Annotated in this window: 61 protein-coding genes and 1 pseudogene (1 of these 62 cut by a window edge); 31 read left to right on the top strand and 31 right to left on the bottom strand. The window is 41.7% G+C overall.

All coding sequences use genetic code 11. The features are described from left to right. A protein-coding gene (locus tag D7V32_RS01730) for a translocation/assembly module TamB domain-containing protein (protein WP_120401204.1) crosses the window boundary here: on the top strand, positions 1-311 show its end. Its footprint begins 4207 nt before the window's first position; the window shows 311 of its 4518 coding nt (coding positions 4208-4518); its start codon lies off the left edge, out of view; it ends in the stop codon at positions 309-311. 86 nt (positions 312-397) lie between these two features. Here the strand turns inward: D7V32_RS01730 and xseB are convergent, their stop codons facing one another. Beyond that, a complete protein-coding gene (gene xseB, locus D7V32_RS01725; RefSeq protein WP_120401203.1) occupies positions 398-592 on the bottom strand; it encodes an exodeoxyribonuclease VII small subunit in 195 nt (64 codons plus the stop codon). Beyond that, the gene (gene xseA, locus D7V32_RS01720; RefSeq protein ID WP_120401202.1) at positions 582-1865 is read right to left on the bottom strand and encodes an exodeoxyribonuclease VII large subunit; all 1284 of its coding nucleotides are present in this window, start codon (positions 1863-1865) and stop codon (positions 582-584) included. The genes xseB and xseA overlap by 11 nt, the downstream gene beginning before the upstream one ends. A 333-nt stretch (positions 1866-2198) precedes the next feature. Here xseA and gltS point away from each other — a divergent pair, with 333 nt between their 5' ends. The 3 genes from gltS (at position 2199) to D7V32_RS01705 (ending at position 4077) form a co-directional block, all read left to right on the top strand. Then, a complete protein-coding gene (gene gltS / locus D7V32_RS01715) occupies positions 2199-3422 on the top strand; it encodes a sodium/glutamate symporter (RefSeq protein ID WP_120401201.1) in 1224 nt (407 codons plus the stop codon). Positions 3423-3655: 233 nt separating this feature from the next. Next, complete coding sequence (locus D7V32_RS01710; RefSeq protein ID WP_120401200.1) at positions 3656-3868, top strand: DUF4177 domain-containing protein; 213 nt, start codon at positions 3656-3658, stop codon at positions 3866-3868. Then, positions 3865-4077, top strand: a complete 213-nt coding sequence (locus tag D7V32_RS01705) for a hypothetical protein (RefSeq protein ID WP_120401199.1) — start codon at positions 3865-3867, stop codon at positions 4075-4077. Before D7V32_RS01710 ends, D7V32_RS01705 begins: the two co-directional genes overlap by 4 nt. 194 nt (positions 4078-4271) lie before the next feature. On the opposite strand, the gene mqo is transcribed toward D7V32_RS01705, so the two are convergent. The 3 genes and pseudogenes from mqo to D7V32_RS01690 all read right to left on the bottom strand — a co-directional run bounded on the left by mqo (position 4272) and on the right by D7V32_RS01690 (position 7747). After that, the gene (mqo, locus tag D7V32_RS01700) at positions 4272-5918 is read right to left on the bottom strand and encodes a malate dehydrogenase (quinone) (RefSeq protein ID WP_120401198.1); all 1647 of its coding nucleotides are present in this window, start codon (positions 5916-5918) and stop codon (positions 4272-4274) included. A gap of 148 nt (positions 5919-6066) precedes the next feature. Further along, a complete protein-coding gene (locus D7V32_RS01695; protein WP_120401197.1) occupies positions 6067-6552 on the bottom strand; it encodes an Lrp/AsnC family transcriptional regulator in 486 nt (161 codons plus the stop codon). 351 nt (positions 6553-6903) lie between these two features. After that, positions 6904-7747: pseudogene (locus D7V32_RS01690) on the bottom strand (alpha/beta hydrolase family protein). A gap of 120 nt (positions 7748-7867) precedes the next feature. Between D7V32_RS01690 and D7V32_RS01685 the strand changes: the two are divergent. Next, positions 7868-8332: a hypothetical protein gene (locus D7V32_RS01685; RefSeq protein ID WP_120401196.1), complete on the top strand. Its 465-nt coding sequence runs from the start codon at positions 7868-7870 to the stop codon at positions 8330-8332. 128 nt (positions 8333-8460) lie between these two features. Here D7V32_RS01685 and D7V32_RS01680 read toward each other — a convergent pair whose 3' ends face one another. Together D7V32_RS01680 and brnQ are read right to left on the bottom strand one after the other, a co-directional pair. Further along, complete coding sequence (locus D7V32_RS01680; RefSeq protein WP_120401195.1) at positions 8461-8706, bottom strand: hypothetical protein; 246 nt, start codon at positions 8704-8706, stop codon at positions 8461-8463. A 658-nt stretch (positions 8707-9364) separates the two neighbouring features. Next, positions 9365-10657, bottom strand: coding sequence for a branched-chain amino acid transport system II carrier protein (brnQ, locus tag D7V32_RS01675; RefSeq protein WP_120401194.1), 1293 nt, complete (start codon positions 10655-10657; stop codon positions 9365-9367). A 344-nt stretch (positions 10658-11001) separates the two neighbouring features. Here brnQ and map point away from each other — a divergent pair, with 344 nt between their 5' ends. Continuing rightward, entirely contained in the window at positions 11002-11796 is a 795-nt protein-coding gene (map, locus tag D7V32_RS01670) for a type I methionyl aminopeptidase (protein ID WP_120401193.1), read from the top strand. A 292-nt stretch (positions 11797-12088) separates the two neighbouring features. Here map and D7V32_RS01665 read toward each other — a convergent pair whose 3' ends face one another. The 3 genes from D7V32_RS01665 to D7V32_RS01655 form a co-directional block, all read right to left on the bottom strand. Continuing rightward, the gene (locus D7V32_RS01665; RefSeq protein WP_120401192.1) at positions 12089-12988 is read right to left on the bottom strand and encodes a LysR substrate-binding domain-containing protein; all 900 of its coding nucleotides are present in this window, start codon (positions 12986-12988) and stop codon (positions 12089-12091) included. Positions 12989-13099: 111 nt separating this feature from the next. Continuing rightward, positions 13100-14023, bottom strand: coding sequence for an alpha/beta fold hydrolase (locus tag D7V32_RS01660; protein ID WP_120401191.1), 924 nt, complete (start codon positions 14021-14023; stop codon positions 13100-13102). Between the two features lie 62 nt (positions 14024-14085). Next, positions 14086-14634, bottom strand: a complete 549-nt coding sequence (locus D7V32_RS01655) for a PadR family transcriptional regulator (RefSeq protein ID WP_120401190.1) — start codon at positions 14632-14634, stop codon at positions 14086-14088. 181 nt (positions 14635-14815) lie between these two features. On the opposite strand from D7V32_RS01655, the gene D7V32_RS01650 reads away from it, so the two are divergent. From D7V32_RS01650 to D7V32_RS01640, 3 genes are all read left to right on the top strand, one after another. Continuing rightward, positions 14816-16840, top strand: coding sequence for an NADPH-dependent 2,4-dienoyl-CoA reductase (locus tag D7V32_RS01650; RefSeq protein WP_120401189.1), 2025 nt, complete (start codon positions 14816-14818; stop codon positions 16838-16840). 98 nt (positions 16841-16938) lie between these two features. Beyond that, positions 16939-17346, top strand: a complete 408-nt coding sequence (locus tag D7V32_RS01645) for a nuclear transport factor 2 family protein (RefSeq protein WP_120401188.1) — start codon at positions 16939-16941, stop codon at positions 17344-17346. Between the two features lie 81 nt (positions 17347-17427). After that, positions 17428-18519, top strand: coding sequence for a YheT family hydrolase (locus D7V32_RS01640; RefSeq protein ID WP_120401187.1), 1092 nt, complete (start codon positions 17428-17430; stop codon positions 18517-18519). A 51-nt stretch (positions 18520-18570) separates the two neighbouring features. On the opposite strand, the gene D7V32_RS01635 is transcribed toward D7V32_RS01640, so the two are convergent. Both D7V32_RS01635 and dkgB read right to left on the bottom strand, forming a co-directional pair. Continuing rightward, on the bottom strand, positions 18571-19746 hold the full coding sequence (locus tag D7V32_RS01635; protein WP_120401186.1) for an MFS transporter: 1176 nt from the start codon (positions 19744-19746) through the stop codon (positions 18571-18573). Between the two features lies 1 nt (position 19747). After that, a complete protein-coding gene (gene dkgB / locus D7V32_RS01630; RefSeq protein ID WP_120401185.1) occupies positions 19748-20554 on the bottom strand; it encodes a 2,5-didehydrogluconate reductase DkgB in 807 nt (268 codons plus the stop codon). Between the two features lie 109 nt (positions 20555-20663). Here dkgB and D7V32_RS01625 point away from each other — a divergent pair, with 109 nt between their 5' ends. Continuing rightward, on the top strand, positions 20664-21548 hold the full coding sequence (locus tag D7V32_RS01625; protein WP_120401184.1) for a LysR family transcriptional regulator: 885 nt from the start codon (positions 20664-20666) through the stop codon (positions 21546-21548). Positions 21549-21658: 110 nt separating this feature from the next. On the opposite strand, the gene D7V32_RS01620 is transcribed toward D7V32_RS01625, so the two are convergent. Then, positions 21659-22075: an internalin gene (locus tag D7V32_RS01620; RefSeq protein ID WP_120401183.1), complete on the bottom strand. Its 417-nt coding sequence runs from the start codon at positions 22073-22075 to the stop codon at positions 21659-21661. Positions 22076-22301: 226 nt separating this feature from the next. On the opposite strand from D7V32_RS01620, the gene D7V32_RS01615 reads away from it, so the two are divergent. From D7V32_RS01615 to rodA, 6 genes are all read left to right on the top strand, one after another. After that, on the top strand, positions 22302-23942 hold the full coding sequence (locus tag D7V32_RS01615; RefSeq protein WP_120401182.1) for a CTP synthase: 1641 nt from the start codon (positions 22302-22304) through the stop codon (positions 23940-23942). Positions 23943-23972: 30 nt separating this feature from the next. Then, complete coding sequence (kdsA, locus tag D7V32_RS01610; RefSeq protein ID WP_120401181.1) at positions 23973-24833, top strand: 3-deoxy-8-phosphooctulonate synthase; 861 nt, start codon at positions 23973-23975, stop codon at positions 24831-24833. 61 nt (positions 24834-24894) lie between these two features. Continuing rightward, positions 24895-26184 carry a phosphopyruvate hydratase gene (eno, locus tag D7V32_RS01605; RefSeq protein WP_120401180.1) on the top strand — a complete coding sequence of 430 codons (1290 nt, stop codon included), beginning with the start codon at positions 24895-24897 and terminating at the stop codon, positions 26182-26184. 7 nt (positions 26185-26191) lie between these two features. Continuing rightward, positions 26192-26593 carry a septum formation initiator family protein gene (locus tag D7V32_RS01600; protein WP_120401179.1) on the top strand — a complete coding sequence of 134 codons (402 nt, stop codon included), beginning with the start codon at positions 26192-26194 and terminating at the stop codon, positions 26591-26593. Next, positions 26553-27287, top strand: coding sequence for a 2-C-methyl-D-erythritol 4-phosphate cytidylyltransferase (gene ispD, locus D7V32_RS01595; RefSeq protein ID WP_120401178.1), 735 nt, complete (start codon positions 26553-26555; stop codon positions 27285-27287). Before D7V32_RS01600 ends, ispD begins: the two co-directional genes overlap by 41 nt. An 87-nt stretch (positions 27288-27374) precedes the next feature. Continuing rightward, positions 27375-28511: a rod shape-determining protein RodA gene (gene rodA, locus D7V32_RS01590; protein ID WP_120401177.1), complete on the top strand. Its 1137-nt coding sequence runs from the start codon at positions 27375-27377 to the stop codon at positions 28509-28511. 55 nt (positions 28512-28566) lie between these two features. Here rodA and D7V32_RS01585 read toward each other — a convergent pair whose 3' ends face one another. The 12 genes from D7V32_RS01585 to D7V32_RS01530 form a co-directional block, all read right to left on the bottom strand. Beyond that, positions 28567-29418 carry a hypothetical protein gene (locus tag D7V32_RS01585; protein ID WP_120401176.1) on the bottom strand — a complete coding sequence of 284 codons (852 nt, stop codon included), beginning with the start codon at positions 29416-29418 and terminating at the stop codon, positions 28567-28569. Between the two features lie 25 nt (positions 29419-29443). After that, positions 29444-29935 (bottom strand): hypothetical protein, encoded by a 492-nt coding sequence (locus tag D7V32_RS01580; protein WP_120401175.1) that lies wholly within the window; start codon positions 29933-29935, stop codon positions 29444-29446. Between the two features lie 218 nt (positions 29936-30153). Then, positions 30154-30456 (bottom strand): cyd operon YbgE family protein, encoded by a 303-nt coding sequence (locus tag D7V32_RS01575; protein ID WP_120401174.1) that lies wholly within the window; start codon positions 30454-30456, stop codon positions 30154-30156. A gap of 3 nt (positions 30457-30459) precedes the next feature. Further along, the gene (cydX, locus tag D7V32_RS01570) at positions 30460-30561 is read right to left on the bottom strand and encodes a cytochrome bd-I oxidase subunit CydX (protein WP_002120988.1); all 102 of its coding nucleotides are present in this window, start codon (positions 30559-30561) and stop codon (positions 30460-30462) included. A 23-nt stretch (positions 30562-30584) separates the two neighbouring features. Next, positions 30585-31730, bottom strand: a complete 1146-nt coding sequence (cydB, locus tag D7V32_RS01565; RefSeq protein ID WP_120401173.1) for a cytochrome d ubiquinol oxidase subunit II — start codon at positions 31728-31730, stop codon at positions 30585-30587. Then, positions 31727-33313, bottom strand: a complete 1587-nt coding sequence (locus D7V32_RS01560; protein WP_120401172.1) for a cytochrome ubiquinol oxidase subunit I — start codon at positions 33311-33313, stop codon at positions 31727-31729. The genes cydB and D7V32_RS01560 overlap by 4 nt, the downstream gene beginning before the upstream one ends. After that, positions 33313-33504 carry a cytochrome oxidase putative small subunit CydP gene (cydP, locus tag D7V32_RS01555; protein WP_120401171.1) on the bottom strand — a complete coding sequence of 64 codons (192 nt, stop codon included), beginning with the start codon at positions 33502-33504 and terminating at the stop codon, positions 33313-33315. The genes D7V32_RS01560 and cydP overlap by 1 nt, the downstream gene beginning before the upstream one ends. A 541-nt stretch (positions 33505-34045) precedes the next feature. Next, complete coding sequence (locus tag D7V32_RS01550) at positions 34046-35125, bottom strand: porin (protein WP_120401332.1); 1080 nt, start codon at positions 35123-35125, stop codon at positions 34046-34048. A 290-nt stretch (positions 35126-35415) separates the two neighbouring features. Beyond that, entirely contained in the window at positions 35416-35829 is a 414-nt protein-coding gene (locus D7V32_RS01545; protein ID WP_120401170.1) for an HIT family protein, read from the bottom strand. Positions 35830-35861: 32 nt separating this feature from the next. Then, complete coding sequence (locus D7V32_RS01540) at positions 35862-36134, bottom strand: YARHG domain-containing protein (RefSeq protein WP_120401169.1); 273 nt, start codon at positions 36132-36134, stop codon at positions 35862-35864. 85 nt (positions 36135-36219) lie between these two features. After that, on the bottom strand, positions 36220-37092 hold the full coding sequence (locus D7V32_RS01535) for an NAD(P)-dependent oxidoreductase (RefSeq protein WP_120401168.1): 873 nt from the start codon (positions 37090-37092) through the stop codon (positions 36220-36222). Positions 37093-37101: 9 nt separating this feature from the next. Further along, positions 37102-38211: an alpha/beta fold hydrolase gene (locus D7V32_RS01530; protein WP_120401167.1), complete on the bottom strand. Its 1110-nt coding sequence runs from the start codon at positions 38209-38211 to the stop codon at positions 37102-37104. Between the two features lie 142 nt (positions 38212-38353). On the opposite strand from D7V32_RS01530, the gene D7V32_RS01525 reads away from it, so the two are divergent. The 9 genes from D7V32_RS01525 to trpB all read left to right on the top strand — a co-directional run bounded on the left by D7V32_RS01525 (position 38354) and on the right by trpB (position 46428). After that, positions 38354-39541 (top strand): O-succinylhomoserine sulfhydrylase, encoded by a 1188-nt coding sequence (locus D7V32_RS01525; RefSeq protein WP_120401331.1) that lies wholly within the window; start codon positions 38354-38356, stop codon positions 39539-39541. A 107-nt stretch (positions 39542-39648) separates the two neighbouring features. Then, positions 39649-39978, top strand: a complete 330-nt coding sequence (locus tag D7V32_RS01520; RefSeq protein ID WP_120401166.1) for a YbaB/EbfC family nucleoid-associated protein — start codon at positions 39649-39651, stop codon at positions 39976-39978. A gap of 13 nt (positions 39979-39991) precedes the next feature. Beyond that, positions 39992-40588: a recombination mediator RecR gene (recR, locus tag D7V32_RS01515; protein ID WP_120401165.1), complete on the top strand. Its 597-nt coding sequence runs from the start codon at positions 39992-39994 to the stop codon at positions 40586-40588. Positions 40589-40781: 193 nt separating this feature from the next. Continuing rightward, the gene (locus tag D7V32_RS01510; RefSeq protein WP_120401164.1) at positions 40782-41924 is read left to right on the top strand and encodes a ribonuclease D; all 1143 of its coding nucleotides are present in this window, start codon (positions 40782-40784) and stop codon (positions 41922-41924) included. Positions 41925-42051: 127 nt separating this feature from the next. Then, the gene (locus D7V32_RS01505; RefSeq protein ID WP_120401163.1) at positions 42052-42357 is read left to right on the top strand and encodes a YcgL domain-containing protein; all 306 of its coding nucleotides are present in this window, start codon (positions 42052-42054) and stop codon (positions 42355-42357) included. Positions 42358-42379: 22 nt separating this feature from the next. Beyond that, positions 42380-42763: a hypothetical protein gene (locus tag D7V32_RS01500; protein WP_120401162.1), complete on the top strand. Its 384-nt coding sequence runs from the start codon at positions 42380-42382 to the stop codon at positions 42761-42763. 22 nt (positions 42764-42785) lie between these two features. Then, entirely contained in the window at positions 42786-43637 is an 852-nt protein-coding gene (locus D7V32_RS01495; RefSeq protein WP_120401161.1) for an AAA family ATPase, read from the top strand. A gap of 241 nt (positions 43638-43878) precedes the next feature. Continuing rightward, positions 43879-45066 (top strand): vWA domain-containing protein, encoded by a 1188-nt coding sequence (locus D7V32_RS01490; protein ID WP_120401160.1) that lies wholly within the window; start codon positions 43879-43881, stop codon positions 45064-45066. A 153-nt stretch (positions 45067-45219) separates the two neighbouring features. Beyond that, a complete protein-coding gene (gene trpB / locus D7V32_RS01485) occupies positions 45220-46428 on the top strand; it encodes a tryptophan synthase subunit beta (RefSeq protein ID WP_120401330.1) in 1209 nt (402 codons plus the stop codon). Here the strand turns inward: trpB and D7V32_RS01480 are convergent. The 4 genes from D7V32_RS01480 to D7V32_RS01465 all read right to left on the bottom strand — a co-directional run bounded on the left by D7V32_RS01480 (position 46425) and on the right by D7V32_RS01465 (position 48187). Then, the gene (locus D7V32_RS01480) at positions 46425-46844 is read right to left on the bottom strand and encodes a hypothetical protein (protein WP_120401159.1); all 420 of its coding nucleotides are present in this window, start codon (positions 46842-46844) and stop codon (positions 46425-46427) included. The genes trpB and D7V32_RS01480 overlap by 4 nt on opposite strands. A gap of 63 nt (positions 46845-46907) precedes the next feature. After that, positions 46908-47339 carry a CBS domain-containing protein gene (locus tag D7V32_RS01475; RefSeq protein ID WP_120401158.1) on the bottom strand — a complete coding sequence of 144 codons (432 nt, stop codon included), beginning with the start codon at positions 47337-47339 and terminating at the stop codon, positions 46908-46910. A gap of 103 nt (positions 47340-47442) precedes the next feature. Then, a complete protein-coding gene (locus tag D7V32_RS01470) occupies positions 47443-47814 on the bottom strand; it encodes a DUF2750 domain-containing protein (RefSeq protein ID WP_120401157.1) in 372 nt (123 codons plus the stop codon). Positions 47815-47953: 139 nt separating this feature from the next. Next, the gene (locus tag D7V32_RS01465) at positions 47954-48187 is read right to left on the bottom strand and encodes a hypothetical protein (protein WP_120401156.1); all 234 of its coding nucleotides are present in this window, start codon (positions 48185-48187) and stop codon (positions 47954-47956) included. 232 nt (positions 48188-48419) lie between these two features. On the opposite strand from D7V32_RS01465, the gene D7V32_RS01460 reads away from it, so the two are divergent. Together D7V32_RS01460 and D7V32_RS01455 are read left to right on the top strand one after the other, a co-directional pair. Beyond that, the gene (locus D7V32_RS01460; RefSeq protein WP_120401155.1) at positions 48420-48779 is read left to right on the top strand and encodes a hypothetical protein; all 360 of its coding nucleotides are present in this window, start codon (positions 48420-48422) and stop codon (positions 48777-48779) included. A 112-nt stretch (positions 48780-48891) separates the two neighbouring features. Beyond that, a complete protein-coding gene (locus D7V32_RS01455) occupies positions 48892-49218 on the top strand; it encodes a hypothetical protein (protein WP_120401154.1) in 327 nt (108 codons plus the stop codon). On the opposite strand, the gene D7V32_RS01450 is transcribed toward D7V32_RS01455, so the two are convergent. After that, a complete protein-coding gene (locus tag D7V32_RS01450) occupies positions 49139-50713 on the bottom strand; it encodes a M16 family metallopeptidase (protein WP_120401153.1) in 1575 nt (524 codons plus the stop codon). The two genes, D7V32_RS01455 and D7V32_RS01450, sit on opposite strands and share 80 nt — an antisense overlap. A gap of 15 nt (positions 50714-50728) precedes the next feature. Beyond that, positions 50729-52051 (bottom strand): M16 family metallopeptidase, encoded by a 1323-nt coding sequence (locus D7V32_RS01445; RefSeq protein WP_120401329.1) that lies wholly within the window; start codon positions 52049-52051, stop codon positions 50729-50731. Positions 52052-52293: 242 nt separating this feature from the next. Here D7V32_RS01445 and ftsY point away from each other — a divergent pair, with 242 nt between their 5' ends. The 4 genes from ftsY to D7V32_RS01425 all read left to right on the top strand — a co-directional run bounded on the left by ftsY (position 52294) and on the right by D7V32_RS01425 (position 55838). Beyond that, on the top strand, positions 52294-53400 hold the full coding sequence (ftsY, locus tag D7V32_RS01440; RefSeq protein ID WP_120401152.1) for a signal recognition particle-docking protein FtsY: 1107 nt from the start codon (positions 52294-52296) through the stop codon (positions 53398-53400). A 195-nt stretch (positions 53401-53595) separates the two neighbouring features. After that, entirely contained in the window at positions 53596-54279 is a 684-nt protein-coding gene (locus D7V32_RS01435) for a nitroreductase family protein (protein WP_120401151.1), read from the top strand. Positions 54280-54434: 155 nt separating this feature from the next. After that, positions 54435-55028 (top strand): nitroreductase family protein, encoded by a 594-nt coding sequence (locus D7V32_RS01430; protein ID WP_120401150.1) that lies wholly within the window; start codon positions 54435-54437, stop codon positions 55026-55028. A gap of 162 nt (positions 55029-55190) precedes the next feature. Then, positions 55191-55838 carry a DUF2057 family protein gene (locus D7V32_RS01425; protein ID WP_120401149.1) on the top strand — a complete coding sequence of 216 codons (648 nt, stop codon included), beginning with the start codon at positions 55191-55193 and terminating at the stop codon, positions 55836-55838. The last annotated feature ends 293 nt before the right edge of the window (positions 55839-56131 follow it).

Here is a 56131-nt window from a genome sequence, read left to right as displayed (position 1 = left end):
CGGATGTGAATAATACGATTGCTGCTGCAGGTATCAGTCTAGGCTTGGGCGGTACACGCGCACTGACAAACCAAATAGGCCGTACCTTTGGATTAAGCGGTTTAGCATTGGATGCGCAAGGTACAGGTGATGATACGCAGGTTTCCGTGACAGGCTATATTACCCCTGATCTATTTATCCGTTATGGTGTTGGTGTATTTACACCTGTGAATAAGTTAACACTGCGCTATCAAATGAATCAGCGTCTTTATTTAGAGGCTAGCCAATCTTTAGAACGTGCAATTGACTTGTTTTATAATTGGCGCTTCTAGGTTTTGTAAAAATATGCATAATAAAAAACGCAGCCTCAAGGCTGCGTTTTTTATTATGCATTTTTCTTTGTTATTAGCAGATAGAGCTAATCTTTAAAGGTCTCATTTAACGCTTTTTGCACAGCATCTACCCGAGACTTACAAGCCTTATAAGCTTGCATTGATTCTTCAACAATCTTCATTAAATTATCAATATCTGGTTCTTGCTGAGACTCAAGCAGTTCGGCATTTTTCTTTAAAATGTCATAGCCTTGTTTAAAGCTGATGGATTCATTGCTCATGATGATGCCCTGTATGCGGGTGAATATGGGTGAGTTCAGCATTTAAAATGCCGTCTTGAAGTTCAATTTGAATAGGCTGTGAGTTCTGCAGCTGTTTAACGCTGTGAATGCTGCTGCTTTGCTGGCGCACAATGGCAAAACCTTTGGACAGAACGGTGCGCGGGTTTTGCAGCAAAGCTTCCCGCATTAATGCTTCAATTTGGTGTTTTGCAAATTTTAATTGCTGTCCAGCATGATTTTCAGTCAGTTCAATCAGCTGAGTAAGCTGCTTGGCGGCGTCCTGCAGCTGATTTTGAGCCAATGTCTGAATCAGCATCATCAATTGATCATTCTGATTTTGATATATGCTGATTTGCTGCTGAGACAGCAGCTGAATACTCTGCAAATATTCGCCAGTTTCCTGTACCCGTTCTGCAATATGATTGCGGATACCTGCAATAACTTTACTTGGCGTATCAAAGGAGCGGTGTGCAATTTCATCTAAAATTGTACGGTCTTTTTCATGGCCAATACCGACCCAAATAGGGACTGTGCGTTTGCACAGCAAGGCTGCCAGATCATAGTCATTTAAATAAGCCAGATCATTAACAGCACCGCCGCCGCGAATAATGACAATTAAATCTGGAGCTGTATCATAATTGGCTGCCCATTGTCTTAGGCCTAAAGCCAAAGCATCTCGGATGCTTTGCGCTGCAGTATTGCCTTGAAAGGTTGCATAATGGTAAATAAATTCACATACCTTGGCATTGGAGAGCGCATCTGCATCTTTGCGGAAGTCGCCTAAGCCAGCAGCATTTTCTGGCGCAATCACCATGACGCGCTGAATATCAAAAGGAGGGGCTAAGCGGATATTGCGCTCGATTAAACCTTCTTCTGTCAGTTTCAGCACAATCTGCTGGTAGCGTTTGGCTAAGTCGCCGAGGGTAAAACTAGAGTCAATTTCTTCAATATTTACTGAAAAACCATACTGCGGGTCAAAGCGCGCTCTGATTTTAATCAGTACATTGAGATCACGGCTCAATACTATGCCGCTTTCTTTTTCAAATGCGCCTACTATTTTTGCCGCCGTAAATTTCCAAATTGTTGCTTTGCAGCTGGCAATGACTTTATCGCAGTCAGGAGATTTTTCTGCCAGCTCCAAATAGTAATGTCCGCCTTTGATATTTAAATTACGAATTTCTGCTTTGACCCACACAGCATCATCAAAAGTTATTTGAATCACTTCTTTAACAGCAGAGAGGTATTCGCTTAGATTGAGCTGGACATCAGACATGATTTGGCGGGCTGCTGCGACTATAAAGTAATATTCATTTAAATATTAAATAAATATTCAGCAATTGCCAATGGACATTTTGTGAATGTCATTCAATTCAATTAAGTTCTGGTCTGTGGTGCAGGCATAATTTAAGATCATCAGCAGCGCTTAATCAGGCAATGAAATACCTTAATTGGAAAAGCGTGTATTATTTTTTTCGCAAGTTTCAATTTATACATTTCTTTAAACGCTGTAATTACCAAAAACAACAACTTGCATAACATTTTTCTACTGCAGTCTTTGTGCTATATGTTTAAAACTGTATAAAAATAAAGCATGTAAGGAAGCTTCATGAATTTTGAAATAGATGCCTTCGGCACATTAGTTATCGCGGTATTCTTTCTTTTTGTTGGGCGTTTTTTAGTGGGTAAAGTCCAATTTTTTAAAAACTACAATTTACCGGAGCCTGTTATTGGCGGTCTTGTGGCGGCAATTACGGCGTATATCTTATTTAAATTTTTCAATATAAGTGCGGCCTTTGACGCAAAAATACAAAACATTCTTATGCTGATGTTTTTTACATCTGTAGGGTTGGGGGCTGATTTTGTTAAACTTAAAGAAGGAGGCAAGGCATTATTTATTTTCTTGTTTTGCGTCATTGGCTTTGTGCTGGTGCAGAATGCTGTAGGCATGAGTTTGGCGGCAGCACTTGGTTTAGATCCATTAATCGGTTTAATTGTCGGTTCAATTACATTGACAGGCGGTCATGGCACAGCTGGCGCATGGGGGCAGGTGCTGGAAACACAGCATGGCATCCAGGGCGCAATTGTATTGGGTATGGCGAGTGCGACATTTGGTTTGATTATTGGCGGTATTGCGGGCGGTCCGGTTGCTAAGTTTCTAATTAAGCGGCATCACTTGGCAGATAAAATGACACAAGATGCTGCTGATACGCAGCGGGAGGCAAGTCTTCAATCTGCACCGTTTGAATATCCAAAACATACCCGCCTGATTACTGCAAATGATGCCGTGACGACATTAGGCATGTTTTCGTTATGTATATTCGTGGCGAATTTTATGACGGATTTCAGTCAAGATAAATGGTTTGAACTGCCGACTTTTGTTTGGGCGCTGGGTATGGGGGTAATTGTCCGAAATATGCTTGAACATGTGTTTAAAGTGAGTATTTTTGACCGTGCAATTGATGTCTTTGGCAATGCGTCGCTGTCGCTTTATCTTTCGATGGCGCTGCTTTCGCTGAAGCTGTGGCTGCTGGCCGATTTAGCAGGGCCAATGGTGACGATTTTATTGGTGCAGACATTGGTGCTGATTCTATTCACGGCATTTGTTACATTTAAAATCATGGGAAAAAACTACGATGCAGCTGTACTGGCAGCAGGTCATTGCGGTTTTGGCATGGGTGCTACGCCTACTGCGATTGCGAATATTCAGGCTGTGACAAATACATATGGTCCATCGCATAAAGCTTTTTTAATCATCCCGCTCTGCGGCGCATTTTTTATTGATATTGTAAATGCTGTCGTAATTCAAAGCATTATTGCAATATTTGGCTAATTGGCCGTATTGAAAGATATAGCAAGGGCTTTCTAACATTTGGACGCTTTGTTATGGCATTAATATATGAAAAATATGCTGCAACTGTATGCAAATGCCAAAGTTGAGACAAATGACCCTTTATAAGCGGTATCTGAATCTGGGCGTTGTAGTTGTATGCTAAAAAGCGGCCCGATATAATCTGCAGTGAACAGCATTGTTCATCTATAATAATCAAATTAGAAAATAGGCTTATGAAAGAATATAAAGTTGTTATTTACCAAGAGGGCATGCTGGGTTCTCTGCTGCTTGGTTCGTCTAAAGTAGATCCAATTAAATTTACCAATTTCTTAAATCAGCATGCTGCACAGGGCTGGTCGGTTATTACCATGGAAAAGGATATACGCCGTATGCTGCTGTTTTGGAAACGTGAAGCTTATGTCGTTGTTTTGGAACGCAGCCAATGAAATATGGTGTGATCAGTGCATTGCTGATAACTGTCGCATGGGCGCTATTAAGCATTATGCAGCTGTGGCTGCCAGTTGTGAGCGCAGATGTGTATTGGAAGCTGACGGTGACAGCGGGTATTCTGTTATCCGTTATTGTGTTGGTGACTTTAGCAATCCGTGAATACATCACAGATAAAAAATTGAGAAAAGACGGTTTTATTGACTAAATTTTTAGTGAATGAAAGCAGCGCTTTCGCATATTTATTTTAATCAATAAAAAGCCCCGTATAACTAAGTTATGCGGGGCTAGTCGTACCGCTAATGCGGCACTCATATAAGGCTCATCTCATACTGAGCGTATTAAAACATAATGCTGTTTCATTTACGACACATTTTAACGCTCTCAGCATGTTGTTGAACATTAATTGGCTTTCGCCAGTTTTGTTTGCGCTGCTGTGCTGTCATTTGCTGCAGGCGCAACACGCGGCGCATAGTTTAAGCCCAATGTGGAGCTGGTGTACTCACGGATCTGATTCAGCAATACAGGGTTTGCGCTTAGGTCCTGATTATAAGAGCGTACAATTTCATGCAGTTTTGCATTCAAAGGGCCTTGAACTTGTGCAGGGAATGCTTTTTCAAGCAGGTTCAGCATAATATATGGCGAAGTTGAAGCTCCCGGTGAAGCGCCCAGCAACGCTGTCACAGAACCATCTTTGGATGCAAAAATTTCTGTACCGAATTCTAAGCTGGCAGGTTTGCCTGGTAGCTTTTTAATGATTTGTACCCGCTGGCCGCCTTGGTTCAGTTTCCAGTCTTCAGCTTTTGCATCTGGGTAGTATTTGCGCAGTTCATCCATTTGCTGTTCATTTGACATGGTTACTTGGCTGACTAAGTATTTCACCAAGTCCAGATTTTCTATGCCAACTTTAGACATTGGCAACACGTTGCTTTTATTTACAGAGCCTAAAAGATCTGCTTGAGAGCCATATTTGAGGAACTTGTTTGAGTAAGTCGCAAATGGGCCAAATAATACATATTTTTTGCCGTTAATATAGCGTGTATCAATATGAGGAACAGACATTGGCGGCGCGCCAAGTTTTGCACGGCCATAAACCTTAGCCGTATGCTGTGATGTAATAGCAGGGTTGTCTGTCATCAGGAATGTGCCGCCAATAGGAAATCCTGCATATTGTTTCGCTTCTGGCAGGCCTGTCAGCTGTAAAAGTTTCACCGCAGCGCCGCCTGCGCCAATAAATACAAAACGGGTTTTGATATGGCTTTCAGAACCATCTTTTAGATTTTTAAATGACACAGACCATGTATTGTCATCATTGCGGCTAATGCCTGTGACTTCAGTTGAAGTGCTGAGCTTAAAGTTTGGCTGTTTGCTTAAATGACCAATGAGCTGTCGGGTAATCGAGCCATAATCGACATCAGAACCGACATCCATATAAGTTGCTGCAACTTTTTGTGCAGCATCACGGCCATTCATGACCAAAGGTGCCCATGATTTAATGGTGCTGCGGTCTTCAGTATATTTCATGCCGTAAAACATTGGATTTTTAATCATGGCATCATAGCGTTTTTGCAGGAATGACACGTTATCGCCCCAAACAAAGGCAATATGCGGTACAGGGTTGATAAAAGTTTTTGGATTGTCTAAAACGCCTTGCTGTACCTGATAAGACCAGAACTGTTTGGAAACTTCAAATTGTGAGGCTGTGTTGACCGCTTTGCTGATGTCCATCTTGCCGTTTTTTTCGGATGTATAGTTCATTTCCATAAAGCCTGAATGCCCAGTACCGGCATTATTTAGGCCTTTTGAGCTTTCTTCTGCAACATTGTCCAGCCGTTCATACATCTGTATCTTCCAGTCGGGCTGAAGTTCATTGAGGTATGTGCCTAGCGTGGCGCTCATCACGCCGCCGCCAATCAGTACGGCATCCATAACGGCTTCATCAGCCGAAGTTGATACTTTTTTAGACGCGATAGGACGGAAGAGAAAAATAAGACCGATCATTACAGCGATCAGCACCAATATCAGTAAGTATTTTAGAAATTTTTTCATATGTTCACCCTTTATTATTTGTTTATTTTTGATGAATTCACTATGTAGACACAATGAACAATCCGTTAACTTCTGTAAGGGTGAACACGGTATAAATACGAAAAATAATAAAATATGATTGTTAAATATTAATTTAGATAGGTCTAAATTATTCAATCATCATGAGGTCAGCATTATTGGCAAGTTTTAAAGGCCTTAATGCAAAAATAGAACGGGTATGACGGATACCTTTCATCGCATATAAATTTTTACGCAAGAAGCGCTCATAATGTTCAGCATCTTTTACTGCAACTTTCACTAAATAATCGTAATCACCGGTAACTAAATGGGCTTCAACGACTTCGGGCATATTCGCTAAAGTGTGGCTGAATTCATCTAATATTTCATCATCATGCCGTTCTAAAGTAATTTCAATAAAAAATAGTTCGCGAATGCCGATGGCTTTTGGGTTGATGTTCGCTGTATAGCCTTCAATAATTTTTAAATTTTCCAGCCTTTTTAACCGTGTCCAGCAAGGTGAAGAGGAAAGGCCGACTTTATCAGCCAGCTCAGTCACCGTCAGGCGGCCGTCTAACTGTAATTCAGATAAAATTTTACGGTCAATTTTGTCTAAGGTGTATTTATTTTCACTCATAATGCAGCTATACAAAAGGATTTGCTTAAAAACTGATATTTTACAGAAAATTAAAGTGTTTGGGGTTGAAGTTTCATATAAATACAGGAAACAACTTGGTTCGAACTTGGTTATGCTCTTTGTATACTTTTTAGCCCTTGGGGTCAGGGGCTAGAGTCGAGCAGGCAGCGCTTTTATTTTAGGGTGACTTAAAGGCGCTGCCTGCACTTTATCATTTCAGTATTTTGATGCTGAACATCTGCATATATTTTAAGTGATATTGAGTTGAATAAAAAAACCGCTAAGCAGGATTACGAACTTAGCGGCATAAACTTGTATGCAGACAGTGGCTTTTAATAAAACAGGACTGAATTAAATAGACAGCTCAGCTGCAATGACAGGCCAAAGATTTTGATGTGAGGTTTTAAACATCAGCATATGGCCAATGCCTTTGTGTCCATATTGTGCGGGCTTGAGCTCAATCATTTCAGTTTTTGCATTTGGATAAAGGCGCAGCAGGTCTTTGACATTTGCTTCAGTCGCAATTTCATCATCTGAAGACCACAGTACAGTGATTGGCGATTGCACGGCAGCATGAAAATCTTCTTTAACTGTTTTGCCAATCGCATTAATAACATAGCCTGGTTTACTGCAAAACTGCGCCCATTCACGTGCTACGTCTTTAGGCAGGTTTTCTCGTTGGACCGTAGCCAAGCGTATAGCGCGCAATAGGGAAAATACCTTTAAACATCAGCGGGGCTAGAATTTTAGTGCGGCCAGAAAGATGTTTTACATGACCTGTAGAGCCTGAAACTGCAATGGTTTTAGCAATTTTGGCATGGTTTGGCATAATGCCCAAAAGCTGGCCGCCTGCGCTATGCCCAAGTAAGTAAATTTGTTCTGCATGGGTCTTTTGCAGCAAAGTATCAACTGCCGCAGGAATATCCAGCTGGCCCCATTGTACAATGCTGGCACGGCTTTTCTTTAATGCGCCATGCAGGGATTCGCCAATACCTCGGAAGTCAAAAACCAAAACATTGAAGCCTTGCTTAGAAAGCCAGCTGGCAAAACTGTGATAAAACTGTTTAGTAATGCCGGTAGCGGGGCAAATTAATACAGGAATACTATGCCGAATATTTTGATCGGCTGTGTAAAAACGGGCGGCTAAGGTATAGTCGTCTTTACAAGTAATAGATAATGCTTCAAATTGTGCCATGTTTAGATAGTCATTTTAACGTGAGTATTTAGCTTATAATGTACGCGAGTTCTAAAAAGAAACTTGATAAAAATATGACTTCAAAGTCAGTTGATAATAGAAAAAGGTGGAAATATTCACATGGAATACGTGATAACTGATGCATCAGTGAAAAGTGCAATTGTATTTAGCGGTATTTTTTTATGGGTCGGGATGCTGACTGGCGTGTGGAAGTATTGGCAAATACGCCATTCTGAGCAGGCTAGAGCGCATTATTATGTAGATATTGCGCACCGCAGCAGCCTGCTATATGCACCAGCATCGCTTATTTTGGCTGTACTGGCCTATTTTTCAGCTTGGCCAGAATGGCTGAATCTGATTTGTGTTTGGTTAAATTTAGTCTTTTTTACATTTTCTATTCTGAGCTATGTGCTTCATGGCCTGCTGCAAGATACAACTAATCAGTTCAAAACGCCGCATCGTTTAGGTAAACGCCATACGCTGCCGAATGGTCTGATGACAATGGCAATGTTTCTTTTGATTGTAAGTGAGTTGGGCGCGTCGGCTGTGCTGCTGGCAGGGGTGATACAGCGTTTTTGGTTATAAGCGCTGGCAGATATATAGAAGGGGTATTCGGGGTTTAGCAGAGGGTTCTGAATTGATTATTATTTTTTAATTTTATAAGTGCAGATTGTATGCTGAGATTGGAGATGGATGACGGAGTCATCCATCCCTCAATCTTCTAAACAGTGAGAGCTTTTATGTTGGCGGTATTTTTGATCAATGACGGCCCAAATAAAAAATGCTAAAGATACAATAATGGCGTAAACAAAATATTCAGACTTTAAATTGCCTTGAATGAGACCGTGGATCAGTAACGTCAGCATTAGGGCAAAAGTGGTGCTGACGAAGGTCACCGCATTTTGATTTGCCTTTAGAGCGTTAATGAAGAATTGCTTGTTGAAATGTATAGATAACATCTCCATCCCTCCTTTTTTTGTTGTTTACTAAAACCCGAATGTTTTAGTCAGTTTTCAATTACTGTTGTACTGCTATTTTGTGAGCAATACAATAGTAAATGTCATTATTTTGTCATAAAAGAATGCTAAGTCATTTTTTGACAGATGTCATGATTAATCAGTGAAATAGGCCTTAGACTTAAGTCTGTGCATACCGCTCGCTAAAGCGCAGTGTTTCGGAGCAGCAAAGAACGTATTCGATTATGTATAAAAGATGACAAGTTAAATAAAGCAATTTGCATACCATAGATTGAAATAAGCAAGTTTATGTCCGTCTAAGGCTGTAGATTGCGCTTAGCCATGATTGGCTTCAGGTTGATGGATGAATAATTGTAATAGATAAAAATTATTAAAAAATAGCTGTTTAGTTAAGGTCTGTTAATTTGGGTAAGCTTGAAGGGCTTTATCAGTTAGAAAATACGGTTTAAAATGGAATTTTTATATGTGCATTTTTAAGTGTTGAGGCGGATTAAAATTAAACGAGCAGTGCTGGTGCATATGCTGTGAGAGCCGGGTGGGACAAATAAAAGCATACTTGGGTAAAACATGTCCTTTATTGGTCACAATTAAAATCGTATTTTGGGTAAAAATCCGATTTTAGCTCATAAAGCTAAAAGGCTTATTTTTTAACTTTATCAATTGCAGCAGCAATGATCAGAACAATAACTGATGGAATAAGCCATGCAAGATTTTGTTCATTTAACGGCAGGTTTTGCAGTACTGCAGGCAAGCTTTCAGAGAAGCCGGCAACTTTTAAGCCATCGATAATACCAAAAGCAAATGCAACAGCTGTTACTGGAGCAATGACGCGAGACGGCTGGTGAAAGAATTTGCTGCAGAAACTTAAAAGAATCACTGTGATTGCAGGCGGATAAATTGCGCTAAGTACAGGTACTGAAACTGCAATCAGTTTGGTTAAACCTAGGTTTGAGATCAGCAGAGAGAAGCCAACTAAAATCAGTACAAAGACTTTGTATGGAATTTTAGTCAGTTTAGAGAAGTATTCAGCACAAGCGCATGTTAGGCCGATAGCAGTGACCATGCAGGCAACAAAAATCATTGCAGACAGGAAGTAAGCGCCCATATCGCCAAAAGCATGCTGTACATAGGCGTGCAGGATCACTGCGCCGTTTGTCGCATTTGGAGCGATATCATGACTGCTCATACCCAGCTTAAATAAGCTGATATAAACAAGTGTTAAACCGATACCCGAAATAATGCTGGCAATCACTGCGTATTTAGTAATCAGTTTGGTGTCGGTTACACCGCGCGAAGTAATTGCTTTGACAATTACAATACCAAATACCAGCGCGCCTAAAGTATCCATGGTCAGATAGCCGTTGACGATGCCTTCAGATACTGGGCTGACGACATAATTGCCTACCGCAGGCGGAATTACGCCAGCAGGAATAAAGAATGCAGATACACCTAATATAACTAAGCCTAAAATTTTAAGCGGTGACAGGAAGTAGCCGACAGTATCTAAAATTTTGTTTGGATACAGTGAAACAATGGTTACAAAGGCAAAATAGATGATGCTGTAAATCATCAGGCTATTTGATGATGTGCCAAAGTATGATGAGAAACCAATTTCATAAGAAACTGTTGCTGTACGCGGTGTTGCAAATAAAGGGCCGACAGCTAAATAACATACGACAGTCAGTAAAATACTGGCTGCTTTGCCAAGCGGGGAACTTAGGATCTGAATAGAACCTTCAACGCGTGAAAGCGCAACAATGGTCAGAACAGGTAAGCCAACAGCGGTGATTAAGAAACCAAATGCAGCCAGCCATACATGTTCACCGGCTTGTTGAGCCACAATCGGTGGAAAGATAATATTGCCTGCGCCAATAAAGAGCGCAAAGGTCATAAAACCTAGGGCAACAATATCTCTTGTACGGAGATTTGTCATAAAAAGGGAGATGGTTTTACCATTGAAGTCAGTAATTTTAGTGCATATCAATTTTGTTTTGGAGTTTATTTTATAAATTGAATTAAAAACTTTTATAATACAAATATTTAATGTATTTTTAGATAATGTGTTAGTGTTCCTATGTTGCTGAATATAAACACGAAATATTTTAATTTGTCTCTAATTTGTTGGAATATACAGCTTAGCTGCCAGTTTTCAGTTTTGCCTGATTAATAATCTATTCGCGCTGCATGGAGCCGCGCTTTTAGGGGCTTAGGCCTTGTGAAGAAACAAATTTATGAAAAAGGGTCTATAATTGTTCGACCTAAACCGAGGATGATGCAATGAAAGCTTCAAATATCACAATTAAAACTGAGCAGGATCTAGAGAAATTACGTATTTCTGGGCGTTTAGCTGCGCAAGTTTTAGAAATGATAGGTGAGCATGTAAAGCCGGGTGTGACAACTGAATATTTAGATGACCTGTGCAATGATTTCATTGTAAATACGCTGAAAGTGATTCCTGCGAATATTGGCTATCATGGTTATACCAAAACGACATGTATTTCACCCAATGAAATGGTGTGTCACGGTATTCCTTCTGCAGATATGCTGTTAAAAGACGGCGACATTATTAATATTGATGTGGCGATTATTAAAGACGGCTATTTTGGCGATACGAGCCGCATGTACTATGTTGGCAGTGTAAAACCAGAAGCTAAACGCTTAGTCGATACTACTTATGAAGCAATGGTTGCCGGCATTCATGCAGTCAAACCGGGTGCGACTTTGGGGGATGTCGGTTATGCGATTCAATCTGTTGCGCACCGTGAAGGTTACTCTGTAGTGCGTGAGTATTGCGGTCATGGTATCGGTAAAATTTATCATGAACAGCCGAGCGTGCTGCACTATGGTCAGCCGGGTCAGGGTCTCGTACTTCTTGAAGGAATGGTATTTACAATTGAGCCGATGATTAATGCAGGCAAAGCGCGTACGAAAGAGCTAAAAGACGGCTGGGGTGTTGTGACCGCGGACAGTTCTTTATCTGCTCAGTGGGAACATATGATTGCGGTAACAGCAGAAGGTTTTGAAGTGCTGTCACCATGGCCTGAGGGTACAGGCAGTTATCCTGAAATTTAATGAGACTTTTAAATATGCGTTAATATTCAGCGGGCTTAGACTTTAGTCTAGGCTGATATGTTGATAATGAAATATATAGGTATTAACGCTAAGTAACTTTGTGTAATTTATTTATTTTCAGTGGTTTGACTTTAATTTGTGTAAATATTTAGCGCTTTAAACAATTTAACGGAAAGTAATTTTCACATTACTATTGTTTCAGAAAATTTAGCTGTAGTTTCTGATTTTAAAGTTTCGCTTACCCATCACTTGGGTAAGCTTTTTTTTTTGCCTAAATTTTAGCAGCAGCACTTTAATGCTTGGTAAGGTTCTCAACCAAATAATCAATCATAATGCGTACAGCTGGAAGCAAGCCGCGGCGTGATGGATAAACGGCATGAAAGATGCCATGCGGCGCTGTCCAGTTTGGCAATACGTGCACCAATTTTCCTGAATCCAGCTGATCTTTTACAATACTGTCCGGCAGCAGCGCAATACCGCAGTCTTGACTGGCTAAATCTGCCAGCATAGTCAGTTCGGAGCCAAGCACGACAGGGTTGATGCGCAATTTGATCTGACGGTTTTGTTCATCGTGCAGTACCATATGCTGATCGAGATGTTCATCAGCCATACTGAGGATTTTGTGTTTAGGCAATTCCTCAGGGTGTTTCAGGTTGCCGAATTCATTTAAATAGGCTTGACTGGCGAAAAGATGCTGTTCAATTTTTTCAAATTTTCGGATTACAAGATTAGGGTCGTCATCTAGGCTGTCACGTACACGCAGCGCAATATCAAATCCTTCATTGATAATATCAACGCGGCGGTTAGTGATCAGCATTTGCACGCGTATTTCTGGGTACATCTTTAAAAATTTTGGCAGAATGTTGGCCAGTTCATTTTTTGCAATGGTCACAGGCGCACTGATTTTAATTACACCGCGAGGTGTTGTACTTAAATGGTCAACCAAGTCATGTGCAGCTTGCGCTGCATTCATCATGACTTGTGCATGGCGGTAGATATTCATGCCAATATCAGTGACAGCAAAATGCCTTGAACTGCGCTGAATCAGACGTACGCCCAGTCTTTCCTCTAAGTTGTATACACGGCGGCTGAGCTTGGATTTGGGTATATCGGTAGCGCGTTCGGCGGCGCTAAAACCGCCATGTTCGACAACTTGAGCAAAACAGTAAAAGTCGTCCAAATCACTCAGCATGTGTAATATTCCATTTATGCAACAATACGCTTAATTAAAAATAATTGTTGCGCAATGTCAATTGCAATTTAGCAATGCTTAACCGTGCTGAGTCATGATTCAGTTTGAATATTATCCTGATTGCAGCTGGGATATACGGGTTAAGTGACGCTGAATTTCTTGGCTGAACTTTACGGGTTCACTGAGTAAAGGTGTATGCCCTGATTTGTGAAATACAATGGATTCAGCATTTACTGCGCTTTGAGCAACAATGTGCTGGCCTGCTGCTGGGTAGAGTTTAGACTGTTCCCCGATAAAGAAGGTTGCAGGGCATGTTAAGGCGGCGACTGCATCGCGGTAGTCTTCGGTATGCTGCAGATAATTGCTGATATACCAAGATAGGTAGTCCAAACGCTTAATAGGCAAGATATGCGGCTGCAGTTTTGGCTGCCTTAAGGCCGCTTTGATAAAAAACGGTGCAGTTTTGCTGCTGGCTTGCAGGTCTATAAAAGCGAGCCAGCTATGCAGCAGCTGATTGCGTGCTTGCTGACTGAGGTCATTCATATATAAGGCTGTGGGATTATCCTGCAGCACTTGTGAAATTTGCTGCAGAATTTGTATAAATTCAGGGTGGCGGTTGCCAAATAAGCCATAGGGCCATTCGGTGTCTGCAGAAATTTTGGGTGTTTGATCTATATGCAAGTAACTTTTTATCTGCTGTGCAAATTGACCATACTTCATGCCGTGCATGGCGGTAGTTGCGCCCATAGAGTAGGCAATCACGTGCAGCGCAGGCTGATTTAATTGCTGCATCAGGCTGCTGATATCACGCCAATGGCTGGGAATTGCATCCAGCTCAGGAATTTGGCACTGTTTTGAGCCGCCGAACCCGCGCCAGTCAGGGATAATAAATTCAAATTGTTTGCGGCTGCGGTATAAAAAAGGATGCCACTGCCAGCTTTGCATGCCTAGGCCAGACAGCACCAGCACTGGCTGGCCTGAACCATAAGTGCGTACATAGAGTTTCTCGCCATCTGGCATTTGATAGTGCGGCATGGTTGGTCCTTTTATTTCTGTAGACGGTATATGCGATCAGGTTCTGGAGCTGCCTTGCTTTATTATTGCTTGGGGGAATCAAATGCTTTTAATGCAGGAATTATGGTTTCCAGCCAGTCAATCCAGCTTTTTTCAGAATCTATGCCAAGCTGCAAAATCATTTTATGAATAAATAGCGTGCGGTCATGGTAGGCATGGTCGGCAAAATCTTTGGCATACATAGACTGATACAGTTTTAAGGTATCTTGATGTATCTGTAAATGGCGTTCCAGCTCTGGCAGCATAGTATTTCCGCCAAGCTGCGCTTCTGCGCGCAGGCGCACCATAAGGTCTTCACGCAGCTGCCCCGGCGGACTTTGCTTGACCATCCAATCTGCCAGCTCTGTGCGTCCAAGTAATTCAACTCTATAGGTTTTTTTTCGGCTGTTGCTGTCATCTTCTTCTATGGTCGAAATCCAGCCTTTTTGCTGCATGCTGTTCAGCTCGCGGTAGATCTGCTGATGTGTTGAGCTCCAAAAAAATCCCATTGAGCGGTCAAAGCGCCGTGCAAGTTCAATGCCGGTACTCGGTTTTTCTAGAAGGCTGGTTAATAGTACGTGAGCAAGTGACATGGGCGCATCAGTCATATTTAATTATTAAATTTATTATGCAACAAGTTGCACAAAAAACAAAACTCGAATATAAATATATGCAACAAGTTGCAAATTTTGTGCATTTTAAATGGTTTAAATCGCTTGGTTTGCAGTGCAACTAAAAAAACAGCTAGCAGAATAAGCCCGCTAAGGAGAGATCATGTCTAATTACCCGCATTTATTGGCGCCACTGGACTTAGGCTTCACGACATTAAAAAACCGCGTATTAATGGGTTCAATGCATGTAGGTTTAGAAGAAGCGCCAGGCGGTTATGACCGTATGGCTGCATTTTATGCAGAGCGGGCAAAAGGCGGTGTAGGTTTAATTGTAACGGGCGGTATTGCGCCAAATGAAGCGGGCTTAACGTTTGCAGGCGGCAATAAATTAGATACACGCGCAGAGGCAGATAAACATAAAGTTGTGACGCAGGCTGTGCATGATGCGGGCGGTAAAATTGCGCTGCAGATTTTGCATACAGGCCGTTACTCATATCAGGCGCATAATGTTGCACCTTCTGCGATTCAAGCGCCAATTAACCCAGTCAAACCGCATGCTTTGACGGCTGCAGAAGTTAATCAAACCATTTCGGATTTTGTAAACTGCGCCAGCCTTGCACAATATGCAGGCTATGACGGTGTAGAGATCATGGGTTCTGAAGGTTATTTAATTAATGAGTTTACTGCGAAACGGACAAATCACCGTGATGATGAGTGGGGCGGAAGCTACGAAAACCGTATTCGTTTCCCATTAGAAATTGTACGCCGTACACGTGAAGCCGTTGGTGAAAATTTCATTATTATTTACCGGCTTTCGATGTTGGATCTGGTTGAAGGCGGTTCAACCTTTGAAGAAGTTGTACAGCTTGCAAAAGCAATTGAAAAAGCTGGCGCAACCATTATCAATACAGGTATTGGCTGGCATGAAGCGCGTATTCCAACAATTGCAACCAAGGTCCCGAGAGCCGCATTTACTTGGGTCACTAAAAAGCTGAAAGGAGAAGTAAAAGTTCCGCTGATCACGTCTAACCGTATTAATACACCTGAAATGGCAGAGCATGTTTTAGCTTCTGGCGATGCAGACATGATTTCCATGGCGCGTCCAATGCTGGCTGATGCATTTTTTGTAGAAAAAGCTTCGCAAGGCCGCAGTGATGAAATTAATACCTGTATTGGCTGTAACCAAGCTTGTTTAGATCATATTTTCTCTATGAAGATAGCTTCTTGTTTGGTCAATCCGCGTGCTTGTCATGAAACTGAGCTATTTTTTAAAGAAGCATCGCAGCCTAAACATATTGCAGTTGTTGGGGCTGGCCCTGCAGGGTTAAGCTTTGCAGCCTATGCAGCAGAGCGCGGTCATCAGGTCACAATATTTGAAGCAGCTAACCAAATTGGCGGCCAGTTTAATATTGCAAAAACAATTCCGGGCAAAGAAGAATTTTATGAAACATTGCGGTATTTTAAGCGGAAAATTGAACTAGCGCCTAATATCACTTTGAATTTAAACTATAAAGCGACATTTGAAGAGCTGGAAGCTAGTGATTTTGATGACATTGTTATTGCGACAGGTGTAACACCGCGTGAGCTGCACATCGACGGTATTGATCATTCAAAAGTACTGAGTTATTTAGATGTGCTGAAAGAGCGCAAGCCTGTGGGCCGCCGTGTGGCAATTATTGGTGCTGGCGGTATTGGTTTTGATACAGCCGAATTTTTAAGCCATGAAGGTGAAAGCGGCAGCTTAAATCCAGAAAAATTCTACAATGAATGGGGTATTGATACTCAGTACGAACATGTTGGCGGCTTAAAACAGCCTGAGGTAGAGCAATCAAGCCGTGATATTTATCTGCTGCAGCGTAAAGCAAAATCTGTAGGTGCTGGTTTAGGTAAAACGACAGGCTGGATTCATCGTACGGGCCTGAAGCATCGTGATGTCAAAATGATTGCTGGCGCAAGCTATGAGAAAATTGATGATCAGGGCTTACATATCATCGTAAATGATCAGCCTGCAGTGCTGGATGTTGATAACGTGATTATTTGTGCAGGCCAAGAGCCATTTACAGCGATGTATGAACAGCTTCAAGCTGCAGGTAAGTCAGTGCATTTAATTGGTGGCGCAAAAGAAGCGGGTGAGTTGGATGCTAAGCGCGCTATCCGTCAAGGTGCAGACTTGGCTGCGGTTATTTAATGGAAGTCCCCCCTTAGAAAGCAGGGGGATTAACTCAAAAAATATCTTCCAGCCTCCCTTTAATAAGAGGGAGGCTTATAACCCAAAAAGGATACAAAATGACCATTGAAACAACAAAGAAATCTGTTGCGCGTTGGCACGAAATGCTCAGTACACGTGATATGAATATTTTAAATGAGCTATTGGCAGAGGATGTCGTGTTTCGCTCCCCAGTGGCGTTTAATCCATATCTGGGTAAGCCAGCGGTAACTTTTATTTTGAACAATGTCATTCAAATTTTTGAAAACTTTACGTATCACCGTGAATTTTATACTGAAGATGGCTTAAATGCGGTACTTGAATTTTCTGCCAATGTAGGTGAGAAAAAGTTAAAGGGGATTGATATGATCCAATTTAATGAACAGGGCCAAATTATAGATTTTGAAGTGATGCTGCGTCCGAAGAGTGGGCTGGAAGCTTTAGCTGTGAAAATGGGTGAACGTATGGCGGCATTTCAGGCTAAATAAATAGCCTAAGCAAGCTGGGTAAAACAATGTCGGGGCATATTTTTGTATAAGTTTATCAAGATAACTACGGTGTAGAGAGACATGAGTGTATTTGCAGATAAATTGACGCTGATTTCGCAGCAGCTGCTTGATAAAGCAACTGGAGCGGAACAGCCTGTCATTTATGCACAGCCGCAAGGTGCGCTGTACAATATTTTAATGCAATTGCCTCAGCTGAATCAAAAGTACAGGCCAACACCATGGCTGTCTAGTACACATCTGCATTTGCTGTATTTTGATTTGATCAAAAAACGCCGCATTCGTCAGCAGTATGAGCGTATTGATCAATTGCCTATGCAGGATGGAGGGGTTACAGCCATTGCTTGGCTAGGGCTGGACTTGCCGGAAGATACGCCAACTATTGTTATGCTGCATACTATAACGGGTACGCCCGAAAGTATGCGTGAGCTGGTCAGAGATCTGCATCAGTATACAGGCTGGCGAATAGCACTTTGTTTACGCCGTGGACATGCTAAGCTTCCAATGCCAGTTGCCCAGATGAATCTATTTGGTTCTGTGGCTGATTTACGGGAACAGCTGGCATATGTTCAAGAAAAATTACCGCAGTCTGAACTGTATGCAGTAGGTTCATCTGCAGGTACTGGCTTGCTGGTGCGCTATTTGGGTGAAGCAGGCTCGGATACTCCATTTAAAGCCGCTTTTGCTTTATGCCCAGGCTATGATACCGCTGCTGGATTTCAAAATGTGCATCCTTTTTATAGCAAAATGATGACACAGAAGCTGTTTCAGAACTTTATTGAACCCTACCGCCAAATGTGGGAAAGTACAGTTTCGCTGGAAAAAGTGATGAAGGTGAAAACCTTGCAGCAGTTTGAGAAAGTCTATTTTGAAATGGCGGGCTACAGCAGCTATGAAGAGTATGATCAAGCCACTAATCCAATTTATGTCTTTGATAATATTAAAATACCGCTTTTAATATTAAATGCGGAAGATGATCCGGTTTGTCATATTAAAAATTTAGAGCCTTATAAGGCCACAATTCAAAATATGCCGAATATTGCCGTAGTGACAACAAAAAAAGGCAGTCATTGCGGATTCTATGAAGGTGTGTGGGAAACACATTCATGGGCAGCAAAATTGATGGCGGATTTTCTTAAGCAGTACACAGCTTAAAATAAAGATAGCCTGCGAAAGCAGGCTATCTTTTAAATTTTGGGATGTGCTTTATTGGGCTTGCATGCAGCAAGAGGCCGTTTGCGGTTTAAGTTTCATTTGTATAAAAACTAAAATCAGAGCAACTGCACTCAGTGCGGCCCCTGCATAAGAAACTGCAGCATAGCTTAAGTTGAAATTTAACACAGCGGCGCCTGCGACAGCACCGAGGGCATTGCCTAAATTAAATGCGCCAATGTTGACCGATGAAGCGAGACTAGGTGCATCGTGAGCGACTGTCATAACGCGCATTTGTAAAGGCGGAACGACGGCGAACGCTGCTGCTCCCCAGATGATTAACGCAATGGCCGCCCCAATGGTTGTTGTTGCTAAAATTGGAAATAACAGCATCATCAGCATCAGTAGGACTAAAAAGCCAATCAAGGTTTTATCTAGAGATTGATCGGCAAGTTTACCGCCTAAATGATTTCCAATTGAAAAGCCAATTCCAATTAATACCAACACAAAAGTGATAAATTCAGGGCCTGCATGTGTAAAGGCCTTTAAGCTTGGCGCAATATAGGTATAGAGTGCAAACATTGCTCCAGCGCTCATGACAGTGGTCAGCAATGCTAAAACGACAGGCATGCGTGTCAATACTTTTAATTCTGCTCGGACATTGGGCTGTTCTGTCTGTTGGCTGTGCGGTAAAGCTTTCCATAAAGCCAACATCGTGATAATGCCAAGCAAGGTAATGGCGGCAAAAGACATACGCCAGCCAATATTTTGTCCGACCCATGTTGCCAGCGGCACACCGCCAATATTGGCAATGGTCAGGCCCATAAACATCATGGCAACAGCACTGGCTTGTTTATCTTTGGGCACGACGCTTGCTGCAACCACAGAGCCTAAGCCAAAAAAAGCGCCATGATTTAAGCTGGTCACCAAACGGGCAGCCATTAAGCCGAGATAATTGGGTGCAATTGTTGCCAAAATATTACCGATCGTGAAGATTGCCATCAGTAAAATGAGGGCGGTGCGTTTAGGAAAACGCGCCAGCCATAAAGTCATTAATGGTGCGCCGAGCATGACGCCAATCGCGTATGCGCTGATCAGTAAGCCAGCTTGCGGAATAGAAACCGATAAATCTGCTGCAATTTCGGGCAAAAAACCCATTGGTGAAAATTCAGTTGTACCAATAGCAAAAGCGCCCACAGCTAATGCGATTAATGGAAAATTAATTTTCATCTTAGAGGTCCCAAACAGGAGCAAGTTCAGATGGGCTGACTTCACGCGCATTTCTGTCAAGTGCTGCAATAGCCTGCATCTGTTCTAATGTTAAATGAATCTCTTGAGCTCTTAAGTTACTCATTAAATGCTCGCGTTTAGTTGATGATGGGATAACGGCATAGCCCTTTTGCAGCGCCCATGCGAGTGCAATTTGAGCCGCAGTTGCTTGGTGTTCGGCTGCGATGTTTAAAAGGGTTGGATCTTGCAAAACTTTGCCATAGGCCAAAGTCATATAAGACGTGACATCTATATTGTTTGCTTGTAGATAATTGGCCAAGCTTTGATTTTGCAAATATGGACTGAGTTCAATTTGATTGGTTGCAATATTTTCCAAACCGATGTGATTGATTGCTTGTTGAGTTAGCTTAATGTTGAAATTGGATACACCTATATGTTCAGTTAATCCTTGTTGTTTTGCTTCAAGCAAATGTCCCATTAATTCTGGTATATCAATGCCTTGAGCAGGTGCAGGCCAGTGGATTAGTGTGAGGTTAACCGCATCAGTTTTCAATTTCATTAAACTGTCTTTTAGACTGGGTATCAGTTTGTCGGCAGCATAATTTTCAGTCCAAATTTTCGTGGTTAAGAAAATATCGGCTCTATTCACCTGACTTTCCTGTATTGCTTGACCCACCTCTGCTTCGTTGCCGTAAATTTGAGCAGTATCTACCGCTCTATACCCAAGGTCTAAGGCTGTTTTAACAGATTGAATAACGGTGTCACCTGTTAAACGGAATGTACCGACACCAAATTGAGGAACAATCATCTTGTACTCGAATGGAATGTTGAAATTAGCGCTATTTTGCTGAAAATTGACTTGCTAAAAAATAGGGTAATTTGCAAAATATTATTGACTAAAAATCAACAATGAATACATGAAATCGACCATTGAAGAATTAAATGCCTTTGTCACCATTGTCGATAGCGGCTCAATAGTGTTGGCTGCTCAGCAGTTAAATCAAACGACTTCTGGTGTGAGCCGTGCGCTTCAGCGTTTAGAAACAAAATTGAATGTCACTTTAATAGAGCGGACAACACGGAAATTAAAATTAACGCAGGAAGGTCAGCTGTTTCTAGAAAAATCGAGGAAAGTACTTGCAGACTTGTCTGAGGCGGAAGAATCATTGCTCAAATTGGACGCGGATACCTCAGGGTTAATACGGGTAGATTCTGCAATTTCGTTTATTTTGCATATGATTGTTCCCTTGATTCCTGAATTTAACGCGCGTTATCCGCATATACAGATTGAATTGGTGAATCATGATCAAGTAATTGATTTGCTGGAGCACAAGGCGGATGTAGCCATCCGCTTTGGAAAGTTAAATGACTCTAACTTGCATGCGAAACTCATTTATAAAAGCCGGCTGTGTTTGGTGGCGAGTCCTGCTTATATTAACAAGCATGGACGTCCGAAAAATGCTGCAGAACTTCCTGCACATGCCTTACTTGGATTTAGTCAGATTACACATATGAATACTTGGCCAATTCAAATTGCAGGAAAGGCGCTGACAATTAGGCCTCATATAAAAGCATCTAATGGTGAGACTATTAGAGAGCTTGCGATCAACGGTATGGGAGTCGCGTGTCTTTCGATTTTTATGTTAGAAAAAGATATTGCAGAAGGACGGTTGGTGCAGATCTTAGAAGATCAAATTGAACCGCATGAACAGCTGATCCATGCAGTATATTATCAGCAAGAACATTTGCCGAAACGTGTCCGTTTATTTATTGAATATTTAGCTGAAAAACTGCAAGACTAGCTGGGAGAAAAACAAGTCATCTATTTTTGCAGGTCTTTATTTATAATGAAGATCATAAAAAACCCAGCGTTTGCCGGGTTTTTTATGATTAGCAGGGTAAAGCTGTGATCTTAGTTATCTAAAGCTGGTGTTGCTGCTGCAATAGCGGCTGCTACAGCATCATCTTCCGACTGCGCTGCGCCAGCTGGTTTAGGCGAAATGGCTTGAGTCGGCTTTTCTTCAGCCTTAGGCGCTTCAGCTTTTTGTGCAGGCGCTGCTTCTGCTGGCTCTTGCGGTTTCACGCTTTCACGGCGAATTTCAGTTGTTGTATTCGGCGTTTCTTCACGAATAACTTCTGTATGTGTAGGCGTTGCTTCAATTTCTGGCTCGGAAGCTGCTTCAAGCTGCTGGAACTCTGCAGGCGCTGCTTCAGAAGCTGCAGTTTCAACCTGTTCTTGCTCTTCTTCCTTAGGCGCTTCTTTTTTTACGCAAGCAGTAAGTAAAAGCCCAGCTGCAAGCGCGCCGCAAATTAAAAGTTTCTTATTCATAATTGCACAAAACAAGGTGTTAATTGGATCTTGGTATTATAGCAGTAAATTGCCAGATAGAAATCCCATGAACTTACACTAATTTTTTATCGGAAATGCTGATACAATAGCCAATTGTTTATTGTTCTATGAATTGATGCGGATTGACTTTGCTTTCTTGGTGCAGAGTAAAGTAAAATTGCGCAACATTGCAGGCCGATTTAGGCTCGATTGTACGAGAAACCCAATGACCCATTTTATTTTCGTTACTGGTGGTGTTGTATCATCACTAGGTAAAGGTATTTCAGCTGCTTCCGTTGCTGCGCTTTTGGAAGCCCGTGGTTTAAAAGTGACCATGGTTAAAATGGATCCATACATTAATGTCGATCCAGGGACAATGAGCCCATTCCAGCACGGTGAAGTTTTTGTTACAGAAGATGGCGCTGAAACAGATTTAGACTTGGGTTACTACGAACGTTTCCTTCGTCGTGCGAAAATGACCAAATTGAATAACTTCACTTCTGGCCGAGTGTACCAAGACGTTCTGAATAAAGAGCGCCGCGGCGACTACCTTGGCGGTACAGTGCAAGTAATTCCGCACATTACAGACAACATTAAAGAACGTGTACTTCGCGCAGGCGAGGGTTATGACGTTGCGATCGTTGAGATCGGCGGTACAGTAGGTGACATTGAATCTCTCCCATTCATGGAATCTGTACGTCAGTTAATGGTTGAGCTTGGTCATAAACGCACAATGCTGATGCACTTAACGTTACTCCCATACATTAAGTCTGCAGCAGAATTAAAAACAAAACCGACACAGCACTCAGTAAAAGAATTATTGTCTATCGGTATTCAGCCAGACATCTTAATCTGCCGTACAGAGCATGATGTTGATGCTGATACGAAGCGTAAAATTGCCTTGTTTACAAACGTTGAAGCGCGTGCAGTTGTCGTGTGTAAAGATGCACGCACAATTTACGAAATTCCGCGTACTTTCTATGAACAAGACGTTGATGATTTAATTTGTGAACGTTTTGGCTATAACGAACTTCCAGAAGCTGACCTTACAGACTGGGACAATGTTGTAGAAGCTTTACTTAACCCTGAATACACAGTGCGTGTTGCCATGGTTGGTAAATATGTAGAACTTCCAGATGCTTACAAATCTGTAAACGAAGCGCTTTTACATGCGGGCATTCAAAACCGTGTGAAAGTTCAAATTGATTATGTCAATGCTGAAGAGCTTGAAAGCCAAGATGTAGCGGAAGTATTAAAAGATGCAAACGCAATTTTAGTACCAGGCGGCTTTGGTGAGCGCGGTACCGAAGGAAAAATGAAGGCGATTCAGTTTGCGCGTGAAAACGGTGTGCCATTCCTTGGTATTTGTTTAGGTATGCAGCTGGCTGTCATTGAATACGCGCGTAATGTTGCGGGTATCACTGATGCAACATCGACTGAATTTAACCGTTCAACCAAATCACCTTTAATTGGTTTGATTACAGAATGGTTAGATGAGCGCGGTGAAGTTCAGCAGCGCAGTGCAGACTCAGACCTTGGCGGGACAATGCGTTTAGGCGCTCAAAAATCTGAATTGGTTGCGGGTACAAAAACGGCAGAAGTGTATGGTTCTGAAGAAATCGTTGAACGTCACCGTCACCGCTATGAAATGAACAACCGTTATATTCCAGTGCTTGAAGAAAAAGGCATGAAGATTTCTGGTTATTCACCAATTCAGCGTTTAGTAGAAACTGTTGAAATTCCTGCACATCCTTGGTTTGTTGCAGTACAATTCCATCCGGAATTTACCAGCTCGCCACGTGATGGTCATCCATTATTTGCAGGCTTTATTGGTGCGGCAAAACAGCAGCATCAAAACGGCAAATAAGCTGGATTAAGGACAAACTAGGAAGTTTAAATGTCAGAATTACTAAAACCGCAAGAAATTGTACGTTTAGGCGATATTGAAATGGCAAACCATTTGCCATTCGTATTGTTTGGCGGGATGAACGTGCTTGAGTCTAAAGACTTAGCTTTTGAAATCGCAGAAACTTATGTGGACATCTGTACGCGCTTAGGTATTCCGTATGTATTCAAAGCAAGTTTTGATAAAGCCAACCGCTCGAGCTTAAACTCATTTCGCGGCCCGGGTTTGGAAAAGGGCATTGAATGGTTAGCTGACATTAAAAAGCATTTTAATGTGCCGATCATTACCGATGTCCATGAACCGCACCAAGCGGCGCCTGTGGCGGAAGTCGCTGACATTATTCAGCTTCCGGCGTTTTTAAGCCGCCAGACAGATCTTGTTGAAGCGATGGCAAAAACCCAAGCAATTATTAACATCAAAAAAGCGCAGTTCCTTGCGCCGCACGAAATGCGCCATATTTTGCATAAGTGCTTGGAAGCAGGCAATGACAAACTCATTCTTTGCGAACGCGGTTCGGCATTTGGCTACAACAACTTGGTTGTAGACATGCTGGGCTTCGACACCATGAAAGAAATGAATGTCCCTGTGTTCTTTGATGTGACTCATGCCTTGCAAACACCGGGCGGCCGTTCAGATTCTGCTGGCGGACGCCGTGCGCAAATCACGACATTGGCGCGCGCGGGCATGGCGACGGGTCTTGCAGGCTTGTTCTTAGAAGCTCATCCAGATCCTGAAAAAGCTAAATGTGATGGTCCTTGTGCGCTTCGTATGTCGCAGCTTGAACCATTCTTGGCGCAGTTAAAAGAGCTGGATACTTTAGTTAAAGGCTTTAAGAAGCTCGATACACACTAATTTTTATATAGATGCGTCATTTATTGGCGCATCGTTTTATTAATCAACTGAGGAATTGTTCATGAGTCAAATCGTTGACATTCGTGCACGTGAAATCTTGGACTCTCGTGGTAACCCAACCATCGAAGCAGACGTTATCTTAGCATCTGGCGTAGTTGGCCGTGCATGTGCACCATCTGGTGCTTCAACTGGTTCTCGTGAAGCTTTAGAACTTCGTGATGGCGACAAAGCTCGTTACTTAGGTAAAGGCGTTAAAACTGCAGTTAACAACGTAAACACATTAATTCGTGATGCGTTAGTTGGCAAATCAGTATTTGAACAAAAAGACATCGATAACACGATGATTGCTTTAGACGGTACTGAAAACAAAGAAAAATTAGGTGCAAACGCAACTTTAGCAGTGTCTTTAGCCGCTGCTCGCGCTGCTGCTGAAGAAAAGAAAATTCCACTTTTCCAATACATCGCAGACCTTCGCAGCAACAGCAATTTGATCATGCCTGTACCAATGATGAACATCATCAATGGCGGTTCTCATGCAGACAACAACGTAGATATTCAAGAATTTATGATTGAGCCAGTTGGCTTTGCATCATTCTCTGAAGCATTACGTGCTGGCGCAGAAATTTTCCATTCTTTAAAATCAGTTTTAAACAAAAAAGGTTTAAATACTGCTGTAGGTGATGAGGGCGGTTTTGCTCCAAACTTACGTTCAAACGAAGAAGCAATTACTGTAATTCTTGAAGCGATTGGTCAAACTGGCTATAAAGCTGGTTCTGACATCATGCTTGCGCTTGACTGTGCATCTTCTGAATTCTACAAAAATGGTCAATACATTCTTGCGGGTGAAGGCAACAAAGCATTCTCTAGCAATGAGTTCTCTGACTATCTTGCAGGTCTTGTAAACCAATACCCAATTATCTCAATTGAAGATGGTTTGGATGAATCAGATTGGGAAGGCTGGTCTTACCTGACTTCGATTCTTGGCGACAAGATTCAATTGGTCGGTGATGACTTATTCGTAACTAACCCGAAAATTCTTCAGCGCGGTATCAACGAAAAAGTGGGTAACTCGATTCTAATCAAGTATAACCAAATTGGTACTTTGACTGAAACTCTAGATGCAATTTACCTTGCGAAAGACAATGGTTACACGACTGTTATCTCTCACCGTTCAGGTGAAACTGAAGATTCTACAATTGCAGATCTTGCAGTAGGTACAGGCGCTGGCCAAATCAAAACTGGTTCACTTTGCCGTTCGGACCGTGTTGCGAAATACAACCAATTGCTTCGTATTGAAGAATTGACAAAAGCTGCTTACCGCGGTAAAGCTGAGTTTAAAGGTTTAAACTAAGTGACTTATGTCAATGTTAAATGTATTTGACTCAAAATCGAGTAAAGTACTTTTGGGCCTTGCGATCATTTTGATCGCAGGGTTTCAATGTCTTTATTGGTTTGGTGAAGGTGGCTATAGAGACCATCAAAAATTAACACAGAAAATTCAGCAGCAAATAGAACTGAATGAAGAGTTAAAAGAACGCAACCGCGTATTAGCCGCGGAAGTGTACGATTTAAAAAATGGTGTAGAAGCTATTGAAGAGCATGCTCGGCTTGATTTGGGTTTAGTAAAGCCTCACGAAACTTTTGTACAGATGAGTACGATCAGTACACAGTACAAGCCAATTTATATTGATCCAAATGCTAAAGTAGATTTAAGAACAAATGAATCAGAAACCGCTGAGCTCCCGCCTTCAGAACCATAAATTATGGGCAATTATTCCAGCAGCGGGTTCAGGAAGCCGGTTTTCGAAAACAGAACTGAAACAATATCAGCTTATTCAGCAAAAAACCGTTTTAGAGCATACTGTAGCCCGCTTAAATCAGCTTCCGCTGAGCGGTTATGTGCTGGCTCTAGGTGCTGAAGATCGTTTTGCTCAAACATTGGCTTTTGCTGAAAAAGACAAAGCGCATTTTTGTTTGGGTGGTACTGAACGCGTTAACTCAGTATTAAATTCACTTGAATATTTAACTGAAATTGCATCTGAAGAGGATTGGGTTCTGGTACATGATGCAGCACGCCCTTGTGTTTCGACGGTATGTTTAGAGAGTTTGGCTGCAACAGTGATTGACTCAGGTCAGAGTGCGATTTTAGCTACACCTGTCCGTGATACCTTGAAGCGTGTTCCTGTAGGTATAGAAATTGAATCTACTGTTGACCGTTCTCAGCTATGGCAAGCGCAAACACCGCAAATGGCGAAACTCGGAGTGCTTAAAAGAGCTCTGCAAAAAGCTTTAGCTGATGGTATTGTAATTACAGATGAAGCGAGCGCACTTGAGCACACTGGTGAAATTGTACATGTGGTGCAAGGCCGTTCTGATAATATTAAAATCACCTATGCAGATGACTTGGAATTGGCTAAATTGATTTTAGCTTCGCAAGCAGCTGCAGGGATTTAGAAAGTAAAAATAATTTAGCTGCAGTCAGCTTTTTTCTGTGGCTTTCACTTATAATTTCCACACTCTTTTTTATTTTTTAAGCTGAAAATGATCCCTTCACAGCAGTATCGTTTTTTACGTCAGTCCGCACGTGATGGGCTTAGCATAAAACACGATTCTTCACGCTGGGCTAAATTGCACCTTGATCCTTGGTTGCTGTGCTTTTTAGTTCTGAACGCCATACTTGGATTGATGGTTGTTTACAGTGCGACAGCAGAAAACTCCGGCATGCTGATGCGTCAAGCTACCAGTTTTGGTGTGGGCTTTACGCTGATGTTTTTATGTGCGCAAGTGCCGCCAAAAATTTATCAAGCGATTAGTCCATATTTATATATTTTTGGCTTGATTATGCTGATGCTGGTTTTGGTGATTGGTGAAAAAAGGCTGGGGGCAACACGCTGGATTACGTTGCCGGGTATAGGCAGTATGCAGCCGAGTGAGGTGATGAAATTTGCGATGCCATTAATGATGGCGTGGTATTTTTCGAAACGTGCTTTTCCGCCTAAGTTTATACATATTATTGTTGCTTTAATTTTAATGGCGATACCATTTGTTTTGGTCGCTTTGCAGCCCGACTTGAATATCGGTTTGATTATCCCTGGCATTTTTGTGCTTTTCTTAAGCGGAATGTCTTGGCGCTTAATTTTAGGTGCTTTGGGTGCTTTGGCAGTTGTTGCGCCATTGCTATGGATGTTCTTGCTCCAAGAGTATCAGAAGAAACGTGTGCTGACTTTGTTTGATCCTGAGTCAGATGCGCTGGGTGCTGGCTGGAATATTATTCAGTCCAAAATTGCAATTGGCTCTGGCGGTATGACAGGTAAGGGTTTTACGGAAGGTACGCAGTCGCATTTGGGGTATTTGCCTGAGCATCATACCGACTTTATTATGTCGACCTATGCTGAAGAATTTGGCTTTATTGGTGTATTTTTATTATTCAGCTTGTTTGCCGCTATTATTATCCGCTGCTTAATTATTGGGATGAATAGTTTTCATAACTTTGGCCGCTTATATGCAGGTGCGACGGGTCTAACTTTTTTCTTCTTTGTATTTTTAAACTCTGGCATGGTAAGCGGTATTTTACCAGTTACGGGCGATCCTTTGCCGCTAATGAGTTATGGCGGTACGGCTGTCATTGCTATGCTGGCAGGCATGGGAATCGTGATGTCTATACATACGCACCGTTAAGCATAATGTAAACTAATTGATAAGACCGGACAAATGTCCGGTCTTTTTCTTTGCTTTATTTGAACAGCTGATTGATTTTTCTGGTTATTTCTTTGTTATAAATTCGATAGTCATTGATGGCGTAGGGGCTGAACAGGGCATATTTACAGCTGGTGCTGGAACTGTTTTTGGCAGCAACGGTGCGGCAGTTCAAGATGGAAAAGACCTTCGCGTCAGCCGATTTAAGCTCAAATGAGCTTAAATAAATTTTTTCATTGGCAATATTTTGAGTGGTAACGGTATAGCCATTTTTTACTAAAACGTTGCTGAGACTGGAAATTGTGCGTTTGCTGCTGACAGTCAGCGCATCTTCATAGCCAAATGTTTTAATCAGGGTTGCAGTATTCAGCTGCTCGGCATTTTTAAATAATTCCGGCGCTGCGTTTTTTATAAAGAAGCCGAAGTCTTCTGTACTGATATCAGCCGTAATAGGCTTGAAGGTCAGGCGCATGCCATCACTAAGCCTGTCATAAGCAACGCGCATTTGTATATCTGCACAGGAGCTGGAGTCATTGGCGCTGCGCCGATGATCAGCGCTGACAGTATTGCAGACTTTTATTTTTACCCGGTCTTGCGCTAGGCGACGGAATTGCGCGTCATAAATATGATGCACACTCCAGTAACGGTCTTGTTTTAACTGGTTGAAGAATGGGGCATTGCTGATCAGCCCTTTGTTTAAATCCAATTCATTATAAGCCGAAAGCGGTACTGTCAGGGAAAAGCTGTTCAGTTCTGGATTGAGCTGGATGTGCTTGGTTTTAGGCCCGAAGCCGCCCAGCACATTTTGATAGAGGCTGCCGCGTTCCCCTGTAACTTGGCAGCCGGCTAGCCCGGCTGCTGCGGCAAGAAACAATAATGTTTTTTGCATATTTGATTTTTTCTATATATGAGGATTATTCGAAATTGAAGCTGACATCAGAAGCTGTGTTTGGAGACGGGTGCTGGAAAATCCGTTCGTTCTGATGGTCAAAGTACACTTTCCAGCTATTTTTGATATGTTTGCACTGGAATAGGCCATAGTATTTTTGCAGATTCGGTGTAGACAGCACTTCAGAGCCTTTATAAGGAATCAGCGGTGCAGGATGGCTTTTAATTTGTACAAATTCACCGCCGTCACGTTCGCAATAAGTATTTGCGCGTTCCCACATGATGGTGCCTGCACCATAAGATACGTTATTCATGGTGATGGTGCGCGGATTTTTATACTTGGCTTGGAAAAACTCCTGTACTGTTGGATACTGCTCAAAGTCTTTGTCTGTCAGCTGCCCCATGGTATTCCATTTATCGATGGCTTTTGCCAGCCAGCCTTTTTTTACTTCTTCTGCTGATGCATGAGTACTGGCAATAATGCATCCTGCAGCTAAAAAAGTTTTAATTTTCATCATGTAAACTCTACTTCTAGTGCGGAGCATGTTAATGGGTAGGCAGTGCGGATGCAACTTGGCGTCGGTAATATTTATAATTAAATGTTAAAAATTATTTAATTTTTAATAAAAATTTATAATGCTTTGTTTGATTAATTTGTAGTTGAAAATTGGCTGCCGAAGGGAGCCGTATAAAAAGCCCTCAGATGAGGGCTTTTTATAAATCTTAGCTTTTAAAGCTAGGCAAGGAACCAAGTGTAGTATCCCCAAAGCATGAGTGGCCATGCCAGATAGGGGCTAAACAGCCATTTCCAGAACCAGTGGCGCGGTAAAAAACCAACGCCATGAACAAATCCGCCAGAGATGCCAATCATAATCAGCATCATCGCACGGTGACTATAATGGCCATTGTCATCCAGCATGGCAGCTGGGTGAACAAGTAGCACGGCTGCCAAAGGAAAAGCCAATAGGCAGGAAATGACCATTGCAAATTTATTTGGTTTTTTTTCTACAACTGGTTTTTCTGCAGCAGCTTCAGTCATTTTTTATTCCTCATCTAAATCCTGATGGTGTTCGATGTAAAGCGCACTGAGTACGCCTGCGAAACATGCCATCAAAATACCGAGAATCCAAGCAAAGTACCACATCTTTTATCTCCTTTGCATAGCCCTTAATAAAGGCTATGCGTATTTTCTTGAATGTGTTTTTTAGTGATAACGCCCCACATTTTGTAGTAGCACCAAGTGGTGTAGCACAAAATAATCGGTACAAAGATACAAGCTGCAACAGTCATAACAGTCAGTGTATTTTTGCTAGATACGGCATCCCACATAGTGAGGCTGACTGTTGGATTTAGGCTTGAAGGCATAAGGAACGGGAACAGCGCAAAACCGGCTGTAAGGATTGCGCCTACAACAGCTAAACTTGAACCAAGGAAGCTTAAGCCAGCTTTGTTTTTACCAGCAGCCAGCACCACAATTAGACCGCCTAAAAGACCCATAATTGGCGCAATCATTGTGATTGGGTAAGCTGAGTAGTTGTTCATCCAGCCCGGGTTGGCATTGGTGATGACTTCTTTAGCAAGCGGGTTGGCAACCCCATTTGTATCAAACGGCTGTGCAAGTGTATAGCCTTGAATGCCGCCAAAGTATAACCATGCGCCAGCAGCCAAGAAAGTTGCTAGGTAAACAATACCCATGATTTGAGTTGCTTTAGCAGAGCGCATGCGTAAGTCGCCGTCAGTCCGGATCATTAGCCAAGCGCCACCGTGCGCCGCCAGCATAGATAAGCTGACTAAACCGCAAACCAATGCAAATGGGTTAAGCAAGGCAAAGAAACTGCCTGTATATGTAGAGCGTACAGTTTCATCTAGTGTAAACGGTACACCTAAGAACATGTTGCCGAAAGCGACACCAAATACTAAAGCTGGTACAGCGCCGCCAATACATAAGCCCCAATCCCAAGAAGTACGCCATTTGGTATTTTCAAGTTTAGAGCGGTAGTCAAAGCCTACAGGACGCAGGAAGAGGGCAAATAGCACGAGGAGCAGTGCCCAATACATGCCTGAAAATGCTGTTGCATATACCATTGGCCATGCAGCAAAGAGTGCGCCGCCTGCTGTAATAAACCAAACTTGGTTGCCGTCCCAGTGCGGTGCAATCGTATTGATTGCGGCGCGGCGTTCGTCATCAGTTTTGCCTACAAAAGGCATGAGCGCCATAGAGCCCATATCAAAGCCATCGGTGAGGGCGAAGCCAATCAGCAATACGCCAACCAGCACCCACCAGATGATTTTGAGCAGTTCATATTCGATCATGCTTTAGACTCCTCATTTGCTTGATTGGCAGCTTCAAGTTTTTCAAAATGGTATTTACCAGTATGAAGTGAGCTTGGGCCAAGACGAGAGAACTTGATCATTAAATACATTTCGATGATTAATAACACGGTGTAGAAAGCTGCAAGCGCAATGATAGAGCCCCAAACGTCACCAGTGCTTAAGCTGGATGCTGAAAGGTGAGTAGGAAGCACTTCACCGATTGTCCAAGGCTGACGGCCAACTTCTGCAACATACCAGCCAGTTTGAGCGGCAACCCATGGAAGCGGTAAGCTGAACAATGCAAATTTTAGCAGCCAAGGTTTGTTTTCAGCATTGCGTTTTGCAACAGCGAAGGCAGCCAAAGCGAACAAAAGTAGCATTAGGAAGCCTGAAGCAACCATTGCACGGAACGCCCAGAACAAGCTTGGTACGTGTGGAATAGTATCTTTCGCTGCTGCTTTAATTTGCGCTTCAGAAGCATCTACGACATTAGGTGTGTATTTTTTTAACAGTAAGCCATAGCCTAAATCTTTTTGAGATTCAGCAAATGCTGCTTTAAGTTCAGCTGATTGGTCACCTGCACGAAGTTTTTCTAACTGTGAATATGCAACCATACCGTTACGGATACGTTCTTCATGCTGTACCAGTAAGTCTTTAATGCCAGTCACTTCTTTGGTTGTAGAGCGTGTTGCAATAATGCCCATGACATAAGGGATTTTTACCGCATAATCGGTTGTCATGGTTTCTTTATTTGGAATACCGAATAAAGTAAATGGTGCAGGCGCTGGATGTGTTTCCCATTCAGCTTCAATGGCTGCCAGTTTAGTTTTTTGTACATCGCCAATTTCATAACCAGATTCGTCACCCAGTAAAATCACTGAAAGTGTAGAAGCCAAACCGAAAACCGCTGCAATAGCAAATGAACGGCGGGCGAATGGCAAATCGCGTTTTTTCAGCATGTAATAGCTTGAAATTGCAAGTACGAATATCGCGCCAGTGACATAGCCTGCAGAAACAGTATGTACGAATTTCACCTGAGCAACAGGGTTGAAAATCAGTGCGCCGAAGTCCACCATTTCCATACGCATGGTTTCATAGTTGAAGGCAGAACCGACTGGATTTTGCATCCAGCCGTTGGCCACCAAAATCCAGAGAGCGGACATATTTGAGCCGAGAGCAACCAGCCAAGTCACACATAAATGCTGAACTTTAGACAAGCGGTCCCAGCCAAAGAAGAATAGGCCGATAAAGGTTGATTCTAGGAAGAATGCCATTAAGCCTTCAATTGCCAGCGGGGCGCCAAAAATGTCACCGACATAATGCGAGTAATATGCCCAGTTGGTACCGAACTGAAATTCCATGGTCAAGCCTGTAGTAACCCCTAAAGCGAAGTTAATACCGAAGAGTTTGCCCCAGAATTTGGTCATGTCTTTATAAATTTCTTTACCGGAAATCACATAAGTGGTTTCCATAATGGCAAGAAGAAAGGCCATACCAAGAGTTAGCGGAACAAAAATAAAGTGATACATCGCGGTCATTGCAAATTGGAACCGCGAAAGATCGACCACGCTTTCAGAAATCATCAACGTGTCTCCTTGATTTGGGATGGACTGCCGGCTATGCGCTCGGCAACTTGAGAGTCAAAATTTTTGGGAATAGTTGGGGCATCAAACCAAATGTGTTTAATTGTCAATAAAATCGCAATCTTAATTATTAATATGATTGCAATTTCACGACTGACCTTTCGGTTGATATTTTTTGGAACTAAGCTCATTCGAATAAAGCCTGTTTTACAAAACTATACTTATATTATTAATCGAAATGCATTAAAAATGAAATAGCCTGAACAGTTTAAATAAAAATATATTAATTATATTAAATAAAACAATAGCTTAAAAATACGTTTATTTAAAAATCATACTAAAATCTTTTCGTTTTAAATCCTACTAAAATGCTTATATTTATAATCATTAAAACCAACTAAAATGGTATAAATTGGAAAATAATTCCGACTAAATTAGTTATATTTAAAAAAATAATGATTTGTTTTTTGTTTAAAATGTACCGAAACAATCGTATTTTAAAATCAGTGAGAAGAATGCGCTGTGTTTAATTATTTAGTGCTTTAAAAAATGGAAGAGTTGCGGGCTGTGTTGGCCGGGGAGCTCGGGAATAGCATAAGCAGTTAAGAGCGGCTGTATGGGAGATGCTGCAGCTGCATGGGCTTGGTTCACATAGAGAAATGCTGAGGACGGCTTAAAATGCAAAAAGAACATGCGGGCATGTTCTTTTTTGTACAATGTGCTGGCTTTGAATTAGAAGTCGTAGCGTAAACCTAATGAAAGGGCAGTTGCATTTTTATCTGCGACACCGCTTACGCCATTACCAAAGCTGCGGCCTTCTTTCCAAGGGTTCAATTTAGAGTTCTTATCATTGATGACAGTTGCCAAATTGCTATAAACGCGTAATGTGCTGTCAAGTTTGTGTTCTACGCCAACACCAATCAAACTTGCATTTGCATCATCCGCATCTACGTCACGGTAGAAGTATTCACCGCGGACAGATGTTTTAGGCGTGATCTTGTATTCGCCAGCTAGGCCAAAGACTTGAGCATCTGGGTTTGCTGTGTCGTTATCGTGTTTTGCAAGCTGATATAACGCGCCTAGATTAAATTGTTCTGTAAACTTATATGCGCCCGCAATACGGATCGCATCACGGCTGTCACCGCCAGCGGCATTGGCTGCATTTTCATCGTACATTTCATAAGCAGCAGCGAAGTCAATCGGGCCTTCTTTATACGTTAAAGCAAGATCGTAAGCTTTGTTATCATCTATGCCTTCACCATTGCTGTCTTTATCAATTTGTGTGCCTGAATGCATAGACATTGCTGCTAAAACATTAAAACCGCCGCCAAATTTTGGTGATTTATATTCAATGGTGTTTTCATTGCGTTCGTCAAATTTTAGGTTGCCTACACGTGTTACGTTACGAACGTCACCCACCATGTCGCCGAAAAAGTTGACTGGGCCGCGAGCTACTTTAAATGGGCTGTCAAAACGGCCTACACGCGCTTGACCGTAAGCTGCACTCTTTAGGCCTACAAATGTATCGCGTGTAGAGAAGTCAACGCCTTTGCTGTCTTGGCTGCCGCTGGCGAAGTTAACTTCTTGTTCAATTTGTGCAAAAACATTTAGGTCGTCATTAATTTTTTGATCTACTTTGAAGCCTAAACGTGAAGAATTTGAAGATAGTCCGAACTCGTTATAATCTTTGCCATCATCTAAATAGTCTAAAGAAACATGCGCACGGCCATAGATTTTGACATCAGCTGCTGCAGCCATTACTGGTGTTAGAATTGTTGCCCCAATTGCTAATGCGCAGAGAGTTTTTTTCATTTGTTGCTCCATGAAGACAAGATGTCTAAAAGGTTTATTTGGCAGTTTTGTAAAGTTTTACTGCCGTCCTGTGTTGGAGCTAAGTATTGATGACAAATAAGACAGTTAGATTAAGGAAATATTTCAAATAGATGAAATATTTCAAACTGTAAATGATGCTTTTTATTCTGAGTTTTAATTGAAAATAATATGATCTATTTTTTTCTGGGGCGGTTTTTGTATATTTGAGCCATAAAAAATGGAGCCTAAGCCCCATTTCTAAAGAATTGTATTTGCAGCATTTTTAAAGATTAAAGCGCGGCTTTAATTTTTTCCGCGAGTGCTTTAATCTTTTCCTGATCGCCCATTTGAGCTGCATGCTTGCCAAGCTCATGTACTGAACTTGGGATTAAATGGAAGTGCACATGCGGAACAGTTTGGCCAGCAGATGCGCCAGAAAGCTGCATGAGGACAATGCCCTTAGCGCCTAATGCAGTTTCAATAGCTTGAGCAATTTTTTGCACAATTTGAATAGTGTAAGCTGCGTCTTGCGGATCGAGGTCGAGCAGGGTAACTGCAGGTGACTTTGGAATGACTAAAGTGTGACCTTCTGCTTGAGGCATAATGTCCATAAATGCAAGAACACGTTCATCTTCATATACCTTGATTGCCGGTAATTCACCGCGCAAAATTCTTGCAAAAATATTTTGATCATCATAAGCCATTGCTAAATTCCTTAAGCTGTTTTGGACTGTAATTATTTACAGTTCAATTCTTTCTGACGTTCTTTGATCGCGTCAAGACGCTGCTGCTCTTTTTCTGAAAATTTCGGCTTAGTTGTATAACAATTGTCATTTCCGAACTTCGCTTTAGCTTCTGGGTCTTTAAAACAGAATCCTTTAGAAGCATAAATCACGTCATGATCATTCTTCAATTTTTGGCATTCCTGTTCAGAGGCAAACGCAGTGCCAGTAGTTGCCCCAATAAATGTTACAAGACCTGTTAAGGCCGCAACCATAAATTTTTTCATGAGAGTTTCCTCAGTGTTTGTAACAATGTGTGTATTCACATGAGTACAGTATTCGGTTTAATTATGTTTGTACAATGGCGAGTCATTACTCGATTGTAATTTTACTCCATGATTCATACATTTTTGCGACAGTTGAAAAGTCACTGTTTGGTTCGGCTGTGCCATTGGCAGCTTGTACGAGACTTTGCGTAAGCGCAATGACTGGAGCAGAAAGTTTGGCTTCGCGGATTAAATCTACGGCAATACCAGTATCTTTTGCAAGCAGCGGAAGTGCAAAGGTTAATGGGAAACTTCGGTTCAGTACACGCTGGGGTAAGATGGTTTCGGTCGCATTGCTTTTGCCGCTGGATGCATTAATGCAGTCTAGGGCTGCATGCAGGTTCACGCCATGCGCTTTGAGTGCAGTCAGGCCTTCAGAAGCGGCACAGAGGTTTACAGCCATTAACATATTGTTAACTGCTTTTACAGCAAAGCCAGCGCCAGAGTCACCTACATGCTGAATGAGTTTACCCATTGCCTGTATAGCTGGAAGAGCTTGCTCAAAAGCTGTTGTATTTCCGCCAATCATAAATGTTAATGTTGCATTTTCAGCGCCAATGGTTTGTCCTGAAACAGGCGCATCTAAAAAAGCTGCGCCCTGCTGTTCAAATAGAGTGCTGAGTTTTTTCGCTGAGTCGGGTACGCCGCTTGTGCAGTCTATCCAAATAGAACCTGCTTTAATTTCAATGCTGCTGATCAGCGCTTCAACGTCCGCGCTTGTCGGTAAGCATGAGAAAATAACATCTGCCTGTACGGCTTGGTTTAATTCTACGGCTAAAGTTCCGTATTCAGCTGCATGCTGTTTGGCTTTTTCGAAATTACGGTTCCAGACATACACGGTTTCGAATGTTTTAGGCAAATGCGCCGCCATGCGGTAACCCATTGCGCCCAAACCAATAAATGCAGCTGACTGAATCATGTTTTAACCCTAATTTTTTGTTTCTAATAACGTCGATCTTTGTGTAAGCCAATCGGTCAGTTTAGGCCAAAACGTATTGGCGCTTTTTTGGCTGGACATCAGGCCTAAATGACCGCCAGGGATTAGAGTAAACGTGACATCCTTACTGTTTGTCAATTCTATTAAAGGTTTAGATGCTTCGGCTGTCACAATTTGATCGCTGGAACCTGCGCCAACCATGAGCGGACAGCTGATATTTTTTAATGTGATAACTTTGTCTTGCAGCTGAATAACGCCTTGCTTAAGCGGATTTTGCAGCCAAAGATTCAGCACCATGTCTTGATTAATTCCTCCAGGATAGTCAATCATGTTATTTAAAAACTGTCCCATAGTGGCGTGTTCATAAATGGATTGCGGACTTTCCAGATTCAGCAGGAAGCTTTTTTGACTGTCAAACCAGCCTTTTGGGTCCATAATTTTAAAGCCTAATGCGTTAATGAGCCCTGGGGTGTGAATGAAATGTTTGGGAATTTGACCTTGATATAAGGTTTTCTGCACGATTTTATTTTGTGAGATCAGCTGATTTAAGTTTTTAAACAGTTTGCCGACGCGCCCTGAAGCATAGCTGTCAATTGGGCTGCCCAGCACCATTAAATTTTTAATGCGGCAGTCTTTGTTATTGTGCAATGCTGTATAAAGTGTCACAAAAATACCAGCCATACTCCAGCCGTGCAATGAAACCTGCTCTGATTTGGCATGCTTACAAATAAAATTGATGCAATGCGGTAAGGCGTCATCAATAAAAGACATAAAATTCAAATGACGGTCTTGGTAGCTGAGCTTATTCCATTCTAAAAGATAAACATCAAAGCCGCTGTGCTGGAAATGCTTAACCAATGACCGGTATGGATATAAGTCGTAAATTGACATATTGATCGCTAGCGGGGCTGTAAAGACTAAGGGCTCTTTAAATTGTTTATTGGGGGAGGCGTAATAGCGGACGGTACAATGTTTATAGCGTTCAATGATTTCATAGAGCGTTGTTTGTGAAAGCACTAATGACTGGCTGTTAAATACGCGAGCAGAAAGATGCTTCAGTTTAATTTTTTGGTTCTTAAACTTATTTTTAAGAGCAAGCATTTTTGGAATTGTCCTTGTCCAAGCAGGTTTGATCGAAGTCTAAGCGATATTTGCTTATTTTGCCTTGACCTTAAATAGCATAGGCGCTCAAAATGTTGGCAATTATTCACAAAAGGCAGTCTAAAAGACTGAATTCATGCTGATGAACCCACAAGACGATATCGAATATCAATTAGACACTTTAGCGATTCGTACAGGCCATACACGTACTGCAGAGGGTGAGCATAGCGAACCAATTTTCCTCACATCTTCTTTCGTATGCGAAAGTGCAGCAGATGCGGCAGCAAAATTTTCTGGACAAATTGAAGGCAATACCTATTCACGCTATACCAACCCAACCGTTCAAGCTTTTGAAAAACGTTTGGCGGTATTGGATGGCGCAGAAGCGGCAGTTGCGACAAGTTCAGGTATGGCGGGTGTGCACGCAGTGACTTTGGCATATTTGAAATCGGGCGATCATGTGGTTTGTTCACGTGCAGTCTTTGGTTCAATTATTTCGCTGTTTGAAAAATATGTTATTAAATTCGGTGTTGACGTTACTTTTGTAGATTTGGATGATTTAGATGCCTGGAAGCAAGCGATCCGCCCGAATACACGTCTTTTATTTATTGAAACACCTTCAAATCCGCTCGCTCAAGTAGGTGACTTGCAAGCCATTGCAGATATTGCACATGAGCATGGCGCGTTATTTGCTGTAGACAATACATTCTGTACGCCAGTACTTCAGCAACCGATTAAATTTGGCGCAGATTTAATCATCTATTCATCGACTAAATATATTGACGGCCAAGGCCGCGCTTTAGGCGGTGCAGTCGTAGGCAGCGCAAAATTAATGGAAGAAATTACAGGTGTCATCCGTACACTGGGTAATTCGATGAGTCCATTTAATGCGTGGATTTTCCTCAAAGGTTTAGAGACATTAAGCCTGCGTATGAAAGCGCATTGTGCAAGCGCTCAAAAGCTTGCTGAATGGCTGGATGTGCATCCAAATGTTGAAAAAGTTTATTATGCAGGTTTGCCAAATCACCCTGGCCACGATCTTGCAAAAAAACAGCAGTCAGGTTTTGGCGGAGTCGTATCATTCGTTGCCAAAGGCGGCCGTGAAGGGGCTTGGAAAGTGATCGACAGTACGCGTTTCTTGTCTATCACCAGTAACCTTGGCGATACTAAATCGACGATTACACATCCGGCGACAACTTCACATGGCCGTATGTCACCAGAAGCGAAGCAGGCGGCAGGTATTTCAGAAGGTTTAATCCGTATTTCTGTTGGTTTAGAAGATATCGATGATATTATCGGTGACCTTTCTCATGGCTTAGATTTACTTTAAGATAAGCCCCGACAGTAAATGGCTTGGAAATAAGTATAAGATTGAATCTAAACTTAGCTTCAAGCCGTCATTATTTTAAATCAAAGGACTTTTGTTCGGAGTAATTTATGAACATTAATATGCTCATGCAGCAAGCTCAACGCATGCAAAAAGACATGGAAAGCAATGTTAAAAAAGCAAAAGAAGAGCTGGCGCAAACTGAAGTTCATGCTGAAGCAGGCGGCGGTTTAGTTAAAGTCACCATGACTTGCCGTAATGTAGTAAAGCGTATTGAAATCAACCCAGAATTGCTTCAAGACGATGCAGACATGATTGAAGATTTGATTGCAGCAGCAATGAACGATGCAGCGCGTCAAGCAGAAGCAATTACAGAAGAAAAAATGAAATCTGCAAATTCAGGCATGGGCTTGCCGCCAGGCCTTTCTGGTTTATTTTAAGGAATAGGGCTGCATGTTTAGCGGACGTTTTGATCAGCTCGTTCAAGCATTGCGCATTCTGCCGAGCGTTGGGCCGAAATCGGCTCAGCGCATGGCGCTGCATCTTATTATGAAAAATAAAGAGGGGGCTTTGAATTTGGCTCATGCGCTGAATGAAGCAACCAGTTTTATTCATGAGTGCAATATATGCAATTCATTGACTGAAAATGAAATTTGTGACATTTGTTTATCTGCAGAACGTGATGATTCATTGCTGTGTGTTGTTGAATCTCCAGCGGATGTGATGGCAATTGAGCAGAGCGGCAGTTTTAGAGGCAAGTATCACGTCTTGGGCGGTCATTTGTCACCGCTGGATGGTATTGGCCCAGATGAAATCGGTATTCCATACCTGATTCAGCGCTTATCAGATGGTAAAATTACGGAAGTGATTTTGGCAACAAATGCGACAGTTGAAGGTCAAGCGACTGCACATTATGTGGTAGAGGCAACGAAGCATTTGCCTGTGGGTATGACGCGTATTGCGCAAGGCGTACCGCAAGGCGGAGAGCTTGAATATGTGGATAGTCATACATTAAGTCAGGCTGTGCATAACCGTATGCGTATGAAGTGAGTGCAGTATTTTTGCTGCACGAATTTTTTAATAAAATTTAATAATATAAAAAATCTATAATACTGTTCTTTTGGATAGCTCAAAAACCACTATAATCGAAAAAATATAGTGAATATGTCTATTTTTGTTATCGAAAAATAGTATATATCAGTTAAAATAACGCTAAACAGCGTTTGCTAGATTTCGCAGTACTATGTATCAATTTATTCAACAGCAGCAAGACTTGCACCACGTCTTAAATTTAATGAGTCAAAGTTCTATCTATGGATTAGATACCGAATTTATTAAAGTGGATACTCTTTGGCCTAAGCTTGGCGTTTTTCAGATTAATGTCAATGGTCAAGTATTCTTGCTGGATGGTGTTGCTTTAGATTTAACGGATTTTTGGCATAAACTGTTTAGTGCGCAGCAGAACGTATTTCATGCCTGCGGTGAAGATATTGATCTGATTTACCATTACGCACAGCATAAGTCACTGCAAAATGTTTTTGATACACAAGTCGGTATGGCTTTTTTAGGACATGGCTTACAGGTCAGCTACCAAAATGCGCTGAAGACTATGCTGGATGTCGATATTGAAAAAGATCAAACGCGTTCTGACTGGCTGGCTCGTCCTTTAAGTACAGAGCAGATGCAGTATGCTGCCAATGATGTACAGTATATTATGCAGCTCTCAGAGCGTGTAAAAACAAATTTAGCTGAAAAAAGTTTATTCGACTGTGTTTTGGAAGATTGCCGTAATCTCACTCATGAGATTGGTACGGAGCTGCCAGTGCATCTGCTGTATCAGGATGTCGGCAATTATCGCAATAGCCGCAGGCAATTGATGCAGCTGCAGCAGCTGTCTGTATGGCGTGAGCAAATGGTCAAAGCGCTGAATCAGCCGCGCAGTTTTATATTAAAATCGGCAACTATGCAGGATTTGGTAGAAAAAAATCCGCGTAATCATTTTCAGTTAAGCAGTATTAAAGGCATGCGCCCGAATATTGTCCGTGAGCATGGCAAAACTATTTTAGACTTACTTAAATTTCTGCCCGAACAAGCTGAGTGGCCGCTGCGTATGGCGCGTCCGATTCGGCACTCATCTCAAGAAATTACGCAGCGCGTAGAAACTTTAATTCAAAATGTAGTGAATGAAACTGCTGTGCCTAAAGAAGTTTTAATGCGTAAAAAGTGGATGAATGCGCTGTATCAGCATGTGGTATTTAGAAATGATGAACAGGAGCTGCCAGGCTATTTGCTTGGCTGGCGCTATGAATTGTTGACGAAGCCCTTAATTGAAGTGCTGCAGGCGGATGAGTCGTATTTAACGACCCAAATAAAAGTCCCAGATTAAATTAAAAAATTGATTAAAGATTTAGCACTTATACACATTCACGACTGATGCGTTAATAAACACTAATGTATCAGTCTTTTTTTTGATGTATCCTTTGCCTTGCATTTTAGGAGTGTTGTTGCAAATTATGTTCTGTTCAATCTACAAATCGAGCAAAAAAGACGAGATGTATTTATATATTGCCCGTCTGGAAGTGAAAGAAAGCGAAGAGCCGGCAAACCCGCTTGAAGTTTTGCCTGAAGCAGTGCGTACTGCATTTGGCCGTGCAACTTTTGTCATGGACTTAGAGCTGAGTGAACAACGCAAACTTGCGCGTGTAAATGTAATGCATGTTATGGATTCAATTGAAACCAAAGGTTTTTTCCTGCAAATGCCGCCAGAAGGTTTAATCAACCCAAATGCGGTTGAACCAGAAGGCTTGCGTGGCGCTTAATTAAATTTCAGGAGTTGTGAATATGGACAGTTTATGGGCTTTATTAGACTCAATTCCTGAAGATACGATTGCCATTACAGTATATTTGGCTGGCTGTGTGATTGCACTGAGCTGCTGGTACGGTGTAGCCAAGTGTTTACCTAAAACGCTTGGCGGCATTACTTGGATTTTACTGTTTGCTATTTTATTGACGCCAACCGTATCTGAAGGCAGTAATGCTTCTATTGCGCCAGCTATTTTCGGCTTGCTTTTTGGTGTGCTCACCAAAGATCAGCCTTTAGTGTGGGCAAATTTATCTTTAATTCTTTTCGTGTTGGGTATTTGCATGATATTGGGCTTTTTTTGGTCTAAATACAGCAGTGCAAAAGCTAAACAAGCGCTTCACAACAAAACTTCACCGCTTTAAAGTACAAAAATAAGGTCACGATATGTCTGTGGAAAATCAGCAATTTAATGGTACAGATCAATACATCGCTACGGATAGCTTAAAACTGGCAGTAAAAGCTGCCCGTTCACTTCAAAAGCCGCTGCTGGTTAAAGGTGAGCCAGGTACTGGTAAAACTTTGCTTGCAGAGCAGGTTGCTGAGAGTTTAGGTCTTAAGCTGATTACATGGCATATTAAATCAACCACCAAAGCGCAGCAGGGCTTGTATGAGTATGATGCAGTATCGCGTCTGCGTGACAGCCAGCTAGGTGATGACCGTGTTTATGATATTAAAAACTATATTAAGCCGGGTAAGCTTTGGGAAGCATTTACCAGTGAAGAACGCTGTGTGCTTTTAATTGACGAAATTGATAAAGCGGATATTGAGTTCCCAAATGACTTGCTGCATGAATTAGACAAAATGTCGTTCTATGTGTACGAGACGGGGGAAACCATCACAGCAGCACAGCGTCCGATTGTGATTATTACATCAAATAATGAAAAAGAGCTGCCAGATGCATTCTTGCGCCGCTGCTTCTTCCATTATATTGAATTCCCAGATGAAGCAACCATGCGCGAAATTATTGATGTGCATTTTGAGAAAATTTCTGCAACGCTGGTCAATGAGGCTCTGCAAATTTTCTTTAAATTACGTCAAATTCCAGGTTTAAAGAAACCGCCATCAACATCAGAATTGATTGATTGGTTAAGCTTACTGATGGCTGATGATATGCCGGAAGACATCTTGCGCAATACCGATAAATCTAAATCGATTCCACCTTTATATGGTGCACTGATTAAGAATGAGCAGGATGTTCAGCTGCTGGAGCGTTTGGCGTTTATGTCGCGCCGTTAAGATAAAATTAAAGCTGGATCATCCAGCTTTAATTTTATCTGCATGTTTTAAAGTTTTGATGAAGCATTGAATTTACTGAATGGTGAGTTACAGCTTTAAGCTTTACTTGCTGTGAGTGTTTTTGAATAATCTATTTATGCTTTTTGATTTTTCTGTCTAAATATATAAGCGGTTGTGCGGACTAAATTGAGTACAACGCAGGTTTAGACTAAATATAAATTTTAATGGACTTTATTCGCCTATGTTTGTGCGATTGTTTTATACCCTTAGAAAATATGGCGTGCCAGTTTCAACTCGTGAATTGATTGATTTGAATCAGGCGGTAGCAGCGGGCTTGGTCTTTGCGGATCAAAATGAGTTTTATCAGCTTGCAAAAACCGTCATGGTTAAAGATGAGCGCTTCTTTGATAAATTTGACCGTGCAATGAAAGATTATTTTGACGGGATTGCAACTTTTGATTTAGATGAGCTGCTCAATCAGGTGCAGAAGCTGCCAAAAGACTGGTTTGATTTAGAGCTGATTGAAAAGCATCTGACACCAGAGCAGCGTGAAGAGTTAAGAAAAGCAGGTTCGCTTGAAGAGCTGATGAAGATGCTGGAAGAACGCTTGCGCGAACAGCATAAAAAGCACCAAGGCGGCAATAAAATGATTGGCACAGGCGGAACTTCGCCATTCGGCGCGTTTGGCGATCATCCTGAAGGTGTGCGCATTGGCGGGCCGGGGCGTAAACGTTCTGCTGTGAAAGTCTGGGAACAGCGCCAGTACCGCAATTTAGATGATGACCAAATTTTAGGAAGCCGTCAGATGCAAATGGCGCTGCGCCGTTTGCGTAAGTTTGCCCGTCAAGGCGCTGCTGAAGAACTGGATATCGACGGCACGATCCGCGAAACGGCCAAGCAGGGTATTTTAGATGTGCAGCTGGTGCCAGAGCGCCGTAACCGTATTAAGGTGCTGATGCTGTTTGATGTGGGCGGTTCAATGGATGCGCATATTGCACAGTGTGAAAAGTTATTCGGTGCTGCAAAAACAGAGTTTAAAACGCTGGAATATTTCTATTTTCATAACTGTTTGTATGATTATGTGTGGAAAGACAATATCCGCCGCTCAAATACACGTATGAATACTTGGGATTTGTTGAATACTTATGGCCGGGATTATCGTGTGATTGTGGTCGGAGATGCCAGTATGGCCCCGTATGAGCTGAATTCTGCAGGAGGTTCTGTCGAATATATGAATGATGAGGCTGGCAATGTCTGGCTGCACCGTTTGCGTAAGCATTTTGATAAAACAGCTTGGTTGAACCCAGAAGAAGACAACTATTGGCACTACACGCAAACCATCGGGCAAATAAAGCAGATATTTGAAGATCACATGTATCCAATGACCTTAAAGGGGGTTGAGGATATGACCAAATATTTAGCGCGCTAAAGCCGCGGCAGTTCTTTTAAAGCTAAATAGTGGACTCATTTATAGAGATTTTTTGTTTGGATCGGAAATTTGGACTTGTTGAATAAAGTCAAAATTCGTTAGTATCGGATGCGGTTTTATTTACAGTATATTTCAGCAGACGAAGGAAATAAGATGGATCATCAAATTAATGGTATTGCTTTGCCAAATGAAGAAGGTTTCTTTGGTGAGTATGGTGGTCAGTTTATTCCGCCTGATTTAAAACAAGCAATGGATGATATTAATGCGGCATATCAGGAAATTCGTCAGACTGCAGAATTTCAAGATGAGCTAAAAGACTTATTTGCTCACTATGTTGGCCGTCCAAGTCCGTTATTTCATGCAAAGCGCTTATCTGAAAAATTAGGCGGCGCACAGATTTATTTAAAACGTGAAGACTTAAACCACACTGGCGCACATAAAATTAACCATTGTTTGGGTGAGGCATTGCTTGCCAAATATATGGGTAAAACTAAAGTGATTGCAGAAACAGGTGCAGGCCAGCATGGTGTAGCGCTTGCAACGGCATGTGCGCTTGTGGGCATTCCATGTGAAATTCATATGGGCCAAGTAGATATTGAAAAAGAACATCCAAACGTCGTGAAAATGAAAATTTTAGGTGCAAACCTGATTTCAGTCACACGCGGTACAGCAACACTAAAAGATGCTGTAGACAGCGCTTTTGAAGAATACCTAAAAGACCCTAAAAACTTTATTTATGCGATTGGTTCAGTGGTTGGCCCGCATCCATTCCCAATGATGGTACGCGACTTCCAGTCTATTATTGGTGATGAAATTAAAGTTCAGACCAATGAACGCTTTGGTGCAAATCCCGACTATGTCGTTGCATGTGTAGGCGGCGGTTCAAACGCAGTCGGCGCATTCACGGCTTTCTTAAATGAGCCGAATGTAAAATTGGTGGGTGTAGAGCCCGCTGGTCATGGTTTAGATACAGACATGCACTCTGCAACCTTGACTTTAGGTAAGCCAAGTCAGATACATGGTATGGCGTGCTATGTACTTGAAGATGAAAATGGTGAGCCGTTGCCAGTGCATTCAATTGCATCGGGTCTGGATTATCCAGGTGTGGGGCCGCAGCATAGTTTGTTAAAAGATTTAGGCCGTGTGGAATACTCAACAGCAACTGACCAAGAATGTTTGGATGCATTTATGACGCTTTCACGTGTTGAAGGGATTGTACCTGCGTTGGAAAGCTCTCATGCAGTGGCTTGGGCAATTCGTGAAGCGCCAAAATTGGCTAAAGATGTAAAAATCGTGGTGAATGTATCTGGCCGCGGTGATAAAGACTCTGATTATGTCGCTGAGAAATTAGGTCTAAATTAATCTATCTTAGTAAATAGACTAAGCTGAATATCTTCTTTGGAAGGTGTATAAAGTGTTAATAGTGTATTTAAATTATCCCAGTTTTTGACTGGGATATTTTTTTGCACATATTTTTTATAAAAAGCGTGGTTAAAGGAAGAAGGAGGGTCTTGTGGGATCAAATTTGGATATAATGCAAAAATAATGGCTTTTGTATCTAATAGTTCGGTAATAGCACTGGCAATTTCTAAATTAATTGTGCGTCTATAAGTATGCAGTAAATCATCATTCTTTATGTCAACCATAAGCTGTTCGAGCTTGAAAATTAAACGATTGAGCTGGGTGATTTTAAGTTGGGTAGTGTTGAGTGTATTCATAAGGAGGGATATTTCTAATTTTATTCTTTGAGTGTCTGTTTTATGTAATTGTTTTGTCATTACGATAGCGCTTTGTTTAAATAAAATCCCTGAAAAGTCAGGGATTTTAGGTGAATATACTTTTTAACCTGAAATATACTGCTGCAGCTGTTCAATGAGTTTGTGCTGATCATCCATGGCAGCTTTCACTAAATCACCAATAGAAATCAGGCCTAAAAGCTGATCATTTTCAACAACAGGCAAATGACGAAGGTGTTTATCAGTCATAAGCTCCAAACAGTCTTCTACAGTCGCGCTGCGGGTCACTGTCAGGACTTTGGCTGTCATAATTTCGCTGACAGTTGTATCGAATGATTTACGCTGCATAAGCGCGATTTTACGCGTGTAGTCACGCTCTGACAGAATGCCTGCAACAATTCCTTCATGCACAACCACAATCGCGCCAATGCCTTTGTCTGCCATGAGGCTGATGGCCTCTAATACAGTAGCCTCTGGGTGAATGGTATATACAGTTTGCGAAACTTTATCTTGGAGTACTTGAGCTACTGTAGTCATTGCTGTTGAATCCTTTTTTTTCAAATTATTATTGATATAAAATTATCGTGAATTTAGAAAAAAGCAAATACTGCTGCGTTCAGTTTTACTTTCTTTATATCTTTCAAACTACCACTAATTCACGCGGTGTAAAGAAAAAATGCCGCATTTGCAGGGTGGTCAGCTTAATTTTTTTATTAGAGCTGCAGAGTGCAGGTGTTGCCTTTAAGCGGGTAAGCGTTGGCAGTAAGGCTGTTTCAAAATCTTTAGATGTAATCTTTTTCGGGCTATAGTTAGGCCAATGTTTTTTTGCATATTTATGCGCTTGCAGACCATTAAGCCAAAATGGAAAAATGAAATCTTCACTGTCTTTGGTCATGGCCCAGCCATTGTGGTATAGCCCCCATAACGTACCGCAGTACATCATCGTTTTCAAAATTGATATTTTAAAAAATAAGTCTTTAGAGATGGGGTGGAGTTTGGAGATCTTTGACATCTTTATATTGCACTTATTGAGTTCAGGTCTATTATAAAAAAATGATATGAAATTACTGTTTAGGCTTTGATTTTAATCGTAAGAAATTGTGTAGAGCTAAAATTTAAATCAAAAAAAACGCCACCTAAGTGACGTTTTATTATGCTTGAATTGTTGCCAGCTTTTCCCAATATTGCGCTTTGTATGAATCGCGCTCTACGCGGAAGCCTTGGTAATAAAGTTCTGCTAAAAACATGGCTGCTTTGCTGTGACCGGCACGCGCCGCATTTTCGAGCTGTTGTACTGCATCTGTAAAGTTCATTTGAGATTGAATCGTATTTACAGCATTTGCATAAACATGTTCTAGCTCATGCTGAGAGATAGGTTGAATCATATTAAACTCCTTATTCTAATTATGATTGCATCAGATTTTCAAATTTGTACTTTGTCTGATTGATACTTAATGTATCTAACTATTGTTAAACTAATATTACAATAAGCTTGAATTGTCAACAAATGAGACAGTGAAAAAAGTCTTATATTTAATTTACATGATTAAACAATGAACAAAAGGATTTTTTTTATAATATATTTATCTAACAAGACGCTATAACAAGGAGAACAACATGAGCAGAACTTTAGACGGTTTGAATTTTGATATGCCTCCAAGCGCCGAGCAGGTGATTGCTTTGGCGCATTTGCATCGTCAAAAATTAGATGAAGCAATTTTTCACAATGAAATACATTTGGGAGAATTTGGTCTTGCTCAGCGCAAGCGTGTCTATGACTTTACCCGAGAGCTGGACGAACAGCAAAGAGAGGGCTTTTACCAGCTTTATAACGGTGAGCTGAAAAAAATTGCGGATGACGATGATCTGCATCCAGCGCATGCAGAAGGCGGGCTGAGTATTTTTGCGGTGATTATTGTCTTGGCTGTGATCGCCATTATTTTGTATTTTGCAGTAATTAGGGCAATTGTGTCTTAATTCTGTGCTGTATCAGGCGAAGCTTTAATTTTATATGTTGCTTAAGAAAGCAGCAGGCTGACTTGAACTTCATTCGGGTCAGCCATACACTACTTAAAGCCTGAGGTAGTGTATGATTCTTGATTTAAATAAAATCCATCAATTCAAATCTAAAATAAAATTAGAGCAGCTTTATAATTATTTAATAGCGCTAATTGTTGTGCTGATCATTATTTTAGCCAGTATGGCTTTATACCGTCCTATTGGTGTGCCTCAATATAAGGCTGTACTGCAGCTTTCACAGCAGTACAGTTATCCAGAAACACAAGAGATGGCAGAGCAGTTAGCTGCTCGGCATCAAATCAGTATGCATCAATATATTAAATTAATGCAGGCTTATCAGCAGGAGTCACATCGGGCGCATCGGCTGCCGGACTCTGTTCAGGAAGGTCCTTTTTAGCTGGCGCTATGATGGTCTGTCCTAAGTTCTGTTTTAGGCGTTTAATCAGTTCATCTTGATCGAGTTCTTTGCTAACAGCAACAATCGTTATATTGTCTGGATGCAGGTGTTTGCGTACAGCGCGCTGTACATCTTCGGCGGTGATTTTTTCCAGCATTTTCGGGTATTGGCTTAAGGTGTCCGCTGGCTGGCCATAAAATCCGAATAATCCAAGCTGTGAGTTAATTGATGCATTGCTGCTATAGGTGTTTGGGTATGCCCGCAGCATGCCGGCTTTGGTTTCCTTCAGCCGTTTGCGGTCAATCGGCTGATTGACAAAGTCTGTAAAGGCCTTATGTGCAATTTCAATACTGTCCATAAATTGGTCTTCACGTGTTGAGTAGCTGAAACTGAACATGCCGGGCGCTTGGCTGAAATTGAAAGAGCTGTAAGCGCCATAGGTGTAGCCGCGTTTAATACGAAGTTCCTGCATTAAGATTGCGTTAAAGCCGCCGCCGCCAAACATGCGGTTTGCAACTTCTAGAACTAAACGGTCAGGGTCATTTCGTGTCGTGGCTAAATGTCCAATCGTCACATGGCTTTGACTTGAGTTAAACGGCAGGTGTTTAATTTTAATATTGAAACCAGTGTTTTGCTTAGGCTCTGGCAATGGACCTGCTTTTTCGCCTTGACGCATATTCCCAGCAATGCGTTCGGTTAGTGTAAGCGCTTCTTTTGCTGACATTTTCCCTGTAATGGCAATATTCATGTTTTGCGCAACGAGAAATTGATTTCTAAATTGTTTTAAGTTGTCTGCATTTAATCGCTTAATACTGCCATTGGTGCCAGTAATTGGCTCTGCGTATGGGTGAACGCCATAAATACTGCGATAGAACTGTATACCCATTAATTTACTGGCGCTTTCCTGCAGCTGTTTTTGTCCAGCCTGAGTATTGCTTAGTACAAGATTGATACTGTTGCTTTTAAATGATGCGTTGTTCAGCAGCTCAAGTGTCATTGCTAAAGCGGGTTCCATTTTTGCTGGATCAGACAAGACACGCAGTGTAATAATAAACATGTCGCGGTAGGCTTGGACACCAAAGCGTGCGCCTGCTTGTTCAAATACGCTGGCGACTTGCTCAGCAGTATATTTTTCTGTGCCTTCATCCAGAAGTTTGGCCGCCATGCTGGCAAGGCCGCCTAGGCCATTGCCAATCTCTGTGTCTCGTGCTGAGCCTGCATTAAAAGTCAGCTGTATATCAACCATAGGCAAATCTTGCGCTTCTACAAATAAGCTTCTTACCCCATAGCTGTTCTTTAAATCATGAACATAAGGCGCACGGTAGTCAGCAGCTGCATTTGAAAGATTTTTTAAGCTTTGCAGCTGCTGAATTGATTTTAACTGGTCAGGCTGATCATGAATGTCTGGTTCTGCGCTGATATAGCTTTCATTTGCCCATGTAAAAGCAGGCTGCATCAGCAATGCAATCATTAACGGGCTAAATTTTCTTAACATGATGGCATCCTGATATTAGCGTGCATTTTTTTCTGGCATAAGGTACATCGTACTGAGGTTTTCCCGTACGAGATAAGTGTTTGCTATGCGCAGCACATCCTGCGGGCTGACATTCTCATAATGTTTTGGCAGCTCATCCATTAAACGGTAGCTCAAACCGTTTACTTCCAAATTACCAATGGTTTTTGCTTGAGTTGAAATATCGTCCTGAGCATAGATCATATTGGAAATAAACTTTGCGCTGATGCGTTCGAGTTCAGCAGGCTGGACCAGTTCAGTTTTAAGCAAATCAATTTCAGCCTGAATGGCCTTTTGAGCATCTTCCAGACTTACTCCAGCAGATGGTACTGCGGAAATGCTGAATAGGCTGTCACCGCGGTTATAAGGATCATAAGAAACGCCAAGCGCAGTCAGCAGTTTTTTCTGACGGATTAGGCGGTCTTGCAAGCGCGAAGAAATGCCGCTGTCTAAAACATTGCGGATCATGTTCAGGACATAAGCGTCTTGCGGATTTTTTGCCGATACTAAAGAGCGGACATTCCATGCCATAAATAAGTTGGGGATCTGCACATTTTCATGAAGCTCCATATGGCGGTAGCCCACCCGTTCAAATTCAAGTACGTCATTACGCTGCGGTGTTTTTTGATACGGAATATGTCCAAAATACTTTTCAACTTGGCGTACAGCCTCTTCAGCATTAACATCGCCGACAATCACTAAAATGGCATTATTGGGGGTATACCAAGTCTTGTACCACTGTTTCAGATCATCAAGCTGAATATTCTGCAGATTTTTCATATGGCCTATGACTGGCTGGCGGTAATGGCTGGTTGGATAAGTAATCCATTTAAAACGTTCGAATGCCAGTGAGCGCGGATTATCGTCTGTGCGCTGGCGGCGCTCTTCCATGACCACTTTTATTTCAGGTTCAAAGTCAGACTGCTGCATTTTTAAATTGGTCATGCGGTCTGCTTCAAGTTCTAAAGCCATAGGGAAGTAGTTTTTAGGGTAAAGCTGATAATAGTTGGTGTAGTTGGTAAATGTCGCGGCATTGATGCTGCCGCCGTATATGCGGCTCAGGCGGGTAAATTCATCATTAGGCACTTTGGTTGTGCCTTTGAACATCATATGTTCCAAAGCGTGAGAAATACCAAGCACATTGCCGGATTCATCTGCACTGCCGACTTTGTACCAGATTTGAGTAAAGACCATTGGTGAGCGGTGATCTTCTCGGACAATGATTTTTAAGCCATTTTTTAACGTTGTTTCAAATGTGGTTCTTGCAAGCTCACTGCGGCTGTCTGCCAATGTGAATGAGCTGCATAAACTTAAACCCATGAAGAGTGCAGAAATGAAAGGTTTTTTTAGCGTTTGAAAATGCAGCAAAGCTGTTTTGCTCACAAGCTATTCCAAATAAAAACAGATTATTGAGCAATATTCTTTAGAAAGTCTGGTTTGAAGGCAAGTCGAGGCTGTAGTTTTTTCGTATGCATTGATAATGCACTGCCGCATTTGGCTCAAAATGAAGGAACTTATGCTAGAATCCATTTTTTTAACGCAGTGCTTTTCAAGGATTCGGCATGCAACAGCAATCTAATGGGCAAAATAAATTTTTGATTGATGCTGATATTGGAGATGATGATGTCACATTACCGAGTTTGCCTTCTGTAGACGTCTCAATTGTAGAAACTCCAAAAGCGCCAGCGCCTGTTTCTGAGCCTGTAGCCTCGGAAGCTGTTCAAGAAGAAGATCATGCCCCGAAAGGCGGTTTCTTTAGCCGTATGAAAGAAGGGTTGACGAAAACCCGCAAAAACCTTGCTGACGGCATGGTGAATATTCTGATTGGTGGCAAAGAAATTGATGATGAGCTATTAGAAGAAGTTGAAGAACAGCTTTTGGTTGCCGATATTGGTGTTGATGCGACAAAAACGATTATTGCAAATTTAACCGAACGTACTGCACGCGGTGATTTGATTTATTCACACTCGCTGTATAAGGCGCTGCAGGAAGAACTAGTTGCTTTGCTTGCACCGCGTGTAAAGCCTTTACATATTGATCCGAATAAAGGCCCGTATGTTATTTTGGTTGTTGGTGTAAATGGTGTAGGTAAGACCACAACGATTGGCAAACTTGCAAAACGCCTGCAAGGTGAAGGTAAAAAAGTCATGTTGGCTGCAGGTGATACATTCCGTGCTGCGGCAACTGAACAGCTTCAAATTTGGGGTGAACGCAACAATATTGCGGTTGTTGCTCAAGGTCATGGCGCAGACAGCGCATCTGTGATTTTCGATGCTTTTGAAAGCGCGCGCGCAAAAGGCGTAGATGTGCTGATTGCAGACACTGCAGGCCGTTTGCATAACAAAGGCCACTTAATGCAAGAATTGACTAAAGTGAAGCGTGTGATGCAAAAAATTGATGCAACAGCGCCGCATGAAGTTATGCTGGTTGTTGATGCAGGCACAGGTCAAAATGCCATTAACCAAGTTGAAATGTTTGACGAAGCTGTTGGCTTGACAGGTCTAACGATTACTAAGCTGGATGGCACTGCGAAGGGCGGTGTGCTGTTTAATATTGCGAGCCGCACACATGTGCCAATTCGTTTTATTGGCGTTGGTGAAAAGATTGATGATCTGCGTCCATTCTCAGCTAAATCGTTTGTGGCAGCATTATTTGAAACGGAAAAATAATCCAGTATAAATTTTTAAATAAAGATGGATAATTCACGCAAACTCCGCATTCCGCGGAGTTTGTTGATTTTAAATGAACTATTTGATTTAAAAAACATCATTTGTCTGTAAGCTAAGCAATAGTTGATCCTGAAAAGTACTAAAATAAACTCCATAATTACATTTATTTTGTTCTTTTTTTATTGGGGATTCACTATGGCACTTTTAAGCAAGCTGGGTCATGTCCTGACGGCAGATATTACAAAAGATTTTAAGTTGAAAATAAAGTCTGCAGATGAGCCCGCAGCAGTTACGTTTGTGGATCAATTAAAAAAACGACGCAGTATTTATGATCTGGGAAAACGTGTTCATTATAGTCAAGCATATATTGCAGAATTGATCCAAGAATCTGTGCGCAGCTGTCCTTCTGCCTATAATTCGCAAAGTACCCGTATTGTTATTTTGTTTGGTGAGTCTCATCAGCAATTTTGGAATATTGTCCGTAATGTAGAACGCCGTAATGTGCCAATGAGTGTCTTTGAGGGCGTGGATATGAAAATTGGCAAATGTGCTGCTGCTTTTGGCACAGTATTATTTTATGAAGATCAAACTATTATTCAGCAATTACAGAAAAAAGTGCCTTTTAGTGCGAAGGATTTTCCTGTTTGGTCAGAGCAAACCTCTGGCATGGCGCAATTTGCGGTATGGACTTCTCTGGCTGATACTGGCTTAGGCGCATCATTGCAGCATTATAATCCATCTATCGATCAAGCAGTTTCAGATTATTTTAATATTGAGAAAAACTGGCTGATGCGGGCACAGCTGGTTTTTGGTTCAATTGAAGGATCTGCACTTGAAAAAGAACAGCTGGAAGAGCAAAGCTTTCGAGTCTATGCATAAGTATAAAGCATGTGTATTTAGGATGATTCGAGGCGGTATTTCATGCATCATCCTAAAAATGATACACAATGTTATAAATATGGATATTTTTATTTTATCTAAATCTACTATGATTGTTTTATCTGATTTATGCGATACAAAAATAAGAGGAAGATATGTCTTTTTTAGATCAAATCCAAAAACGCCGTTCAATTTATGCAATTGGTAAAAATTTGACAGCTGATCAAGATGCTGTCGAAGAAACAATTAAGCAAGCTGTTCGTTTAAGTCCTTCTTCATTTAATTCACAAACTTCACGTGTTGTCATACTTTTTGGTGAGTCACACCTTCAATTTTGGGGAATTGTGCGTGAAACATTGCGCAAAATTGTTCCAGAAGCTGCTTTTGCTGGTACGGATGCAAAAATCAGCAGCTTTGAAGCCGGTTTTGGTACGGCATTATTTTATGAAGACCAAGCAGCAGTAAAGGCTTTGCAAGAGCAGTTTGCGTTATATGCAGATAATTTCCCAGTGTGGTCTGAACACTCAACAGCTATTGCTCAGTTTGCGGTATGGACTGCATTATCGGAGCAAAATATTGGTGCATCATTGCAGCATTACAACCCGATTGTTGATGAAGAAGTTGCAGCGGCATTTACTATACCTGACAGCTGGAAACTGCGTGCGCAGTTGGTATTTGGTTCGATTGAAGCGCCTGCAGGCGAAAAAACCTTTATGGATGATGCTGAGCGTTTTAAGACTTTTAAGTAAAGGCCAGCCATTCCTGTAAATCGTATTGCTGCTTTTTAATATTAAAGCTCAAGTCAATCTTGGGCTTTTTATTTTTCGTTTGACAGTTTTTGCTGTCATAAAGCTGTCATTTAGAACATGCATAGTGCAACTAAAATTTAATAATACTGAAAGAGTATAGAAATGGTTTTAAAGTTTGCAGCAGCTTCCTTGGCTATCTTTATGAGCAGTGCTGTATTTTCAGCAGTGACGTTGACGGTTCCTGATGAAATAAAAGTTTTAGCAGTAAATGACAAAGAAGTGTTTGGTAATTTATTAAGATCAAAGGATCAATTCAAAGTCGATGCTGGTGTAAATACTTTGCAGGTTCGTTATCAGGGGTATTACCAGCATGCAGACAATTCACATGATGTTTTAAAATCTGGTGTTGTCTCACTGCAGACACCTGCTTTGCAGGATGGTGTGTCATATAAGTTAGCGCTTATTGATGCGCCAAAAGATTTTGATCAGGCTGAACGCTATAAAGATCAGCCGATTATTGGTTTGTATGATCAAAATAATAAGCTTATTGTGCAGCAGGCTGGAGCCAAAAATCAGAAATCATGGCTGGCAAATACTTTTTCAGACTCCAGTGCAGTTGATCTAAGCACAGCCAACAAAGCCGTCCCTGCCGCGCAGCCTGCGCCTGTATATTATGTGCAGGCTGAGTCAGGCGCTAAACGTGTTGACATAAAATCAGCTCAAGATCAGCAATTAATACAAGCATGGCAAAATGCAACAAAAGTTGAGCGTCAGAAGTTTATGTCTTGGTTAGCAGAACAGTCTAATTAAGCAAGCTGAATTTAGATATTTAGAATAAAGTTGGTTTATGCCAGCTTTTTCTGCTTTTCGGAGCGGCAAAAAGAAAACAGCTTACAGTTAACATGTAAATATATGCGAAAGTGTAAAATTAGCATTGCTATAAATGAAAAATATGCTAAAAATAATAGTTTGGTTTAAAAAGTAATCAAACAAAGCATTATTTCTAAAATATTTAGAGATAGGGGTTGCGCTTGTTTTAAAACTGTATAGAATACGCTGCATACCAACGCAGACAGCGAAACGCTTAAGGTTTTGGTTGTTAT

Source organism: Acinetobacter tianfuensis (assembly GCF_003611465.1).
Taxonomy (GTDB): Bacteria; Pseudomonadota; Gammaproteobacteria; order Pseudomonadales; family Moraxellaceae; genus Acinetobacter; species Acinetobacter tianfuensis.
Note: the sequence above shows the minus strand (reverse complement) of the source record. Positions and strands in the feature narration are given on the sequence as shown.

What these genes read in the sequence shown, in the direction of transcription:
- D7V32_RS01545 (WP_120401170.1), bottom strand. Translation starts at nt 35,829, where the DNA reads ATGGCTTATGATGATCAAAATATTTTTGCAAGAATTTTGCGCGGTGAA.
- ispD (WP_120401178.1), top strand. Translation starts at nt 26,553, where the DNA reads ATGAATCAGAAACCGCTGAGCTCCCGCCTTCAGAACCATAAATTATGG.
- D7V32_RS01585 (WP_120401176.1), bottom strand. Translation starts at nt 29,418, where the DNA reads ATGCAAAAAACATTATTGTTTCTTGCCGCAGCAGCCGGGCTAGCCGGC.
- cydX (WP_002120988.1), bottom strand. Translation starts at nt 30,561, where the DNA reads ATGTGGTACTTTGCTTGGATTCTCGGTATTTTGATGGCATGTTTCGCA.
- D7V32_RS01575 (WP_120401174.1), bottom strand. Translation starts at nt 30,456, where the DNA reads ATGACTGAAGCTGCTGCAGAAAAACCAGTTGTAGAAAAAAAACCAAAT.
- D7V32_RS01600 (WP_120401179.1), top strand. Translation starts at nt 26,192, where the DNA reads ATGTCAATGTTAAATGTATTTGACTCAAAATCGAGTAAAGTACTTTTG.
- D7V32_RS01550 (WP_120401332.1), bottom strand. Translation starts at nt 35,125, where the DNA reads ATGAAAAAAACTCTCTGCGCATTAGCAATTGGGGCAACAATTCTAACA.
- D7V32_RS01540 (WP_120401169.1), bottom strand. Translation starts at nt 36,134, where the DNA reads ATGAAAAAATTTATGGTTGCGGCCTTAACAGGTCTTGTAACATTTATT.
- D7V32_RS01480 (WP_120401159.1), bottom strand. Translation starts at nt 46,844, where the DNA reads ATGACAAAACAATTACATAAAACAGACACTCAAAGAATAAAATTAGAA.
- D7V32_RS01640 (WP_120401187.1), top strand. Translation starts at nt 17,428, where the DNA reads ATGAGTGTATTTGCAGATAAATTGACGCTGATTTCGCAGCAGCTGCTT.
- D7V32_RS01425 (WP_120401149.1), top strand. Translation starts at nt 55,191, where the DNA reads ATGGTTTTAAAGTTTGCAGCAGCTTCCTTGGCTATCTTTATGAGCAGT.
- D7V32_RS01500 (WP_120401162.1), top strand. Translation starts at nt 42,380, where the DNA reads ATGGACAGTTTATGGGCTTTATTAGACTCAATTCCTGAAGATACGATT.
- D7V32_RS01695 (WP_120401197.1), bottom strand. Translation starts at nt 6,552, where the DNA reads ATGAGTGAAAATAAATACACCTTAGACAAAATTGACCGTAAAATTTTA.
- D7V32_RS01665 (WP_120401192.1), bottom strand. Translation starts at nt 12,988, where the DNA reads ATGCTGAGTGATTTGGACGACTTTTACTGTTTTGCTCAAGTTGTCGAA.
- D7V32_RS01430 (WP_120401150.1), top strand. Translation starts at nt 54,435, where the DNA reads ATGTCTTTTTTAGATCAAATCCAAAAACGCCGTTCAATTTATGCAATT.
- brnQ (WP_120401194.1), bottom strand. Translation starts at nt 10,657, where the DNA reads ATGACAAATCTCCGTACAAGAGATATTGTTGCCCTAGGTTTTATGACC.
- D7V32_RS01620 (WP_120401183.1), bottom strand. Translation starts at nt 22,075, where the DNA reads ATGAATAAGAAACTTTTAATTTGCGGCGCGCTTGCAGCTGGGCTTTTA.
- cydP (WP_120401171.1), bottom strand. Translation starts at nt 33,504, where the DNA reads ATGAGCTTAGTTCCAAAAAATATCAACCGAAAGGTCAGTCGTGAAATT.
- D7V32_RS01705 (WP_120401199.1), top strand. Translation starts at nt 3,865, where the DNA reads ATGAAATATGGTGTGATCAGTGCATTGCTGATAACTGTCGCATGGGCG.
- D7V32_RS01710 (WP_120401200.1), top strand. Translation starts at nt 3,656, where the DNA reads ATGAAAGAATATAAAGTTGTTATTTACCAAGAGGGCATGCTGGGTTCT.
- D7V32_RS01465 (WP_120401156.1), bottom strand. Translation starts at nt 48,187, where the DNA reads ATGATTCAACCTATCTCTCAGCATGAGCTAGAACATGTTTATGCAAAT.
- rodA (WP_120401177.1), top strand. Translation starts at nt 27,375, where the DNA reads ATGATCCCTTCACAGCAGTATCGTTTTTTACGTCAGTCCGCACGTGAT.
- ftsY (WP_120401152.1), top strand. Translation starts at nt 52,294, where the DNA reads ATGCAACAGCAATCTAATGGGCAAAATAAATTTTTGATTGATGCTGAT.
- D7V32_RS01445 (WP_120401329.1), bottom strand. Translation starts at nt 52,051, where the DNA reads ATGGGTTTAAGTTTATGCAGCTCATTCACATTGGCAGACAGCCGCAGT.
- trpB (WP_120401330.1), top strand. Translation starts at nt 45,220, where the DNA reads ATGGATCATCAAATTAATGGTATTGCTTTGCCAAATGAAGAAGGTTTC.
- xseB (WP_120401203.1), bottom strand. Translation starts at nt 592, where the DNA reads ATGAGCAATGAATCCATCAGCTTTAAACAAGGCTATGACATTTTAAAG.
- gltS (WP_120401201.1), top strand. Translation starts at nt 2,199, where the DNA reads ATGAATTTTGAAATAGATGCCTTCGGCACATTAGTTATCGCGGTATTC.
- D7V32_RS01470 (WP_120401157.1), bottom strand. Translation starts at nt 47,814, where the DNA reads ATGTCAAAGATCTCCAAACTCCACCCCATCTCTAAAGACTTATTTTTT.
- cydB (WP_120401173.1), bottom strand. Translation starts at nt 31,730, where the DNA reads ATGATCGAATATGAACTGCTCAAAATCATCTGGTGGGTGCTGGTTGGC.
- D7V32_RS01510 (WP_120401164.1), top strand. Translation starts at nt 40,782, where the DNA reads ATGTATCAATTTATTCAACAGCAGCAAGACTTGCACCACGTCTTAAAT.
- map (WP_120401193.1), top strand. Translation starts at nt 11,002, where the DNA reads ATGAAAGCTTCAAATATCACAATTAAAACTGAGCAGGATCTAGAGAAA.
- eno (WP_120401180.1), top strand. Translation starts at nt 24,895, where the DNA reads ATGAGTCAAATCGTTGACATTCGTGCACGTGAAATCTTGGACTCTCGT.
- D7V32_RS01435 (WP_120401151.1), top strand. Translation starts at nt 53,596, where the DNA reads ATGGCACTTTTAAGCAAGCTGGGTCATGTCCTGACGGCAGATATTACA.
- xseA (WP_120401202.1), bottom strand. Translation starts at nt 1,865, where the DNA reads ATGTCTGATGTCCAGCTCAATCTAAGCGAATACCTCTCTGCTGTTAAA.
- D7V32_RS01495 (WP_120401161.1), top strand. Translation starts at nt 42,786, where the DNA reads ATGTCTGTGGAAAATCAGCAATTTAATGGTACAGATCAATACATCGCT.
- recR (WP_120401165.1), top strand. Translation starts at nt 39,992, where the DNA reads ATGTTTAGCGGACGTTTTGATCAGCTCGTTCAAGCATTGCGCATTCTG.
- D7V32_RS01680 (WP_120401195.1), bottom strand. Translation starts at nt 8,706, where the DNA reads ATGTTATCTATACATTTCAACAAGCAATTCTTCATTAACGCTCTAAAG.
- D7V32_RS01475 (WP_120401158.1), bottom strand. Translation starts at nt 47,339, where the DNA reads ATGACTACAGTAGCTCAAGTACTCCAAGATAAAGTTTCGCAAACTGTA.
- D7V32_RS01490 (WP_120401160.1), top strand. Translation starts at nt 43,879, where the DNA reads ATGTTTGTGCGATTGTTTTATACCCTTAGAAAATATGGCGTGCCAGTT.
- D7V32_RS01460 (WP_120401155.1), top strand. Translation starts at nt 48,420, where the DNA reads ATGAGCAGAACTTTAGACGGTTTGAATTTTGATATGCCTCCAAGCGCC.
- D7V32_RS01580 (WP_120401175.1), bottom strand. Translation starts at nt 29,935, where the DNA reads ATGATGAAAATTAAAACTTTTTTAGCTGCAGGATGCATTATTGCCAGT.
- D7V32_RS01560 (WP_120401172.1), bottom strand. Translation starts at nt 33,313, where the DNA reads ATGATTTCTGAAAGCGTGGTCGATCTTTCGCGGTTCCAATTTGCAATG.
- D7V32_RS01655 (WP_120401190.1), bottom strand. Translation starts at nt 14,634, where the DNA reads ATGTCACTTGCTCACGTACTATTAACCAGCCTTCTAGAAAAACCGAGT.
- D7V32_RS01685 (WP_120401196.1), top strand. Translation starts at nt 7,868, where the DNA reads ATGGAATACGTGATAACTGATGCATCAGTGAAAAGTGCAATTGTATTT.
- D7V32_RS01535 (WP_120401168.1), bottom strand. Translation starts at nt 37,092, where the DNA reads ATGATTCAGTCAGCTGCATTTATTGGTTTGGGCGCAATGGGTTACCGC.
- D7V32_RS01505 (WP_120401163.1), top strand. Translation starts at nt 42,052, where the DNA reads ATGTTCTGTTCAATCTACAAATCGAGCAAAAAAGACGAGATGTATTTA.
- D7V32_RS01635 (WP_120401186.1), bottom strand. Translation starts at nt 19,746, where the DNA reads ATGAAAATTAATTTTCCATTAATCGCATTAGCTGTGGGCGCTTTTGCT.
- D7V32_RS01525 (WP_120401331.1), top strand. Translation starts at nt 38,354, where the DNA reads ATGAACCCACAAGACGATATCGAATATCAATTAGACACTTTAGCGATT.
- D7V32_RS01645 (WP_120401188.1), top strand. Translation starts at nt 16,939, where the DNA reads ATGACCATTGAAACAACAAAGAAATCTGTTGCGCGTTGGCACGAAATG.
- D7V32_RS01455 (WP_120401154.1), top strand. Translation starts at nt 48,892, where the DNA reads ATGATTCTTGATTTAAATAAAATCCATCAATTCAAATCTAAAATAAAA.
- D7V32_RS01660 (WP_120401191.1), bottom strand. Translation starts at nt 14,023, where the DNA reads ATGCCGCACTATCAAATGCCAGATGGCGAGAAACTCTATGTACGCACT.
- D7V32_RS01625 (WP_120401184.1), top strand. Translation starts at nt 20,664, where the DNA reads ATGAAATCGACCATTGAAGAATTAAATGCCTTTGTCACCATTGTCGAT.
- dkgB (WP_120401185.1), bottom strand. Translation starts at nt 20,554, where the DNA reads ATGATTGTTCCTCAATTTGGTGTCGGTACATTCCGTTTAACAGGTGAC.
- D7V32_RS01450 (WP_120401153.1), bottom strand. Translation starts at nt 50,713, where the DNA reads ATGTTAAGAAAATTTAGCCCGTTAATGATTGCATTGCTGATGCAGCCT.
- D7V32_RS01530 (WP_120401167.1), bottom strand. Translation starts at nt 38,211, where the DNA reads ATGCTTGCTCTTAAAAATAAGTTTAAGAACCAAAAAATTAAACTGAAG.
- D7V32_RS01520 (WP_120401166.1), top strand. Translation starts at nt 39,649, where the DNA reads ATGAACATTAATATGCTCATGCAGCAAGCTCAACGCATGCAAAAAGAC.
- mqo (WP_120401198.1), bottom strand. Translation starts at nt 5,918, where the DNA reads ATGAAAAAATTTCTAAAATACTTACTGATATTGGTGCTGATCGCTGTA.
- D7V32_RS01650 (WP_120401189.1), top strand. Translation starts at nt 14,816, where the DNA reads ATGTCTAATTACCCGCATTTATTGGCGCCACTGGACTTAGGCTTCACG.
- D7V32_RS01615 (WP_120401182.1), top strand. Translation starts at nt 22,302, where the DNA reads ATGACCCATTTTATTTTCGTTACTGGTGGTGTTGTATCATCACTAGGT.
- kdsA (WP_120401181.1), top strand. Translation starts at nt 23,973, where the DNA reads ATGTCAGAATTACTAAAACCGCAAGAAATTGTACGTTTAGGCGATATT.